Below are 56,802 nucleotides of genomic sequence, written 5' to 3'. Positions count from 1 at the left end.
GCCGAGGTTCATCGGCTCGGCGTGGACATCTCCATCGTCATCGGCGGCGGCAACATCTTTCGCGGCGTCGCGGTCGCCTCCAAGGGCGGCGATCGGGTGACGGGCGACCACATGGGCATGCTCGCCACCGTGATCAACGCGCTGGCGTTGCGCACTTCTCTGATCAAGCTCGGTGTGGACGCGATCGTCCTGTCGGCCATCGCCATGCCGGAGATCTGCGAAAGCTTCTCACAGCGCGCGGCGCTCGCGCATGCCAGCGCCGGGCGCGTGGTGATCTTTGCCGGCGGCACCGGCAATCCGTTCTTCACCACCGACTCCGCCGCCGCCTTGCGCGCCGCCGAAATGGGCGCGGACGCGCTGTTCAAGGGAACGCAGGTCGACGGCATCTACAGCGACGATCCCAAGAAAAATCCGGCGGCCGAGCGCTATGATGCGCTCACCCATGAGCAGGTTCTGAGCCAGGGGCTGGCGATCATGGATGTGGCGGCCATCGCGCTGGCCCGCGACAACGGCATTCCGATCGTTGTCTTCTCTATCCACCAACAGGGAGAGTTCGCCCGGATCCTGAAAGGTGGCGGCCTCGCAACCATCGTTTCGGACTGATTTTCGTTTCGACTGATTCCGGGCGACGCTCGAGGGAAGGAAAAAGACCATGACTGATTTCGACTTCAAGGCACTGAACCGCAGGATGGAAGGCGCCGTTTCCTCGTTTCACGGCGACCTGTCCGGTCTACGCACCGGACGCGCTTCCGCCAGCCTGCTCGAGCCCGTCGTCGTCGAGGCCTATGGCAGCCCCATGCCGCTCAACCAGGTTGCGACGATTTCGGTGCCCGAGCCGCGCATGATCGCCGTTTCCGTCTGGGACAAGTCGATGGTCGGCAAGGTCGAGCGCGCCATTCGCGACAGCAACCTGGGTCTCAACCCCATTACCGATGGAACGACGCTGCGTGTTCCGATCCCCGAGCTCAACGAGGAGCGCCGTAGGGATTTGGTAAAGGTCGCGCACCAATATGCCGAAAATGCGCGCGTCGCCGTTCGCCATGTTCGACGCGACGGGATGGACACGCTGAAGAAGATGGAGAAGGATGGTGAAATCGGTCAGGACGACAGTCGGCAAATGTCCGACCGCGTCCAGAAGATGACCGACGACACCATCGCCGAGATCGACAAGACGCTTTCCACTAAGGAAAGCGAGATCATGCAGGTCTAGAAGGCGGGTTCATTCTCGACCATCGCGGCGAATAGAACACGAGAGGGCGATTAGGTGCGGATTCCCCAACACGTCGCCATCATCATGGACGGCAATGGGCGCTGGGCCAAGGCCAGAGGGTTGTCGCGCAGCGCTGGCCATCGCCGTGGCGTCGAGGCTGTGCGCGAAACGGTGCGCGCGGCCGGAGAGCTGGGCATCTCCTACCTGACCCTGTTCGCCTTTTCGTCGGAGAACTGGCGCCGTCCGCAGGACGAAGTCGACGAGCTGATGGGACTTCTCAAGTTCTTCATCCGCCGCGACCTCGCCGATCTGCACAAGCAGGGCGTCCGAATCCGCGTCATCGGTGCGCGGGACAATCTAAAGCCGGACATTCGCGGCCTCCTGGAGGAGGCCGAGAGCCTGACGCGGGACAATCAAAAGACTACGCTGGTCGTGGCCTTCAACTATGGCGCCCGGGACGAAGTCGCACGGGCGTTGCGGCGCATCGCCGAGAAGCTGGCGTCCGGCGAGATCTCGCATGATGCGCTGACGGCGGAATGCGTCGACGCCCATCTCGACACTGCCGGGATCCCCGATCCCGATCTGATCATCCGCACCAGCGGCGAACGACGCCTGTCGAACTTCCTGCTGTGGCAGGCGGCCTATTCGGAGTTCGTGTTCCTGCCGTGCCTCTGGCCCGATTTCGATCGCCGCACCTTCGAGGATGCCTTGCGGGAATATGCCGGGCGCGACCGGCGCTATGGCGGCGTGTCATGCGAAATCGCGTCTTGATCTCCGTCGTCGGACGAGGCGCTGATCTCGTCTTTCGGCCGATGGTGAGATAGCGGATGCTGGCGACGGGAGGAGGCGGCAGCGAGCCGCAGCGCCAGGGCGACCGAGCTCCGCCGAGCTTCGCGGCGGGGTCGCCGGTGCAGGGCTCGGCGTCGCGGGGGCAGTCCTGGACCGACCTGCGCGTCCGACTGATCTCCGCCGTTCTTTTGGGTGCCGCAGTTCTGGGTCTGACGATCCTGGGCGGTCTCGCGTTTCGCATCCTCTGCCTGGTCGCCGCCGTCATCGTGTTCGACGAATGGACGCGCATAACGCGCGCCAAGGCCGACGCCGGCCCGCTTTATCAGGTCGCTCGGCTGATCCTCGTGGCGGCCATGGCAATCTTCGTGCTCGGTTTCGAGATCGCGGCGTTTTGGATCATGGCTGCCGCCGTGTTGTTCGGCATCGTGGCGGATTGGCGCGCAAGGCGCGCGGGATGGGCGCTGGGCGGCCTGTGCTATGCGGCACTGACGGCGGTCCCGCCGGCCATGCTGCGCGGCGTCGACGCGACCGGATTGGCGGCGATCGGTTTCGTCATCTGCGTCGTCTGGTCGACCGACATCTTCGCCTACTTCACCGGCCGGACATTTGGCGGCCCGAAGCTGATGCCGAAAGTGTCTCCCAAAAAGACCATGTCAGGAGCGGTCGGCGGATTGTTGGCGGGCGTTTTACTGGGCGTCGGCTATCATTGGCTGGTCGCGGGCACGACGACGGTTTCGATCGTGCTCCTGGCGGGGCTGTTGTCGATCGTGGGCCAAGCGGGTGATTTGTTCGAATCGTGGGTAAAACGCCGCTTTGGCGTCAAGGATTCCGGGCGTATCCTGCCGGGCCACGGCGGCCTGCTGGATCGAATCGATGCATTGATCGTCGCGCTGGCGGTGGCGCTGATCATCGGCCTCTTGACGGGCGGCCTGGAACACCCGGCGGCGGTGTTCGTCTGACCGTCGCGCCGGACTGGACACCGGCCTCAAAAAGGCCCGGCTGCGGTCTGATAGCGAAGAATGCGCCACACCGTGACACCGCCTTCTGAAGCGGGATCCCGGGACGAAGGAAGGTCGAGAAAGGGACGTGCCGATGGATCTGTCGTCAAGCCTCGGAGCGATTTGGGATGTGGCCTTGATCAAGGTCGTCCCGTTTCTCTTCGTGCTCACGATCATCGTGTTCTTTCATGAGCTGGGCCACTTCGTCGTCGGTCGTCTCTGCGGCATCAAGGTCCTGGCCTTCTCGATCGGCTTCGGGCCGGAGCTCGTCGGGTTCAACGACCGAAGCGGCACGCGCTGGAAGCTGAGCGCCATCCCGCTGGGCGGCTACGTGAAGTTCTTGGGCGACGAGAACGCCGCCAGCGTGCCCGACCAGGACGCCGTGTCGCAGATGGCGGAAGAGGAACGCGCACAGGCCTTCCCCGCAAAGAGTGTCGGACGGCGCGCTGCCACGGTGGCAGCTGGCCCCATCGCCAACTTCATCCTGGCGATCGCGATCTTTGCCGGCGTCGCCTATTTCAGCGGTCGCGTGGTGGGCGATCCTGTGGTCGCATCCGTCCGACCGGATTCGCCGGCCCAGCAGGCGGGCTTCCAGCCAGGCGACCGGATTTTGACGGCCGATGGCGAGGACATCGACTATTTCAGCGATCTTCAGCGATATGTGTCGAGCCGTGCCGACGTGCCGATTACGGTCGTCGTCAAGCGCGGCGACGATCAGGTGACGTTGACGGTGACACCGCGCGAGGAAACGCAAACCGACGAATTCGGCAACGAACTGACGATGCCCGTCATCGGTATCGTGGCCGACGCGCAGAGCGCCGGGTTCCGGGTCGAGAAGCAGAGCCTCGGCCAAGCCATGCACTATGGCGTCTCCCAGACCTGGTTTGTGACGTCGCAGACCGTCCGCTTCATCGGCGGCATCTTCAACGGCACCAACGGCACCGACCAGATCGGCGGGCCGATCCGGATTGCGCAGGTATCGAGCCAGGTTGCCACGTTGGGCTTCGCTCCGCTGCTCCATCTTGCGGCGCTGCTGTCGGTTTCGATCGGCCTTTTGAACCTGCTTCCCGTCCCGATGCTGGACGGCGGCCACCTGCTGTTTTTCGGAGCCGAGGCCGTCAGGGGGCGGCCGCTCAGCGAACGAGTCCAGGAAATCGGCTTCCGGATAGGTCTCGCTTTGGTCATGCTCCTCATGGTATTTGCGTTCTGGAATGATCTCTCGGGGCTCACCTGAGAGCGAGGGGATGCACGTTGAGGGTTGGTTAACCAACTTCGCTCGTGTCAGTGACTGTGGTGCAACGGTTTACCGATTCCTAAACCGGCGCGCTTCACTTTGCTTGAACGGGCTGCCAAACCCGATAAAAGGGCTGAAAGTGTCCGGGCGCCTCGATAGAAAGGCGCGGACAATGGACGATAGAATGGTGGGACCCATGACGGCTGGATCGAAGCTTCTAAACACACTGTCAGCGGTTGCGCTTTCTTCGACGGTCTTTGGAGGTGCCCTGGCGGGTAGCCTGCTCGTCGGCAGCGGAGTGGCGCAGGCGGCGCTGGTCAACCGTATAGACGTCCGGGGCAATCAGCGCGTCGAAGACAGCACGATCCGCAGCTTCATCTCGATCAAGCCCGGCCAGAACGTCGGCGACGCGGAAATCGATGCGGCAGTCACCCGGCTGTTTTCCACCGGGCTGTTTGCCGATGTCCGCATCGCGCAGAACGGCGGAACTTTAGTCGTCGATGTCGAGGAAAACGAGATCGTCAATCAGGTGTTGTTCCAGGGCAACTCCAAGCTCAAGGACGATCAGCTCGAAGCGGTGGTGCAGACCAACCCGCGCGGCGCCTTTTCCCAGGCGACGGTCCAGGCCGACGTGGACGCCATCCGCGAGGCCTATTCGAAGATCGGACGCAGCGACGCAGTGGTCAGTTATCGGACCGTGTCGGTGGAAGGGAATCGCGTCAATGTCGTCTTCGACATCCAGGAAGGCGACCGCACAAAGATCGATTCGATCAGCTTCGTCGGCAACAAGGCTTTCAGCGACCGGCGGCTCAAGGAAGTGATTTCGCTGCGCGAGTCCGGCCTGCTGAGCTTCATCTCGCGCAACGACATCTACGACGAGGACCGGTTGCGCGCCGACGAGGAAGCGCTGCGTCGGTTCTATTACAATCACGGCTACGCCGATTTCCGCATCATCTCTTCCGTCGCTGACTTGGACGAGAATCAGAACAAGTATTTCGTCACCGTCACGGTGGACGAGGGCGAGCGCTACACGTTCGGCGACGTCACCATCGACAGCGCCATTCCGGGGGTCGACTCCGCATCCCTGACCTCGGAACTGAAGACGCAGGCCGGCGAGGTCTATAGCGCCAAGGACGTCGAGGACACGCTGGTCAACCTGACCAACCGCGTGGCCGAGAAGGGATATGCCTTCGCGCAGGTGACGCCGCGTGGCGACCGCGACTTCACCAGCCACACCATTGCGGTCAACTACGTGATCGATCAGGGCCCGCGGGCCTATATCGAACGCATCGAGGTGCGCGGGAACACGAAGACCCGCGATTATGTCATCCGGCGCGAATTCGACGTCTCGGAAGGCGACGCCTTCAACCAGGTTCTGGTGCAGCGCGCCAAGCAGCGGCTGGAGGAACTCGGCTTCTTCACCAAGGTGTCGATTTCGACGGCGCCGGGTTCAGAGCCGGATCGGGTGGTCGTCATCGTTGACGTGGACGAGAAGCCGACCGGTGAATTGTCTGTCGGTGGTGGCTACACGACCGGCAGCGAAGGCTCGGGCCCGGTTGCCGAAGTGGGCGTCACCGAGCGCAACTTCCTCGGTCGCGGCCAGTTCATCAAGGTATCCGCCGGTTTTGGCCTCGATTCTCGGACCTACAATCTGTCGTTCACCGAGCCCTATTTCCTTGGGCGGCGCCTGGCAGCGGGCTTCGACATCTATCGAACCGAGAACACCTCGGGTTCCTATGACATCGAGCGGACGGGCGGTGATGTCCGTCTTGCTGCGCCCATCACGGAAAGCCTGACCGCGCAGATCGCCTACAACTACAAGGAAGAGGTATTCGGCGACGACAACGGCACCAAGTACGATCAGAACGATGATCGCCTGGTCGACGCGGACGGGGATTATTGGAAGAGCACCTGCGCCAATCCCAACGGGCCGAACAACGAGGGTGCCGGCACCTATTCGGCTCCGCCCTATACCGATTCCGCGATCATCAACGAGGCGATCTGCGACAGCCCGTATCGGACCTCGTCGGTCTCCTATGCCTTGACCTACAACACGCTCGACAGCACGCAGATGCCGCGTGAAGGCTTCTACGCTCAGGCCGGACAGGAATTTGCCGGTCTCGGCGGCGATGCCCAGTTCATGAAGACCACCGGCAAGGCGTCCTACTTCACGCTTCTGTCGGAAGCGAACGACATCATTGGCCAGGTGAGCGGCGGCGCTGGCAACGTGACGGCGTTGGGCGGCGACCTGCGCGTGTTCGACAACTTCTTCAAGGGCCAGGACATCGTCCGCGGCTTCGACTCGAAGGGTATGGGGCCGCGGCAGGCCTCATTCGACGACGACTCCGAGCCGATCGGCGGCACCAACTACGTCAATGCCTCGGTCGAAGCGACCTTCCCGTTGCCTCTGGTCTCGCGTGACTTCGGCTTCCGGGGCGCGGTGTTCGCCGATGCGGGATCGCTGTGGGGGTCTGAATTCGAGGACGAAGACGGCGTGTTCGGCACGGATTTCTCGCTCCGCTCGTCGGCGGGCGTCGGCCTGATCTGGGCGTCTCCCTTTGGACCGCTGCGCGTGAACTATGCGCATCCGATCACCAAGGAAGATTACGACGAGACCGAGGAATTCTCGTTCGGTTTCTCGACGCGCTTCTGACAAGGACCGGCAACGGAGGCGGAAACGTCTCCGTTGGTTTGCCGATGACCCATACGGACTTCTTTGCGAGAGGCGAGGGGCTGACCCTCGCCGAGATTGCTGCTTTATGCGGCGGCTCGTTGAGCGCGGGAGCGCCTGCGGATCGCAAATTGTCTGGGGTGGCTTCACTCGCCGACGCCGGTGAGAGTGACCTCGGTTTCTTCGACAATCCGCACTATGAATGGGGCTTGGCGCAGTCTCGCGCTGGCGCCGTCATCCTGGCGCAACGGCACGCGAGCAAGCTGCCGTCGCATGTTCCCGGAATCTTTGCCAAAGACCCGCAGAGGGCCTTTGCCCTGGCGGGACAGGCGCTCTATCCGTCAGCGCTGGTGCCGCAGCCGCTGACGCGGTCGGGCGGCGTGGCGCCGACGGCCGCCGTCGACCTCTCTGCCGTGCTGGAAGACGACGTCATCGTCGAGCCGGGTGCTTTCGTCGGTCCAGGCGCGAAGATCGGCCGCGGCACGGTGATCGGGTGCGGCGCCGTCGTCGGCCCTGGGTGTCAGATCGGGCGGGATTGCCGGATCGGTCCCCAGCTCGCCGTGACCCATGCGCTGATCGGCAATCGTGTCATCCTGCATCCCGGCGTCAAGGTCGGTCAGGACGGCTTCGGCTATGCGATCGGCCGCGAGGGCATCGTGAAGATCGTGCAGATCGGCCGAGTGATCATCCAGGACGATGTCGAGATCGGCGCCAACAGCACCGTCGATCGGGGCTCGGTCCGCGATACGGTCATCGGCGAAAACACCAAAATCGACAATCAGGTGCAGGTGGCTCATAACGTCCATATCGGACGAAACTGCATCATCGTCGCCCAGGTCGCCATCGCCGGCAGCGCCACCCTCGGCGATCATGTGGCCATCGGCGGCCAGAGCGGCGTCAACGGTCACGTCACGATCGGTGATGGCGCCCAGATTGCCGCAGTCAGCAGCGTGGCCAGCGACGTTCCGGCAGGCGCACGCTGGGGAGGCTGCCCCGCCAAGCCGGTGCGCGAGTGGTTTCGCGAGATAACGATGGTTCGGGAGATGGCGAGTGCTCGACGAGGTTCGGGGAGAGAGAATGACTGAAACGACGACGATGCTCGAAGCCGTCGATATTCTGAAGATCCTGGAGCTTCTGCCGCATCGCTATCCGTTCCTGATGGTCGACCGGATTATCCGGATCGATGGCGACCGATCGGCGGTGGGCATCAAGAACGTGACGGCGAACGAGCCGCATTTTCTCGGCCATTTTCCGAACGCGCCGGTGATGCCCGGCGTTCTGATCATCGAAGGCATGGCGCAGACGGCGGGTGCCATCTGCACGCTGGCCACGGGGTCCGGCACGCCCTCGCTCGTCTATTTCATGACCATCGACGGCGCGAAGTTCCGTCGCCCGGTCGTGCCGGGCGATCGGCTGGAATATCACGTCCAGCAGATCAAGAAGCGCGCCAACATCTGGAAGTTTGCGTGTGAGGCTCGCGTCGACGAGACCAAGGTCGCCGAGGCGGTCGTCAGCGCGATGCTCGTTCCACGGGAAGGCGAATAAGGCCACCATAGCATGGCAACTCGAATCCATCCTTCGGCAGTCGTCGAGGACGGGGCGGAGATCGGCGACGACGTCGAGATCGGTCCCTTTTGTTATCTCGGACCGCAGGTTCGACTAGGCGCCGGATCGCGGCTGCGTTCGCACGTCGTGGTTTTCGGCAACACGACGGTCGGCGAAGGCGCCAATATCTGGCCCTTTGCGTCGTTGGGCCACGCCCCGCAACATCTCAAATATCGTGGCGAAGACACCCGTCTGGTGATCGGCAAGAATTGCCTGGTCCGCGAAGGGGTGACCATGAATGCGGGCACCGTTCAGGGCCGATCCGAGACCACGGTGGGCGACAACTGCACCTTCTTTGCCGGCGCGCATGTGGCGCACGACTGCATCCTGGGCGCCAACGTGACCCTGATCAACAACGTCATGTTGGCCGGCCATTGTGTGGTCGGCGACTATGCCATCATCGCGGGCGGCGCCGGCGTCCACCAGTTCACGCGGATCGGCCACCACGCCTATATCGGTGGCCTGGCCGCGGTCGAGGGCGATGTGATCCCGTTCGGGATGGTGATCGGCAACCGGGCCCATCTCACCGGCCTCAACGTCATCGGCATGAAGCGCGCTGGCATCGGTCGCGATGCCATTCGCAACGTGCGCAAAGCCTACCGGATGCTGTTTTCCGAGGACCTCACCTTCCGCGAAAACATGGACGAGGTGCAGGCCGAATATCCCGACGATCCCTTGGTGCAGGACCTTCTCAACTTCATCCGGGCCGGTGGAGATCGGGCGCTCTGCTTCCCCAAGGCATCCCGGCCAGCCTGACGAGGCGGAGATGGCGCCGGACTTCGACAGGGAGCCCCTTGGCGTCATCGCTGGCGGAGGTGCTCTGCCGGTCATCGTCGCCCAGCATGCCGCAGAGGCCGGCTGGTCGCCACTCATCGTTGCCGTCGGCGATGGCCGGCAGCACGATTGGTCCGCCTTCACCCACGCCGACATCTCGTGGAATCGCGTCGGCGACGCGATGGCCTATCTTCGCAGTCATAAGGTGCGTCGCCTGGTTCTTTGCGGGACCATCTCCGTGCGCCCCGACTTTCGATCGATGGTCCCGAGCCTACGCACGCTGGCACTGTTGCCCGAGATCCTGCGCCTAATGCGGGGAGGGGACGACACCCTGCTCCGGGCGTGTGCCCGGGCCTTCGGACGCCGCGGCTTCGAGGTAGTGGGCGTCCACGAGATCGTTCCCGAACTGCTGATGCCGGACGGCCTGCTGACCGCCAGAGGCCCGTCGCCTGCGGAGGAGAAGGCGCTGGCGCGTGCCTTCGAGGCTGCCGCCGGGCTCGGTCTTCTGGACATCGGCCAGGCCGTGGTGGCGTCGGCCGAACGGGTGATCGCACTGGAAGGCATCGAGGGCACCCGCGAGATGTTGCAGCGGGTCGCCGATCTCAGGCGCCGTGGCAAGATCGGCTCGAAGGAGGCCTGCGTTCTCGTCAAAAGCATCAAGCCGCAGCAGGATCGCCGCTTCGACCTGCCGAGCATCGGTCCGTCGACGGTCGCGGAGGCCGCTGCTTCCGGGCTTGGCGGCATCGGGCTGACGGCCGGAGGAGCCTTGATCATTCAGGCGGACGAGGTGGTCGCGGAGGCCGAGAGATACCGGCTTTTTGTGGTCGGACGCAACCCGGAAACGACAGGCTGAACGCGATGACCAAGGTTGCCTTCATCGTCGGTGAGGAATCGGGCGACCGGATCGGCGCTGACCTCATTCGTGCTCTGCGGACCGCGCTCGGCGACGAACTCGAGGTGGTCGGACTGGGGGGAGCCGCGATGCAGGCGGAAGGGCTCTCCAGCCTGTTCGACATCTCCGAGCTTTCGATCGTCGGCATCGGCGCCGTCGTTGTCCGGCTGCCCCAGCTTCTATGGCGGATCGAGCAGGCCGCGCGCGATGTGCTGCGCGAGAAGCCCGACATCTTGGTCATCATCGACAGCCCGGCCTTTTCGCATCGCGTGGCGAAGAAGGTGCGTGCTCGCGCTCCGGACCTGCCGATCGTCAACTATGTGCCGCCGACGGTCTGGGCCTGGCGTCCGCAACGGGCGGCCGACATGCGCGGCTATGTCGATCAGGTCGTCTCGTTCCTGCCCTTCGAGCCCGAAGTGCTGCGCGAACTGGGAGGCCCGCCCGCCATTTATGTCGGCCACCCGCTGGTCGCGGAACCGCATCTGAAGGCGATCATGGCGCGGATCGCGGACCGGGGCGCACGCATCCCGTCGGTGCCGCCGAGGCTCGTGATCCTGCCCGGCTCGCGGCGGGGAGAAATCTCCCGACTAAGCGACGATTTCGGCCGCACGCTTGCGCTTCTGAAGGAGCGGATGCCGGACCTGGAGGCGACGTTGCCCGCGCTGCCGCGGTTGCGCACCGCGATCGAAGAGCGGGTGAACGGCTGGGCGGTCAAGCCGAAGATCGTCAGCGGCGACGAGGCCAAATGGCAGGCCTTCGCGACGGCGGACGCGGCCCTGGCGGCGTCGGGAACGGTTTCGCTGGAGCTCGCGCTCGCGGGCGTGCCGATGGCGCTCGCCTATCGGCTCGATCCGGTCGGCTATCAGTTGCGGCATTTGATCACCGGCTGGACGGCCGCGCTGCCGAACTACATTGCCGGCCATCCGCTGGTGCCCGAACATTTCCACGAGTTCGTGCGGCCGGAGCTTCTGGCGCGCCGTCTGCAGCGCCTCTTGACCGACACGCCCGAACGGCGGGCGCAGATCGAGGGTTTCGCGGACATCCGCCGCAAGATGCATGTCGATCGGCCGCCGGGCGAAGCGGCGGCTGAAATCGTACTGGGCGTCATTCGACGCGACATGCCGCCAAGGCGATGAACGGCCCCGCTGGCGTGTGCCTTTGGGCATGGGGTGCCCAAACGTATGGCCCGCCCCGATTGCAAGCGATGATTGGGTGACGGCGTGACCAGTCTGCACAAACGTATCCGGCATGTCGGCACAATGGCCGCTGCCAAGATGGAGATCCGCGCAGCCCGATCCTCATAAAGGGGCCGGCCTCGAAGGGCCATTTTGCGCCGGAGGTTTTCGGGCTGCCGATCGACTGTCAGGCCATCTTCCTTTCACCACTCGCAGGTCGCTGCGTCCGGTGAAGTATTCGCCGGACGCATGGTCATCACGCCAGCATCGGCGCGGCGCGGTAGCTTCGTCCATGGCGGAGCAACGCCCAGACGGTGCGTGCCATCTTGGCAGCCAATGCGACGACGGCGACGTTGGGATGAGCGCGGGCGAGAAGCCCGCGCAGCCAAGCCCCGATCGCCGTGGCACTCCGCGCCAGCGAGGGCATGGCGGATCGCGCGCCTTGGATCAGCATCTTGCGAAGATACCGGCTGCCACGCTTGGTGATCCCGAGAAGCTTCGGCTTTCCTCCGGTGGTGGCCTGGCGGGGCACAAGACCCAACCATGCCGCGAGGTCGCGCCCCTTGTCGAAGGTCGCGGCGGCGCCGACCGCGGCCACCAGCGCGATGGCATTCAGCGCGCCGATGCCGGGGATGTCGATCAGCCGCCGCGCCCGCTCGTCGGTCCGGGCCATCGCTGCAAATTCGGCATCAAAGGCGGCGATGCGGCGATCCAGCTCGTCCCAGCGGGTCCGCATATCTCCGAGCAAAAATGCCATGCATGTACTCAGCCCGCCCGCATCGGGCTCCAGCAATTCGCCGAGCAGGCGGCGCAAGCGAGCGTGACCCTGCGCCACGACATGCCCGCGCTCCAGCAGAAGGCTCCTGATCTGGTTGGTCAGGGAGGTGCGTTCGCCGACCAGACGGTCGCGCACCCGATGCAGCGTCTGGACATCGAGCTGCTCCTCGCTCTTCAACTCGACGAAGCGCATGGTGGGCCGGGTTGCTGCTTCAGCGATCGCCTCGGCATCGCGGTCGTCGTTCTTCTGCGCCTTCACGTAGGGCCGCACATACTCCGGCGACATCAGCCGAACCTCATGCCCCAGTGCCAACAGCGACCGGCCCATGTGATGGGCGCCGCAGCACGCCTCCATCGCCATCACGCAAGGCTCCAGCCTTGCGGCGAAGGCGATCACCCCGTCGCGGCGCATTCGCCGTCGCACGACCACCGCCGCGTCCGCGTCGAGCCCGACGATGCTGCAGCTGTTCTTGCCCAGGTCGATGCCAAGGATCACTATGCTCATGGTCCGCTCCTTCCTTCTTGAACACCGACATCCCACACAGGCGTCGGCGGGAGGGGCGGGCCATCCATAAAGGGGGACGCCGGATTTCGGCAGGCAGGCTCCAGAAAAATTTAGGCCCCATAGGCGCGCTCGGTCAGCGATCTTGCAGGCGGGCAAGGAGACCGCGATAAAGGGTCAGCAATGTGTTCTCTTCCAGCAGCTTTTCGGCGTTCCAGGTCGCGACGGAGCAATAGGTCGTGCCGTCACGGCCAACGACGCGGCTTGAGAGATTGAACACGCCGATTTCCGAACCACCCTTATAGGCAAGATGCCGCCAGGCGCCGTGTTCGATCGGACCGGCGTTGATGCCAAGGCTCGGCAGATCGGCCGTCGCGTCGAGCAGGCGGCAAAGCTCTCGCGCCGTCATTTGCCACTCGATGCCGAGCGTCGGCGCGGCGATGAGATCGCCCAGGGCAGGCAAGGGCAGGTCGGCGATCTCTTCGAGGATGGCGCGGCGGCCGCCGGCATCGGCCCCGTGCCACCGGGCGCGCAGGTCGGTATTCGACCGGGCTTTCAGAACGAACGCCTCGCGCGTGGTCAAGAACGGGCTGTTTCGCGGCGAAACCGCTTCGACGGCTTCACGCCCGACCAGATGAATCAGCGCGTCCGCAGCGGTGTTGTCGCTAAGCGACATCATCAGATGCGAAAGGGTCGAGACGGTCAGGGGCGAACCGTCCGGCCAGTCCTGCAACTGGCCTGTCGGCAGGGACTTCCACGACGCGGAAAGGTCGACCGTCCGACCCCAGTCCAGCCGCCCAGCCTCGACGGCGCGCTCGACCGCCACCAGAACCGCAAGCTTGAAGGCCGATCCCACGGCCATCGGCGTCCCGGCTCGATGCTGCGCCAGCGGCTCGCCGTCGGCCAGGACCAGCAGCGACGTATCGCCGGGCAGCGAGGTGATCGCCGAGACCAGAGACTCGAAATCGCCGGTCGGCGTGAGCACACCAAACCAGAGACCGCTGATCCGCCCGTCGTCGCTCAGCGCGATGCTGGCACGAACCTCGGCGCGTTCGAAACGAAGGAGAAAACCGTCGCCATCTGGATCGATCGCCAGAAGCGCGCCGCCCTTGCGCTCCATGTCCGCAATGATCCGCTCGATATCGGCGGGGGCGACCTTGTCCAGGAAAACCGGCGCGAAATGGTTCGGATCGAGGCTGTCGCTGTGCAAGAGGGCGTCGAGCGCCTCCCGCTGCTTCGAGAGTTGAGCGGCACCGGCCGATGTCGTCGCCAATTGCAGGATTGCCCCCAACGCCAGGATCAACAGCAAGGTTCGCACGCCTAACTCTTCCAGAAAACGACAAGGCCGCGGCGCCGCCGCACTGCCATGATGCGAGCATGGGGCAGGCCGAGATGCAAGAAAGGGCGCCGTGGCGCCCTTTCCAACACATCATTCTCAAGGTCCGATCAGCGCTTTTCCATCGCCACATATTCACGCTGCGCCGCGCCGGTGTAGAGCTGGCGCGGGCGGCCGATGCGCTGGTGCGGATCCTCGATCATTTCCTTCCACTGCGCGATCCAGCCGACCGTGCGCGCGAGCGCGAAGAGGACGGTGAACATCGTGGTCGGGAAGCCGAGCGCCTTCAGCGTGATGCCCGAATAGAAGTCGACGTTGGGATAGAGCTTCTTTTCGATGAAATATTCGTCGTGGAGCGCGATATGCTCCAGCTCCATCGCCACTTCGAGAAGCGGGTCGTCGGTGACGCCGAGCTGCTCGAGCACCTCGTGGCAGGTCTTCTGCATGATCTTGGCACGCGGATCGTAGTTCTTGTAGACCCGATGGCCGAAGCCCATCAGCCGGAACGGATCGTCCTTGTCCTTCGCGCGGGCGACGAATTCCGGAATGCGGTCTTTCGTCCCGATTTCCATCAGCATGTTGAGCGCCGCCTCGTTGGCGCCGCCATGGGCGGGACCCCAGAGGCAGGCGATGCCGGCCGCGATGCAGGCGAATGGATTGGCGCCCGAAGAGCCGGCCAGGCGCACCGTAGAAGTCGACGCGTTCTGCTCGTGGTCGGCATGAAGGATGAAGATGCGGTCCATCGCCCGCGCCAGCACCGGATTGACTTCATACGGCTCGCACGGCGTGGCGAAGCACATGTGAAGGAAGTTCTCCGCATACGATAGGCGGTTCTGCGGATAAACGAAGGGCTGACCGATGTGGTACTTGAAGGCCATCGCGGCGAGCGTCGGCATCTTCGAGATCATGCGGATCGAGGCGACCATGCGCTGATGCGGGTCGGAGATGTCGATCGAGTCGTGATAGAAGGCAGACAGCGCTCCGACCGAACCCACCATCACCGCCATCGGATGGGCATCCCGGCGGAAGCCGGCGTAGAAACGCGACATCTGTTCGTGGATCATCGTATGGCGGATGACGCGACGCTCGAAATCCTCCATCTCTCGCGCGGTGGGCAACTCGCCGTAGAGGAGGAGATAGCAGGTCTCGAGAAAGTTACCGCTTTCGGCCAATTGCTCGATGGGATAGCCGCGGTGAAGGAGGATGCCCTCGTCGCCGTCGATATAAGTGATCTTCGACTCGCACGAAGCTGTGGAAGTAAATCCAGGATCAAATGTAAAGGCACCCGTCTGTTTATACAGAGACGAGATGTCGATAACCTCGGGCCCGATAGTTCCCTGCCGGACAGCGAAGTCGAACTCTTTGTCCCCAAAACCCAACTTGGCTGATTGATTCGACATATATCTCCCCTTCTTTAAAGGCCGCGACCGGCGGGCTGCGGAACAGAGCAACTTCCTGCCGATTGTGGATTATCGCAAAGCGTTGTCGGTAACAAGTTGTAGCAATCCGTGAGGCCGCGGGGCTCCTCCCGGATCAATAGATCAAGGTATCTAGGTCAGACCGCCTGGTCTTGTAGACGTGCCAGCGCCTCCTCGCGACCGAGCACGGCCAGCACGTCGAACACCCCCGGCGAGACCGTGCGACCCGTCAACGCAGCCCGCAGCGGCTGCGCCGCCTTGCCGAGCTTGAGGCCCTGCTCTTCGGCAAAACTGCGCACGATGCCTTCCAGCCCCTCTGCAGTCCATTCGGGAGCCGAGGTGAAATCCGGCAACAGGGCGTGCAGGATGTCGCGCCCACCGTCATCCAGGATCGCCTGGGCCTTCTCCTCCATCGCCAGAGGCCGCTCGGCAAACAGGAAAGCCGCCCCGTCGACGAGCTCGACCAGGGTCTTTGCGCGTTCCTTCAGCCCCGGCATGGCGGCGGCCAGAAGCTCGCGCACGGTTGCGTCCGGCCGCCGCTTCAGGATTTCGCCATTCGGCAGCACGTCGCGCTCGGACATCAGCGTCTCGACCAGATCCGCATCGCTGGACTGGCGGATCCAATGGCCGTTGATGGCTTCCAGCTTGGCGAAGTCGAACCGCGCAGCACCCTTGTTGATGCCGGTGACGTCGAACCAGGCGACCATATCCTGCGTCGTCATGATCTCGTCGTCGCCATGGCTCCAGCCGAGGCGAACGAGGTAGTTGCGCAGCGCCACCGGCAGGTAGCCCATGGCGCGATAGGCCTCGACACCCAGCGCGCCGTGGCGCTTGGAAAGCTTGGCCCCATCGGGGCCGTGGATCAGCGGGATGTGGGCCATCGCCGGAACCGGCCAGTCCATCGCGTTGTAGATCAGCGTCTGACGTCCGGCATTGGTCAGGTGGTCGTCGCCGCGAATGACCTGCGTCACGCCCATGTCGTGGTCGTCGACCACGACGGCCAGCATGTAGGTGGGCGATCCGTCGGAACGCAGCAGAACGAAATCGTCGAGATCCTTGTTCGGAAAGCGGACCTCGCCCTGCACCAAATCATGCACCACGGTCTCGCCATCGAGCGGCGCCTTGAGTCGCACGACCGGCTTGACGCCCTCGGGCGCCTCGGACGGGTCGCGGTCGCGCCAACGACCGTCGTAGCGGGGAGGGCGCTTCTCGGCGCGCGCCTTCTCGCGCATTTCCTCGAGCTCCTGAGGCGATGCGTAGCAGAAATAGGCCTTACCGCGGCGCACCAGCTCATCGACCACCTCGCGATGCCGAGGCGCCCGCTCGTATTGGGAAATGGGTGGCTCGTCGGCATTCAGCCCGAGCCAATCGAGCCCCTCGATGATGGCCTGAACCGCGGCCTCGGTGGATCGCTCGCGGTCGGTGTCTTCGATCCGGAGCAGCATTCTGCCGCCTTTGGCCCGCGCGTAGAGCCAATTGAAGAGAGCGGTTCGCGCACCGCCGATATGCAGAAAACCCGTAGGGGAGGGAGCGAAGCGGGTCACGACGCGGTCCGGCATGACGACTCCATGGGAATGAGAAATGAGGGCAGCCGATCTTTTTCGATCGGATTTGTCGTGCCGGTGTGTAGCATAGCGCTCGGCAGAGACAAGGCAGCGAACGCGCGGGATGAGTACGGCCGACCGCGATCTTTACGCATCGAGCACGGCCCGGCGCCGCAACGTGCGCGCCGGATGGGTCGACGCGGTCGGCGGCCATGACGATGCCGAGGCGACGGCCGATCCGGGCTGGTGGGCGCGCGCGATGGCGATCGAGGAGGCGGCGCGCTCCAGCTTTGCCCTGGCACCCATCGGCCTGATCGTCGGCGTGGTTCTGGTGCATGGCTTGGCGTGGCGCTGGCCGCCGCTGTTGGCGCTTGGGCTCGCGGTGCCCTGCCTTGCGAGTCTGCGGTGGACGTCCGGCGCGCCGCTGCGAAGCGGCTTGGCCCTGGTCGTCGGTTTTGCGCTTCTCGGCGTGGCTTTGGCCCAGTGGGAATTGCAGCGCACCGAGACGACGATCCTGTCCGGCGACGTCACCACCCGGATCGAAGGCACAGTCGTCTGGAGGGACCAGGACGAACGCGGCCGGATGCGCTATCGGATAAGGCTCGCCGATACGCAGCGTCCCCACCTCTCACGGCCGCCCGAGGAGGTCCGCATCCTGGTGACGAGCCGGCACGGCTTCTTGCCGCTGGGCAGCACCTATCGCGGCCTCGTGCGCCTGATGCCGCCGTCCGGCCCGGCCTATCCGGGCGGATACGACTTTGCCTTTTCGCCCTATTTCGAGGGGCTGGGTGCGTACGGGTTCAGCCTGGGTGCGCCGGAACCGGCATCAGACACGCTGCAGTCAAACCTTTCACTGCAGCTCATGCGCCTGCATCTCGGCATCGCCGAGCGCATTCGCTCGGTGTTGCCCGGCGCCACGGGCGGCGTCGCCGCGGCGCTGGTCACCGGTGAGCGGTCCGGCATTCCCGACACCGTCACCGAGTGGCTGCGCAAGAGCGGGCTCGCCCATCTGTTGGCGATTTCCGGACTGCACATGGCTTTGGCGGCGGGCTTTGCGATGACCCTGGTTCGCGCCTTGCTGGCGGCCATTCCTGGCTTGGCGCTGCGCTTTCCCGTCAAGAAATGGGCCGCCGCCGCCGCCATCGTCGTCGCCGCTGCCTATCTCGCCATCTCGGGCGCCAACGTGGCGACGCAGCGCGCCTTCATCATGCTCGGTGTCATGCTGCTCGCGATCCTCTTCGACAGGCCAGCCCTGACGCTGCGCAACGTCGCCATCGCGGCGCTGATCGTGATCGCTCTCGGCCCCCATGCCGTGATGACGGCGAGCTTTCAGATGTCGTTCGCCGCAACCACGGCGCTGGTCGGGGCCTATGGCGGCTTCGCGCGCTGGCGCGCCGCGCGATCGTCCCGGTCGAGGGGGCCGCTGCCGCTTTGGCGAAAGCTGATACTCTTTTTCGTCGGCATCGCCGCATCGTCGCTCATTGCGAGCGTCGCCACGGCGCCTTACGCAGCCTATAACTTCCAACGCCTCGCGCCGTTCGGCCTCGTCGCCAATCTCCTGGCGCTGCCGATCTTCAGCCTTTGGGTGATGCCGCTGGCGTTGTTGTCCGTGCTGGCGATGCCCTTTGGCCTCGACGCGCCGTTCCTGCATCTGCTGGCGATCGGACTGGATGCGATCTTCGCCATCGCGCACCTGACGGCCGACCATATGCCCGACGCGGCGAGCGGGATCGTCTCGCCGCTCGCCTTGGCGGTGCTGACGGCTGCTCTGCTGGTGGCGACCCTCTGCGCCAGCCGCCTGCGTTGGATCGCGGTGCCTTTGGCCGGCATCGGTTTGGCTTTGGCGCTGGCGACCGGCTCGCCGCCCGAATTGCTGATCTTCGAGGATGGCGAGGAGGTGGCCCTGATCGCCGAGGACGGCACTGTCTCCTTCCGCAAGGAGCGACCCAACGGGTTCGTCGCGGACCAATGGCTGCGCGCCTATGGAGGCGGCACGGCGACCGCCGACACCGGTTCGCCATTCGATTGCGAGGAGGCTTTCTGCCGCGCCGTCAGCCGCTCGGGACTGACGATCGTGTGGACCGACGACTACGAACTCACCGGGCGAGCCTGCGACGAGGCCGACGTCGCCATCGTCGCACGGGCGATCCGACTGGACGCCTGCCGCTCAGGCGCGCTTCTCGTTACGCTTAGGACACTGCGGCGCACCGGATCACTGGCTATTTCCCGCTCGCCGGCCACGGGCCGGGCGGAGATGCAGACGGCGATCGGCCCGGTTCCCGCCGAGTGGAACGCCCATCGGCTGGCGCCCTGGCCGGAATATTGGCGAAAGCCGGAGATTGCTGACGGCGAGGCCGGCAAATCCGAGGATTGAGAGCTTCGCCGATCGACCATCTCCAGGATCGATCCGAGCGCTGATGCTTGCCGGAGACGATGGCAGCCACACAGCGCTACGGCGTAGACCGATATCCGGCCTCGGCGGCAGGCAACGCGGTCTGGATCCTCGGCACGGTGGCCGAGGATGACGCTGTGAGGAGCCGTTACCTCACTCCGTGTCCGCGTTCCTGCAATAGAGCAAGACTATGGATGAGCCACGACGATATTCGTGCCCTCGGTCGACGGGCGGCGTTCTAGGAATAGCGGCGAATGAGCCCGATCAGCCGACCTTGTACCTTCACCCGATCCGAGCCGAAGATCCGCGTCTCATAGGCCGGGTTGGCCGCCTCCAGGGCAATGCGGTCGCCGCGTCGCCGGAAGCGTTTCAAGGTGGCTTCCTCGTCGTCGACGAGCGCCACCACGATATCGCCGGGCGTGGCCGTATCGGAGCGACGGATGACCACGGTATCGCCGTCGAGGATGCCGGCCTCGATCATCGAATCGCCCTTCACCTCCAGCGCATAGTGCTCGCCGCTGCCACCGATCATGTCGGCGGGGATCGGAATCGAATGAGTCGGGTGCTGGATCGCCGAGATCGGCACGCCGGCGGCGATCCTCCCCATGACCGGAACGCTGAGCGCCGCTCCGTCGCTCACTTCGACCGGCGCAGGGCGGCTCGGCCGGGCCAACGCACCGATGCGGGGCAGGGAGACGCTTTCGGCCTTGGGGGTCTGTGCCCGTCCTTCGATGACGCTCGGCGTGAAGCCGGTTCTCGCCTTGGCGGGCTCAGGCATGCCCTCCGGCAGCTTGAGCACTTCGAGGGCTCGGGCTCGGTTCGGCAGCCGGCGAATGAAGCCCCGCTCCTCCAGCGCCGTAATGAGCCGGTGGATTCCCGACTTCGAGCGCAGATCGAGTGCGTCCTTCATCTCGTCGAAGGAGGGGGGCACGCCTTCCTCCTTCAATCGTTGATGAATGAAGACCAGCAGATCGTGCTGCTTGCGCGTCAGCATCGCCGCGAATCCCTCCGAAAACAAAACCTGAACAAATCTAGCTGTTCTAGTTGTGTTCCGCAAGCGGAACTCGTCAGTCGAGGTCGACGTAGAGGCAGGGATCCCCCGCTTCGGCACGAGCCGCTTGAGCCGGCCGCATCAGCAGAGCCGAGGCGCGGGCATAGATCGACAGGAGCGAGGAGTCCTGCCGGTCCATCGGCGTCACGATCGCGCCGCCCTCTGCCGACAATTCCGATATGGAGCGCAGGAAGTTCGTGCGTTCGCTCGGATTGGCGGGCAGCGCCACGCCCGTGCGGCCCACTCGGGTCAAGGGTTCGGGTTGCCGGCCAGCCAACGCGCGCACCAACGGCCGCAGAAACACCGAGGCCGCCACCAGGCTCGATGCCGGGTTGCCGGGCAGCCCGATCAGCCGCATGCCGTTCAGCCGCCCAGCCATGATCGGCTTGCCCGGCCGCATCGCCACCTTCCAGAAATCGAGCGAAACGCCCTTCGCCTCGAAGACCGCACCGATATGGTCGTGATCGCCGACCGAAGCACCGCCGATCGTCACCAGAAGATCGATTCGCTCGTCGATCGCGCGATCGACGCAGGCGGCGATCTTCGCGGGATCGTCGGGGGCGATTCCATAGTCCAGAATCTCGCCGCCGGCGCGCCGGACGATGGCCGCGACACCATAGCCGTTGGATGCGACGATCTGAGCTGGACCGACCGGCTCTCCGGGTGCCACAAGTTCCGATCCCGTCGCCAGCACGGCCACTCGCGGACGCCGCCGCACCGTCAGAATGGGATGGCCGCCGCTTGCCGCCAGGGCCAGGGCACCCGGACGCAGCCAGGTGCCGACGGACAGCAGGATGTCGTCCTGAGCGAAATCGTTGCCGGCCGGGCGGATGTGCTGACCGGTAGACGGCGCCGCGGTGGCGCGGATCAGGCGATCGCCGAGCGTCTCGGCATTCTCCTGGATCAGGATGCTGTCGGCTCCGGCGGGCACCGGCGCGCCGGTGAAGATACGCACGGCCTGACCGCTGCCGACGGACCCGTCGAAAGCGCTGCCGGCGGCGGCCTCGCCGATCACCTCGAGCGACCGCGATAAATCGGCGAGATCGGCGGCGCGGACGGCGTAACCATCCATGGCCGACGAATCGAAATCGGGCTGGGTGCGGGTGGCGCGAAGCTCGGTGGCGAGAACGCGTTCGAGCGCGTCATGAAGGGCGACGTCTTCCGTGCCCGACGCCGGCTCCACGCCTTCGACGAGCTGGGCGACCGCCTCCTCGACGGAAATCATGATGTTATGCTCCTGCAGTCCAGGTTCCGGATTTGCCGCCTGATTTCTCCAGCAGGCGGATACCGGTGATGGTCATGCCGCGCTCCACCGCCTTGACCATGTCGTAGACGGTGAGGCAGGCGACAGAGACGGCGGTCAAGGCTTCCATCTCGACGCCGGTCTTGCCGCCGACCTTGACCGTCGCGGTCACGCGAAGACCGGGCAGGGCGGGTTCGGCTTCGAGGTCCACCTTCGCCGAATTCAGCATCAGCGGATGACACAGCGGGATCAGTTCTGAGGTGCGCTTGGCCGCCATGATGCCGGCGATGCGCGCGGCCGCCAGCACGTCGCCCTTGGCGGCCTGACCCGAGACGATCAGCGACAGGGTTTCGGGCGTCATCAGAACGAGCCCTTCGGCGCGCGCCACGCGCTGCGTTTCGACTTTTTCGCCGACGTCGACCATGCGCGCATGGCCGCTGGCGTCGATATGGGTCAGACCGGTCTCAGAGGCCTGGGGCGTATCCGTCATGCTGCGGCTCCCGCCTCGACGCCGGTCAGAAGCAGCCGGGTCGCGGCAGTGACATCGGCCTGTCGCATCAGGCTCTCGCCGACGAGAAAGGCGCGAACACCCGCGTCTGCAAGCCGCTGGCAGTCGCCGTGGGTGAAGATGCCGCTTTCGCCGACCAGCAGCCGGTCGTCGGGCACGAGCTTCGCCAAGCGCTCCGACACGGCCAGATCGGTATGGAAGGTCTTGAGATCGCGGTTGTTGATGCCGACCAGCGGCGAGCGCAGCTTCATCGCCCGTTCCAATTCGGCCTCGTCATGCACCTCGACGAGAACGTCCATGCCGAGACCGGCAGCCGTGTCCTCCAACTCCGCGGCACAGGCGTCGTCCACGGCGGCCATGATGATCAGGATGGCGTCGGCGCCCCAGGCGCGGGCCTCGACCACCTGATACGGCTCGAACATGAAATCCTTGCGCAGCGCCGGCAGCGACACGGCGTCCCGCGCGGCCGTCAGGAAGCTGGGATCACCCTGGAACGAAGGCGTATCGGTCAGCACGCTAAGGCAGGCGGCGCCGCCTGCCTCGTACTGCCTGGCGAGGATCGGCGGATCAAAATCGGCGCGGATGAGGCCCTTCGACGGGCTCGCCTTCTTGACCTCGGCGATGAGCGCGAAGCCGCCGTCGGCCTGCCTGCCTTTGAGGGCCTCGGCGAAGCCGCGGGGCGCGCTCTGCGCTTTCGCCCGAGCCTCGATCTCGCTCAGCGAGGTTCGCGCCTTGGCGGCTGCGATCTCCTGGCGCTTATAGGCTTCGATCTTCTTGAGGATGTCGGTCACTCGGTCGCCTCCGCCGCATCGTTGCTGACCGCGACCAGCTTGTCGAGGACGGCGAGCGCCGCACCCTGGTCGACGGCCTGTCGCGCCTGCTCGATGCCGTCGCGCAGGTCCTCGGCCCGGCCCGCCATCACCAGTGCCCCGGCGGTGTTGAGCAGCACGATGTCGCGATAGGGGCTCGGCTTACCCTCCAGGACCGCTCGCAGCGCGGCGGCATTCGCCTCGGCGTCGCCGCCCTTGATGCCGGCCAGGGGATGGCGTTCGAGGCCGACGGATTCCGGCTCGAGCGTGAACGTGGTGATCTGGCCGTCGGTCAGCGTCGCAACCTGGGTCGAGCCGCAGACCGTCATCTCGTCCAGCCCGTCGCCATGGACCACCCAGGCCGCTTCCGTCCCGAGGGCGCGCAACGTCTCGGCGATCGGCACCACCCATTCGGGAGCGAAGACACCGACCAGCAGGCGCCGGACGCCCGCCGGATTGGACAGCGGACCGAGCAGGTTGAAGACCGTCCGGGTGCCCAGTTCGACGCGGCTTGGACCGACGAAGCGCATGGCCGAATGGTGGGCCGGCGCGAACATGAAGCCGACATTGGCCTCAGTGATGCAGCGAGAGATCGCCGCCGGCTTCAGATCGACGTTGACGCCAAGCGCGATCAGCACGTCGGCGGCGCCGGAGCGGGAGGACAGCGCCCGATTGCCGTGCTTGGCGACCGGCACACCGCAGCCGGCCACGACGAATGCCGAGCAGGTCGAGACGTTGAGCGTTCCGGCATGATCGCCGCCGGTGCCGACGATGTCGATCGCCTCTTTCGGCGCCTCGACCGGCACCATGTTGGCGCGCATCACCGAGACGGCGCCGGCGATCTCGTCGACGGTCTCGCCACGCACGCGAAGCGCCATCAGGAAGCCGCCGATTTGGGACGGCGTGGCCTCGCCCGACATCAGGATCGAGAAGGCCTCTTCCGCCTCGGCGCGGCTGAGCGCCGCCCCGGCCGCGACCTTGCCGAGAAGAGGCTTGAGTTGTGTGCTCATCGCAGCATCCCCTGTGCCTGTTCGACGGCACGCGGATAGACGCGAACCGGATACTCGCCCTGCAGCAGCGCGATGTAGCTCTGGAACAGATCGTTCTCCATCGTGGTCGCCAACTGCTGACGCTGCTGCTCGGACACGTTGGACTGCGGATCGGCCGGCGGCGCGACCTGTTTCACCTTGATCAGGATGCGCGAATCGTTCGGCGCGGGAGCTTGGGCCGCCGTGCCGACGCCGCCCGAAAAGGCCGCCGTGGCGCCGGCCTGTCCCAGCTGGCTGACCGCCGTTTGCCGCGTCACCGCATCGGCCGAGGCCGGCTGCAGATCCGCGTCCGCGGCGATCGCGGCCAGATCCTCGCCATTCTGCAGCCGCTCGAGATAGGCTTTGGCCTTTTCGTCGAGCAGGCGCTGTGTCTCGTCCGCCTTCCAGTCCGTGACGACCTGATCCTTCACCTCGTCCAGGGTGCGGTCCCGAGCGGGATCGATGCTCTTGACGTCGTAGAAGACATAGCCGCTCTCGGCCTGCATGTTGATCGGCGGATTGTCCAAGCCCGGTTCGCTGTCGAACACCGCCGCCAGCAGATCGTCCTTGCCGGGCAGGTCGAGCGCCTCGCCGTCGGGCGTGCGGCCGGTGCGATCGATGGCGGCGACCGACTGGGTCGGAATGCCGGCTTTTTGCGTCGCCTCCTCGAAGGTCGCACCGCTCGCCCGGGCGTCCTCGTAGGTGTCGTAGGCTGCGAAGACGGCATCGGTGGCGCTTTCCAGGGCCAGTTCCTGGCGGATCTGCGGTTCGACCTCGGCGAGGGGGCGCACCGCCTGGGGCTCGATCTCCGTCACCCGCACCAGGGCCGGACCGAACATGCCGTCGACGACATCGCTCACTGCGCCCTGGTCGAGAGAGAACGCCGCTTCGGCAATGGCCTGGTCCGGCACGTCGCCGCGCGCCAGGAGCCCCAGATCGGCGTCCTCGATCGACCGGCCGGTTTCCTTGACGACATCTTCGAACGATGTGCCGCCGTCGATCTCGGCTCGGGCCGCGTCGGCGGCGTCCTTGTCCGGAAACACTACCTGCTCGATCCGCCGCTTTTCCGGCGTGGTGAAGCGCTGGGCATTGCGCTCGTAATCTTCCTTGACCTGATCCTCCGAGACCGCCTGCGGATCGGCGATCGTCGACGGCGTCAGCTCGGCATAGGCGAGCCCGCGATATTCCGGCGCCTTATAGGCCGCTTTCTTCTCGTTGAAATAGGCCTGTAGCGCCGCGTCGTCCGGGTTGGCCACTGGCTGCACCAGCGATGGCGGCAGCACGAGGTAGTCGACGGTCCGCCGTTCGCCGATATAGAGGCCGACCGCCGTCTCGACGGTCTGCGGCAGCATCGCTCCGTCGGCCACGGCCTCGACGATCTGGCCGCGCACCGCTGCGTTTTCTCGATTGCGGACGTAGGATTCCTCACTCAGCCCGACCGAGCTCAGGACCTGGCGAAACGCCTGACGCGAGAAGCCGCCCGTCTGATCGTGAAACGACGGATCCTCGGCGATCAGGCTGCCCAGCCGGCTTTCCGAAAGGCCGAGGCCGAGGCGGCGCGCCTGTTCGTCCAGAACCGCATCGGCGATGAGCTGGCTCAAGACCTGCTGATCGACGCCGAAGCCTTCAGCCTCTTCGCGGGTGAGGCGGCGCCCCATCTGCTGCGACAAGGCCGTCTGCGCCCGCTGATAGGCAAAGGCGTAGTCCTGGATCGGCACCTCCGTCTCGCCGGCGGTGACCACCGTGGTGGACGCCGTGCCGCGAAACACGTCGGCGATGCCCCAGATGCCGAAGCTGATCACCAGAATGCCGAGCAGAAGTTTGGCGACCCAGCTCGATGCGCCCTTGCGCAATGCGTTCAGCATTTAAAACCCTCCTGGCACACATGCCCGGCCTGCCCACTTGCCACGGCGGGACGCTTCGATCGTCCGTTCCGGCGCCGGAACGGAGAGCGGTCTCGCGCTCGCGCCGCCCGACAGGCGTCTAATAGAAAACCGAGGCCATTCAGCGCAAGGCGCGTCGATTGATTTCATGGGCGCTCCGGCGTAGGTCTGGCCCCGCATTCCGGCGGGAAAGAGGACGAGATGATGGCCGACAAGCAATTGATTGCGGGCAACTGGAAGATGAACGGGCTGCGCGGGCAGTTGGCCGAGCTGCGCCAGGTCGTCGAGGCTGCCCAGGGCGGTCTGGCCGGACGCTGCGACATTCTCGTCTGCCCGCCGGCCACAATCATTGGCGCCGCGCGCGAGGTTGCCGGCTCGGCCGTCGAGATCGGCGGCCAGGATTGCCACGCCGCCGATTCCGGCGCGCATACCGGCGACATCGGGGCGCCGATGCTCAAGGATGCCGGAGCCAGCCACGTCATCATCGGCCATTCCGAACGCCGCACCGATCACGGCGAAAGCGACGAACTGGTTCGCGACAAGACCGAGGCGGCCTGGCGCGCGGGCCTCGTCGCCGTCGTCTGCATCGGCGAAAGCGAGGCGCAGCGCGACGCCGGCGAGACGCTGGACGTGCTCGGCAGCCAGCTCGACGGATCGCTGCCTGATGCATCGACCGCCGCCAATCTGGTCATTGCCTACGAGCCCGTCTGGGCGATCGGCACCGGCAAGACGCCGACCGTCGAGGATGTCGCCGAGGCCCATGCCTTCATCCGCGAGCGCCTGACGAAGCGGTTCGGCGACGCGCAGGGCCGCGCGGTCCGCGTGCTCTACGGCGGTTCGGTCAAGCCCTCGAACGCCACGGAACTGCTGGCGGTCGCCAATGTGGACGGCGCCCTGGTCGGCGGAGCGAGCTTGAAGGCGGACGACTTCATCGCGATATGCGAGGCATCGAAAGGCGACTGATGCGCTGAAAGCTCTGTCCGGCAAGACAGTTTAGGCTTTCGGCTCGAAGGCGGTTGGAATGGCGGGCTGCGTCCTATACAAGGCGCGCGTCCTCATGATCGACGTTTGCGAAGAAATATGGAAACCATCCTCATCATCGTTCACCTGATGATCGTCCTGGCGCTCGTCGTCGTGGTCCTGCTGCAGCGCTCCGAAGGTGGCGCTCTGGGGATCGGCGGCGGGGGCGGCGGCCTGATGTCGGCGCGCGGTGCGGCCAATGCGCTCACGCGAACCACGGCGATCCTGGCGGTCGCCTTCTTCCTGACGTCGATCGCTCTCGGGATGCTCGCCGGCTACGGCGAGCGTCCGACCGATATTCTGGAGCGTCTGCCGGCCAACCAGCAGAGCGACGACAGCGGCAGCCTTCTGGATCAGTTGGGCGGTCTGCCGGCGGAGGACGACGATGCGGTTCCTGCCGGGGCGACTCAGCAGGCGCCGACGGAACCGCAGGCGCCGGCCGCTTCGCAGGAGCAGGCGCCCGCCGCCGCCGAGCCTTCGTCCGACGTTCCGGCCGGCGGCGCCGACCAGGAAGCCGCACCGGCTCCGGAAACCGATTCCGCTCCGGCGACCCAGGCTCCGGCGCAGAACGACACCTCCTCGGAGCCGACCACGGCTCCCGAGGACAATGGTACGACGACGCCGGCCCAATAACGGCTTCCGAAATTTTCTGGGGATGCGGGGCGCCGAGTGCGCCCCGACTTTTGTTTGGCCGGATTTTGGGGTGGCCAAAAAAGGCCGGAGCAGGTATCGGGAAGGTCCATGGCGCGATACATCTTTATCACTGGCGGCGTGGTTTCCTCTCTGGGAAAAGGCATCGCTTCGGCAGCTCTCGGAGCTCTTCTCGAAGCACGCGGATACCGCGTTCGCCTCAGAAAGCTCGATCCCTATCTCAACGTCGATCCGGGCACGATGAGCCCCTTGCAGCATGGCGAGGTGTTCGTCACCGACGACGGCGCGGAGACCGATCTCGATCTCGGCCACTACGAACGCTTCACCGGCCGACCCGCGAGCCGGATGGACAACATCACCACCGGCCGAATCTATCAGGACATCATCAGCCGAGAGCGGCGCGGCGACTATCTGGGTGCAACCATCCAGGTGATTCCGCACGTCACCGACGCGATCAAGAACTTCGTCCTCGACGGCAACGAAGAGTATGATTTCGTGCTGTGCGAAATCGGCGGCACGGTGGGCGACATCGAGGCGCTGCCGTTCTTCGAGGCGATCCGCCAGCTCGGCAACGACCTGCCGCGCGGCGGCGCGGTCTACGTTCACCTGACGTTGATGCCGTATATCCCGACGGCCGGCGAACTGAAGACCAAGCCGACCCAGCATTCGGTGCGCGAACTGCGCGCCATCGGCATCCAGCCCGACATCCTGATGGTGCGAGCCGACCGGCCGGTACCGGCCGAAGAGCGCCGCAAGCTCTCGCTGTTCTGCAACGTCCGCCCGTCGGCCGTGATCCAGGCGCTGGACGTGGCCACCATCTACGACGTGCCGATCGCCTATCACAAGGAAGGCCTCGACACCGAGGTGCTCGCCGCCTTCGGCATCGACCCGGCGCCCAAGCCGAATTTGAAGCGCTGGACCCAGGTGGTCGACAGCGTGCGCAACCCGGAAGGCGAGGTGACGATCGCCGTCGTCGGCAAGTACACCGGCCTCAAGGACGCCTATAAATCGCTGATCGAGGCGCTGCAGCATGGCGGCATCGCCAACCGGGTGAAGGTACGGCTCGACTGGATCGAGTCGGAGATCTTCGAGAAGGAGGATCCGACGCCCTATCTGGAGCGCGTCAACGGCATCCTGGTGCCGGGTGGCTTCGGCGAGCGCGGCTCGGAGGGCAAGATCCTGGCCGCCCGCTTCGCGCGCCAGCATCAGGTGCCGTATTTCGGCATCTGCTTCGGTATGCAGATGGCGGTGATCGAGGCGGCGCGTTCGATGGCGGGCATCGAAAAGGCGGGCTCGACCGAGTTCGGTCCGGCCGAGGAGCCGGTGGTCGGACTGATGACCGAGTGGATGAAAGGCAACGAGCTGGAGCAGCGGGCGTCCGAGGGCGATCTTGGCGGCACCATGCGGCTCGGCGCCTATGACGCCGCGCTCAAGCCGGGGTCGAAGATCGCCGAGATCTATGGCGATACGCATATTTCCGAACGCCACCGTCACCGTTACGAGGTCAATCGCTCCTACCGCGAACAGCTCGAGGAAGCAGGTATGGTCTTTGCCGGCATGTCGCCGGACGGCCTGCTGCCGGAGACAGTCGAACTCGCCGACCATCCGTGGTTCATCGGCGTGCAGTACCACCCCGAGCTGAAGTCGCGGCCGTTCGCACCCCATCCGCTGTTCGCCTCGTTCATCGCGGCGGCGGTCGAGCGGTCGCGGCTCGTATAAACCGGGAGGATCGCCCATGTCGTCGCCCGCCAGCACCGTCTCGGTCGGCTCCGCCACCTTCGCGTCCGACAAGCCGTTCACGCTGATTGCCGGCCCTTGCCAGATGGAAAGCCGCGACCACGCGCTGATGATCGCCGAGAAGATGAAGCGGATCACAGAGGATCTCGGCATCGGCTACGTCTTCAAGGCGAGCTTCGACAAGGCGAACCGCACCAGCCTGTCCGGCAGGCGCGGCATCGGTCTCGAGGGCGCGCTGCCGGTGTTCGACGAGATCAAGCGGACCTTCGATCTGCCGGTGCTGACGGACGTCCACACCGAGGAGCAGTGCGCCGTGGTGGGAGAGGCCTGCGATATCCTGCAGATCCCGGCGTTCCTCTGCCGCCAGACCGATCTGTTGATCGCCGCCGCCAAGACGGACCGGGTGATCAACATCAAGAAAGGCCAGTTCCTCGCCCCCTGGGACATGAAGAACGTGCTCGCCAAGGTCACCGACAGCGGCAATCCCAACGTGCTCTTGACCGAGCGCGGCGCCTCGTTCGGCTACAACACGCTCGTCTCCGACATGCGCGCCCTGCCGATCATGGCCGAGATGGGCGCGCCGGTGGTGTTCGATGCCACGCATTCGGTGCAGCAGCCCGGCGGGCAGGGCGGTTCGTCAGGAGGGGAGCGGCGATTTGTCGAGACGCTGGCGCGCGCCGCGGTGGCCGTCGGGGTGGCCGGCCTTTTCATCGAGACCCATGAGGATCCCGATCATGCGCCGTCCGACGGCCCGAACATGGTGCCGCTCGACCGGATGGCCGAACTCCTCGGCCGTCTCGTGGCGCTGGACCGGGTGGCAAAAGGTCTGAACTAAGATCCAGACCTGGACGCGGCTCCCGGATCGACAATCCTCGATCGAGGCCGCCGCGGGCGGCCGAGCCGCCGCGCGGTCGATTCCCTATAGATCAGGCCAGACCGGCCCGGCGCAGCTCGGTCTCGGCCGCCGAGCTGGATTGATCGGTATCGGCGAAGGCTCGCTCGAACTCCGCCACCTTGTCGTCGTCGACCAGATGCGCCGAGCGCCATAACATCCTGCGGCGACCGTTCGCGCCGGTGAGGCGGCCCACGACGATCCCGTCGATTTTCACGAGCTCCTCAAATCCACGGCGCTCGAACTCAACTCTTTTCGGCATTGAATGCTCCTCCGCTTCAGCGTTCGCCGACATCTTTCGGCCGTAATATAAGAAAGCCCTTCTGGACCGGCCAGGGGTTGCGAAATCGACCCCTCCTGTCGCGAAGCGCGAAATCGGCGATTTGCCGCACCTACGCCATACATTTCCTCCGAAAAATCGATTAGAAGGCGGCGAACGTTCGTTTGGCAAAGGAGCATGAAGGGCATGACTGCCATCATCGATATCATTGGACGCGAGATCCTCGACAGCCGCGGCAACCCGACGGTCGAGGTCGACGTGGTTCTGGAAGACGGCTCCGAAGGCCGCGCCGCCGTCCCCTCGGGCGCTTCCACCGGCGTGCATGAAGCGGTCGAGCTGCGCGACGGCGACAAGAAGCGCTATGGCGGCAAGGGCGTCACCAAGGCCGTCGACGCGGTCAACGGCGAGATCGCCGAGGCCGTCGTGGGCTTCGAGGCCGAGAATCAGCTGAAGATCGACAAGACGCTGATCGATCTGGACGGCACCAAGAACAAGGGCCGCATCGGCGCCAACGCCATCCTCGGCGTCTCGCTCGCCGTCGCCAAGGCTGCGGCCCAGGCTGCCGGCCTGCCGCTCTATCGCTATGTCGGCGGCACCAGCGCACACGTGCTGCCCGTGCCGATGATGAACATCATCAATGGCGGCGCGCATGCCGACAATCCGATCGATTTCCAGGAATTCATGATCATGCCCGTTGGCGCGCCGACCTTCGCGGAAGGGCTGCGCATGGGCGCCGAGATCTTCGCCTCTTTGAAGAAGATGCTGAAGGACGCCGGCCACAACACCAATGTCGGCGACGAAGGCGGCTTCGCTCCGGGACTCGCTTCGGCCAAGGAAGGCCTCGACTTCATCATGAAGTCGGCCGAGAACGTCGGCTACAAGCCGGGCGAGGACGTCTACATCGCGCTCGACTGCGCGTCGTCCGAGTTCTTCAAGGACGGCGTCTATGATCTCGCCGGCGAGGGCCGCAAGCTGAACTCGGCAGAGATGGCCGATTACCTGGCGGAGCTGATGGGTGCCTATCCGATCATCTCGATCGAGGACGGCATGGCCGAGGACGACTGGGACGGCTGGGCGACGCTGACCGCCAAGATCGGCGACCGCTGCCAGCTGGTCGGCGACGACCTGTTCGTCACCAATTCGGAACGTCTGCGCCAGGGCATCGAGAAGCACGTCGCAAACTCGCTGCTGGTCAAGGTCAATCAGATCGGCTCGCTGACCGAGACGCTCGACGCCGTCGACGTCGCGCATCGCGCCGGCTACACGACCGTGATGTCGCACCGCTCGGGCGAGACCGAGGATTCGACCATCGCCGACCTCGCCGTCGCCGCCAACTGCGGACAGATCAAGACCGGCTCGCTGTCGCGCTCCGACCGCTTGGCCAAGTACAACCAGCTCCTGCGCATCGAGGAAGAGCTGGGCGACGCCGCGGTCTATGCTGGCCGCAGCATCCTGAAGAAGCGCTGATATCCTCACCTGCGGGCCGGTCCTTTGTCCGGCCCTTTCCGAGGTCCATTGCACGGGCTCGGCTGTTCGTCAGCCGGGCCCGTTCTCGTTCGAGCGCCATGACGGCAAAAGCCTCAGGGACCGATGAAAAACGGCTGCGAGCGGGTCGCGTCGTCCGGTGGCCATCGGCAAACGTGAAGGCGGTTTCCTGCGGCTAGGCTCTTGAGCGCCGTCATGTCGAGTTGGCAGATCGCTCCGGCTAACGCGGAACGGGGGCCGCCATCGCCTCACGGCTGGGGCTCGCCGCGAATCTCTGCAGATTAAGGCGACGGGCGGGCAGAGCTGATGTTTTATTCGCAGTTTCAAAGCGTTGTCGGCCACGCTGGGGCAATAAGAAATTAACCCTGACGTCGCATGATCCAGTTTCAGGACAGGATCCATCGCGTCCGGCATGATTGGCCAACCGATCTGCGGAGTTGCGTTTGTCGACCCGGGCCATTGTATCTCTTTTTCGGCCATCGAGACCGGTATGTGGACCAGACAGAAACGAAACACCAAGGTCGGGCGCCTGATCGTGCCAGCGATCACGGCCAGTTTTCTCGCCTATTTCGCCATGCACGCCCAGAGCGGGCAGTACGGATTGGAAGCCAAGCACGAACTGTCGCAGCGTCTGGAAGAGGCACAGGCGCGGCAGGAGAAGCTTCACAAGGACCGCGTCCAGCTCGAACGTCGGGTTCAACTGCTGCATGACGGCACGCTGGAGCGCGACATGATCGACGAGCGGGCGCGTCGGGCGCTCAACTATGCCGCACCCGACGAGATCGTGATCATGCGCTGAGACGCGACCGCAATAATAACTGAACGTGAGTTAAGTTTTCTTTCAAAAGCCTGCTTAACTCACGTTCAGTTATATTAGCGACGATCTCTTGTTTCTGCGTTTTCCGGGCCTATAGTCTGCGCCAGCAGCTGCCAGAGGCAGCAAGCGGCAACGCACCGGAGGACCGCATGGCGGCGACCAGACAAAAGAAGGCCGATTCCAAATCGACTGGCGAAAGCGGCATGTCGAAGGCCGAGATCGTCCAAACGCTGGAACATTTCGAGACGCCGCCTCCCTCCAAGTTTTCCAAGGACGACGACCTCAAGGCCTATCGCAACATGCTGTTGATCCGCCGCTTCGAAGAGAAGGCGGGCCAGCTCTACGGCATGGGTTTCATCGGCGGCTTCTGCCACCTCTATATCGGTCAGGAAGCCGTCGTCACCGGCATGCAGATGGCCCTCAAGGAGGGCGATCAGATCATCACCGGCTACCGCGACCACGGCCACATGCTGGCCACCGGCATGGAAGCGCGCGGCGTCATGGCCGAGCTGACCGGACGCCGCTCGGGCTACTCCCGCGGCAAGGGCGGCTCGATGCACATGTTCTCCAAGGAAAAGAACTTCTTCGGCGGGCACGGCATCGTCGGCGCACAGGTACCGATCGGCACCGGGCTGGCCTTCTCCAACCGCTACAAGGGCTCCGACGCGGTCTCGATGACCTATTTCGGTGACGGCGCGGCCAATCAGGGCCAGGTCTACGAGAGCTTCAACATGGCCTCTTTGTGGAAGCTGCCGGTAATCTTCGTCATCGAGAACAACCGCTATGCCATGGGCACCTCGGTCAATCGCGCTTCGGCCGAGACGAATTTCGCCCATCGCGGCATTTCCTTCAAAATTCCCGGCATTCAGGTCGACGGCATGGACGTTCGCGCGGTCAAGGCGGCGGGCGACGTGGCCCTCGATCATTGCCGCAAGGGCAACGGGCCGGTCATTCTGGAAATGATGACTTACCGTTATCGCGGCCACTCGATGTCTGATCCGGCCAAGTACCGGACTCGCGACGAAGTCCAGCAGATGCGGTCCGAGCGCGATCCGATCGAGCAGGTTCGCCGGCGGTTGATGGAAGAGCACGGTCTCGGCGAGGATGAACTGAAGGGAATCGACAAGGAGGTCCGCGACGTCGTTCAGGACGCCGCCGACTTCGCCCAGAACGATCCGGAGCCGGATCCGGCCGAGCTGTGGACCGACATCTACGCAGACGAGATCCCTCAGGCGGCCGAATAAAGAGAACGCACCATGGCTACGCAGATTTTGATGCCGGCCCTCTCGCCGACGATGGAAGAGGGTACGCTGTCCAAATGGATCAAGCAGGAAGGCGACGCCGTCGCTCCGGGCGACGTGATCGCAGAGATCGAGACCGACAAGGCGACCATGGAGGTCGAGGCGGTCGATGAGGGAACGCTCGGCAAGATCCTGGTGCAGGCCGGCACCGAGGGCGTCAAGGTGAACGCCCCGATCGCCGTGCTTCTCGAGGAAGGCGAGGATGCAAGTGCCATCGATGCCGCGGCATCGAAGCCGGCGCAAACCGAGCCGGCAGCGGATTCGGAGCCGCATGAGCAGCGCTCCGCCGACGGTGCGGGCGGCCAGGGTGGCCAAGCCTCCGGCGGCGACGCCGTCGCCGACGCAAACGCTCGCCGTGTGCCGGCCGAGGGCAAGGTGCATCCCGAGCCGGACGACGCCGAAGGCGATCTCGCCCAGGAGATTCCGGACGGTACCGAAATGGTCTCGCAGACCGTGCGCGAGGCGCTGCGCGATGCCATGGCCGAAGAGATGCGGCGCGACGAGTCGGTCTTCCTGATGGGCGAGGAAGTCGCCGAGTACCAGGGTGCCTACAAGATCAGCCAGGGGCTGCTCGAAGAATTCAGCGCCCGGCGCGTAGTCGACACGCCGATCACCGAGCACGGCTTTGCCGGCCTCGGCGTCGGCGCGGCGTTCGGCGGCTTGCGGCCGATCGTCGAATTCATGACCTTCAACTTCGCCATGCAGGCGATCGACCAGATCATCAACTCGGCTGCCAAGACCCTTTACATGGCCGGCGGCCAGATGGGCTGCCCGATCGTCTTCCGCGGACCGAACGGCGCCGCGGCCCGCGTCGCGGCCCAGCACAGCCAGGACTATGCGGCCTGGTACAGCCACGTACCGGGCCTCAAGGTCGTCCAGCCCTATACGGCGGCTGACGCCAAGGGGCTGCTCAAGTCGGCGATCCGCGATCCCAATCCGGTGATCTTCCTTGAGAATGAGATCCTCTACGGCCATTCCTTCGACATCCCGAAGATCGACGATTGGACGGTACCGATCGGCAAGGCGCGTATCCACCGCAAGGGCAAGGACGTGACCATCGTTTCCTTCGGCATCGGTATGACCTACGCCGTCAAGGCGGCGGAGGAACTGGAGAAGGAGGGGATCGACGCCGAGGTGATCGACCTTCGCACCATCCGCCCGATGGACCTCGATACGGTGGTGCGGTCGGTCAAGAAGACCAATCGCTGCGTCACCGTCGAGGAAGGCTACCCGCAGAGCTCGGTCGGCGCCCATATCGCCTCGGAGCTGATGGCGCGGGCCTTCGATTGGCTGGACGCTCCGGTTCTCAAGGTAGCGGGCAAGGACGTTCCGATGCCCTATGCCGCCAACCTCGAGAAGCTGGCGTTGCCTTCGGTCAAGGAGGTCATCGACGCAGTCAAGGCGGTAACCTACCGGGATTGACCCCATGCCGAGCTTCCAGCGCCGAGGAGCAGCATCGTGAGCGACGTCCTTGAGCTGACGCAATGGGTCGACGCTCCGCCGTCGGAGGTGTGGGCTTGCCTCACCAAGCCGGAGTGCTTCAAGGCGTGGTGGCGCGACACGATCGAGTTCGACGCGCGCGACGGAGGCGATCTGCTGGAGCCGTGGGTGAGCCCCGCAGGCGACGGCCGCGTCACCCGGGCGCAGGTCACGGCATTCCATCCCCCCAGGGGATTGGTGATGGTATGGGCCGACGACGACTGGACGTTCGATACCGTCGTTTCGGTTTGGATCGAGCCGTCCGAGGGCGGCTCGGAGGTTCGAATCGAACACCAGGGTTGGCTTAAGGCGGACGATGCCGCGCGCCAGCAACTTATAGAAGACCATAGAGGCGGCTGGGCCAACCACCTCGCCAACCTCGCCGCCCACGCCGAGGCCCATGATGCCCGGCGCAGGGGCCACTGAGGAGATTTTTGATGCCGATCAACGTCACCATGCCCGCTCTGTCGCCAACGATGGAGGAGGGCAACCTCTCCAAATGGTTGGTGAAGGAGGGCGACAGCGTCGCGCCGGGCGACGTCATTGCCGAGATCGAGACCGACAAGGCGACCATGGAGGTCGAGGCGGTCGACGAGGGCACCGTCGCCAAGATCGTCATCCCCGAGGGTTCGGAAGGCGTGAAGGTCAACGAGCTGATCGCCATTCTCGCGGCGGACGGCGAAGATCCGGCGGAAGCGGCGAAAGGCGGCGGCGACACGGGCACCAAGGCGCCGCCCTCCGGAAACGGTGCCGTGGCACCCGATCCCAAGGCCGATGCCGCCACGGTCGGCTCGACCGAGGAAGCCAAGGACCCGGCGGCGCGCGGCGACCAGCGGACGACCCCTCAGCCGGCCCCGAACGCAACGGCGAACGGTGGAGGCGGCCGCGTCTTCGCTTCGCCCCTGGCGCGCCGTCTCGCCAAGGAGCAGGGCATCGACCTCTCGGCCGTTTCGGGCTCCGGTCCGCGCGGCCGGATCGTCAAGGCCGACATCGAGTCCGCGGCCAAGGCCGGAACCGGCGCCCAGAAGGCGCCCGCATCTGGCGCCGCGGAAGCTCCCAAGGCGGCCGAGGCGGCAGCGCCGATGGCCAAGGCATCCAGCGACGAGCAGATCCTCAAGCTGTTCCCCGAGGGCTCCTACGAGAAGATCCCGCATGACAACATGCGCAAGACGATCGCTCGGCGCCTGGTGGAATCGAAGCAGACGGTTCCGCACTTCTATCTGACGCTGGACTGCGAGCTGGACGCTCTTCTGGCATTGCGCAAGCAGCTCAACGAGGCCGCGCCGACGGTGAAGACCGAGGCGGGCGAGAAGCCGGCTTACAAGCTCTCGGTCAACGACATGGTGATCAAGGCGATGGCGCTCGCGCTGAAGGCCGTGCCCGACGCCAACGTCTCGTGGACCGATGCGGCCATGATCAAGCACAAGAACGCCGATGTCGGCGTCGCCGTTTCGATCGAGGGCGGGCTGATCACGCCAGTGATCCGCAAGGCCGACGAAAAGACCTTGTCGACCATCTCCAACGAGATGAAGGATCTGGCCAAGCGGGCGCGCTCGCGCAAGCTGAAGCCGGAAGAGTATCAGGGCGGCACGACGGCCGTCTCCAATCTCGGAATGTTCGGCATCAAGGACTTCTCGGCGGTCATCAATCCGCCGCACGCAACCATCCTGGCGGTCGGCGCCGGCGAGCAGCGTGCGGTGGTCAAGAGCGGCGCGCTGGCCGTCGCCACCGTCATGACGGCGACGCTGTCCACCGATCACCGCGCCGTCGACGGGGCGCTCGGAGCAGAGCTTCTCTCGGCCTTCAAGCGCTTCATCGAGAACCCGATGTCGATGCTGGTCTAGGACAGCAGACATCCGGGCTCCCGCATCCGACCCTGAGTTCCGCGTGGTCTTGTTCGAAAGCTGAATGGTTTTTGCAGCAACACTTCAGGAGCAACCATGCTGCGACGGATTTCGCTCAGTCTCGCTCTATCGCTCGCCCCGGCCACGGTGCCGGGGCTCGATGTGGCCTTCGCCGCGGGGCCCGTTTCCCAGGAACAGCTGAAGCGCGAGGTATCGGAAGCCTACCACTGGGACAGCATCTTCGAGAAAACCGTCGACGGCTTCATCGAGGAGGGCCGCAATGCCGGATTCTGGACCAATGGCGGCAGCACGCTGACCGAACCGCAGTTGATCGCCCGGGTTCGAGACCTTCTCTTTGAGAACAAGCGGGAGATCGTGATGCGGGCGGAGACCAACGCCGTGTCCCGGATCGACGCCGTCCGCCTTGCCACGCATCTGGGGCGCCTCGACCGATACGAATATCGCGACAAGGACTTCGAGGTGAGGCAGCAGGTCATCAAGTCTTATTACGATGCGATCTTCGACGCGATGAAGGTCTACACGGAGCAGGCCAAGAGGGAGATCGGCAGTTGGTGAAGGTTGTGCTGGTGCCCGACCGGCGGTGCGGCTTCGCAAAGCCGTCGGCACGATGGTCGAAGAGAGCAGACGTGACCCGTCGATCCTTGGCAACCGGTTTGCTGACTGCAATTTTGACGCTGAACGCTCCGATGCCGGTTCTCGTCAGTCCAGCGGCAGCGCAGACGGACCAGGACCAGATCGCCGAGGCCGTGGCGGAAATCTACGGCTGGCAACAGGACTTTGAACAGACCGTGGATGGGTTCATTGCTGAAACTCAGAAATATGGGTTTTGGTCGGGGAGCGAGAACAAGGACACCGAGTCTCAGCGCATCGGGCGCGCCCGTGAACTGATGCTCGAGAACCGGCTGGCGATTTTGGATTCGGCGAAAAACAACGTGCTCGAAACCTTCCGGCCGGATGAGCTGGAGGCCCATCTTCAGAGGATCCGCAGCGACGTGCGGACCTCAAAAGACGATGCGATCGTCGAACAAATCCAGAAGATCTATTACGACGCGGTCTTCAACGGGCTGCAAACCTTTGGCGCGCAGGCATCAAAGGAAATCGACGGGTAGCGGACTGCGACGATCCGATGAGTGCTCGAATGAAAACCGTTCTTTGTTACGGCGACTCGTTGACCTGGGGCTTCAATGCCGAGGGTCCGAGCCGCCATGATTTCGCAGATCGCTGGCCGAGCCGCCTGGCGTCCGGCCTCGGAGCAGACGCGCGGGTGATCGCCGAAGGCCTCAATGGCCGTACGACGATCTACGACGACAACAGCGTGACGGAGGACCGCAACGGCGCCCGCACGCTGCCGGTGTTCCTGTCGTCGCACCAGCCGCTCGACCTCGTGGCGATCATGCTCGGCACCAACGATCTGAAGCGCAACACCGGTGGCGGCTACGCCTTTCCGGCCAAGCAGGGCATGGAACGGCTGGTGCGGATCGTCCAGACGTTTCCGTTCTGGGAGGACTTCGCGCGGCCCAACATCCTGATCGTCACGCCGCCGGTCTTCCGGGCGGCGAGGGACGCGAATTTCGAAGAGATGTTCGGTCACGCGAGAGCGGAATCGCGCCGTCTGGCTTCGATGTACCGCGAGCTCGGCGACGCGCTGGGCTGCCATGTCTTCGATGCCGCGGAGGCGTGCGAAACCACGCCGATCGACGGCATTCATCTCGACGCGGAGAACACGCGCCGGCTCGGGGACGCTCTCGTTCCCGTGGTGCGGCGCATCCTCGACGCCACGGCGGACTAAGCGCCCGAGCGCCGATAAAAGGTAAGGACTGTTATGGCTGATTCATACGATATCCTGGTCATCGGCGGCGGACCCGGCGGCTATGTCGCGGCGATCCGTGCCGCGCAGCTCGGGTTCAAGACGGCGGTGGTCGAACGCGAGCACATGGGCGGCATCTGCCTCAACTGGGGCTGCATTCCGACCAAGGCGCTGCTGCGCTCGGCCGAAGTCTTCCACTACGCTGAAAACGCCAAAAACTACGGGCTGTCGGTGGAGAAGGCGACGGTCGATCTGCCGGCCGTCGTCAAGCGGTCGCGCGGCGTTTCCGCGCAGCTGGCCGGCGGCGTCGGCTTTCTCATGAAGAAGAACAAGGTCGACGTCATCTGGGGCGAAGCGAAGATCGCCAAGGCCGGGAAGGGCGGTCCGGTCGAGGTTGTCGTCGGCAAGTCGTCGAAACCCGTCGTCGAACCGCAGAACCCGGTGCCCAAGGGCGTCAAGGGCGAGGGTACGTACCAGGCCAAGCACGTGATCGTGGCGACCGGTGCCCGGCCGCGCGTGCTGCCCGGCATCGAGCCGGACGGCGACCGGATCTGGACCTACTTCGAAGCGATGAAGCCGGCGGCCATGCCGAAGTCGCTGATCGTGATGGGGTCGGGCGCGATCGGAATCGAGTTCGCTTCCTTCTATCGCACCATGGGTGCCGAGGTGACGGTGGTCGAGCTCCTGCCGCAGATCCTGCCCGTCGAGGACGCGGAGATCGCCAGCATCGCGCACAAGCGCTTCGAGAAGCAGGGCATCAAGATCATCACCGACGCCAAGGTCTCCAAGGTCGAGAAGGGCAAGGACGGCCTCACCGTCACGGTGGAGCCGAAGGGCGGCAAGGCGCAGACGCTGAACGCCGAGCGGTTGATCTCGGCCGTGGGCGTGCAGGGCAATTCGGAAAATCTCGGCCTCGAGGCGCTGGGCGTCGAGATCGAGCGCGGGATCATCAAGACGGACGGCTTCGGCAAGACGAATGTCGATGGCATCTATGCCATCGGCGATGTCGCCGGCCCGCCGATGCTCGCTCACAAGGCCGAGCATGAGGGCGTGATCTGCGTCGAGAAGATCAAGGGCCTCGATCCGCATCCGATGAAGAAGACGCAGATCCCCGGCTGCACCTACTGCCAGCCGCAGATCGCCTCGGTCGGCTTGACCGAGGCCAAGGCCAAGGAGAACGGCCGCGAGATCAAGGTCGGCCGCTTCCCGTTCGTCGCCAACGGCAAGGCGATCGCGCTGGGCGAGCCCGACGGCTTGGTGAAGACGATCTTCGACGCCAAGACCGGCGAGCTTCTGGGCGCCCACATGGTCGGTGCGGAAGTGACCGAGCTGATCCAGGGCTTCGTCGTCGCCATGGGACTGGAGACCACGGAAGAAGAGCTGATGCACACGGTCTTCCCGCATCCCACCCTGTCGGAGATGATGCACGAGAGCGTGCTTGACGCCTACGGACAGGTTCTCAACTACTGATCCGGACCGCCGAACTCCGATTCGCAACCGGGCCGATTGCGCGCAAACGGTCTGGTTGCAGGATCGCGAGCCGCGACCTAATCTGGCTGTCCTGTGTCGAGGGGGTAGTCAGATGAGTCAGGACGTACACGCAGACCCGCTTGTTTCCACCGGTCGAGTCGATCCGGCCCAGCCGGTCGTTTCGACGCCTGTCCAAGGTGGACCGAGCGCCGACGCTCGAGCCTTGCTGGCCTATGAAGCCAACAAGAAGTCCACCGGAGCAGCCTATCTGCTCTGGTTCTTCCTGGGCGGGCTAGGCGGGCATCGCTTCTATATGGGACGCGTCGGCTCCGGGATCGGAATGGCGGCCCTTTGCCTGCTCGGTTTCGTGACGCTGGGAATCACCTTCATCCCGTTGGCAATCTGGGTCATCATCGACGCGTTTCTGCTTGCCGGCATGGTTCGCAACCACAATCGAAAAGTCGCGCTCGCTGCGGGGGCAGGTGGCATGATTATGGACATTTAACTGACGTAGTGGCCGTATCGACGCCCAAGTCCGATAGGGCCTACCGTTGGTAGAATGCGGGCTGCCGATTAATTTAGTTGCTCTCCGCGACTTGTCGGACCGTTTTTGCGCCCAAATTTGGGCAAGACAAACGGTAACCCTGACTGGGAGAGTTGAAATGGATGTGAATGGCGTCGGCTGGATCGCTGCAATCATTATCGGAGGCTTGGCCGGGTGGCTGGCAGAACAGTTCATGAAGAGCGACATGGGCCTCTTGATGAACATCATCCTCGGCATCGTCGGTGCCGTGGTCCTCAACGCGATTCTGGCCGCCATCGGCATGGCCTATTCCGGCTGGATCGCCTATCTCATTATCGGTTTCATCGGCGCTTGCCTGCTCATTGCGGTCTTCCGCATGTTCCGGGGCCGCAGCGCTCGGTGATTGCATCGACAGGCCGGTGGACGTAAACGGACGGCATGGTCACCATTCTGGATACTCGTGCACCCGGCCAGGCAACGCCTCGGCCGCGGCATCCCGAAAAGGCCCACCGGCCTGACAACGAGACACTTCCCAAACCGCCATGGATCAGGGTCAAGGCCCCCGGTTCGCGCGGCTATGCGGAAACGCGCGACATCGTTAAATCCAACAAGCTGGTGACGGTGTGCGAGGAGGCGGGCTGCCCCAACATGGGCAGCTGTTGGGAACAGAAACACGCCTCCTTCATGATCATGGGCGGCATCTGCACGCGCGCTTGCGCGTTCTGCAATGTCGCCACCGGCATGCCCCATGCCCTCGACTCGGACGAGCCGGCAAGCGTCGGCCGGGCCGTGGCGGCCATGGGCCTGGCCCATGTCGTGATCACCTCGGTCGACCGCGACGACTTGTCGGACGGGGGTGCGCAGCATTTTGCCGAGACCATCCGCGCCATTCGTGCGGCGGCGCCGGGGACCACGATCGAGGTGCTGACGCCCGACTTCCGCAACAAGCCGGGTGCGTTGGAGATCGTGGTGGAGGCCCGACCGGACGTCTTCAACCACAATCTGGAAACGGTGCCGTCCAACTATCTGACGGTGCGGCCCGGCGCGCGCTATTTCCACTCCATCCGGCTGCTGCAGCGGGTCAAGGAGCTCGATCCCGACATGTTCACCAAGTCGGGGATCATGGTCGGGCTCGGCGAGGAGCGCAACGAGGTGCTCCAGCTGATGGACGACCTCAGGACCGCCGACGTCGACTTTCTGACCATCGGACAATATCTGCAGCCGACCAAGAAGCACCACCCGGTCAAGCGCTACGTTCCGCCGGAGGAGTTCAAGTCGTTCGAGACGATCGCCTTGACCAAAGGCTTCCTGGTGGTGGCGTCCAGCCCGTTCACCCGCTCCTCGCACCATGCTGGGGAGGATTTCGAGCGGCTGAAGGCGGCTCGCCTGGCTCGCCAAGCCGCAGCATAGCGTCCGATCATGGCTAACAAGTTCCAGACCACCCACCGCGTCCCCCACAGTGCGGATCAGATGTTCGATCTGGTCGCCGATATGCGCAGCTATCCCGAGTTCGTCCCGCTTTGCCAAAGCATCCGGCTGCATTCTGAAAAGGAGCGGGACGGCAAGAGGCTCGCCGTCTCGGAGATGACGGTCGCCTACAAGATGGTTCGTGAGACCCTCACGACGCAAGTTCTGATGAAACCGGCCGAGCATCGCATCGAGGTGAGTTATCTGGACGGGCCGTTCCGGTATCTCGAAAACGTCTGGTCGTTCACGCCGGTCGGGGATGACGCCTGCGACGTGCACTTCTTCATCGAATACGAGTTCAAGAGCCGCACACTGGGCATGCTCATGGGCTCGATGTTCGACTACGCCTTCCGGCGCTTCGCGGCTGCCTTCGAACAGCGCGCCGACGAGCTTTACGGCTGCGGCAATTCGTCGTCCGCTTCGCCCGCGCCGGTGGCGTGAGCGAGCCGCCAGAGGCTTTCGTCGAGCATCAGAAGAGCGGTGGTGACGCTGGCGCGGCGGATTTCGTCGCGGTTGCTCTCACCGAACATCATACGACGGTGAACGATGCCTTCGCGATCGGCGCAGGCGAAATGAACCAGGCCCACCGGCTTCTCTTCCGACCCGCCGCCCGGACCGGCGATCCCGGTCACGGCGATCGCGCAGTCAGCCGACGAGCGGGCCAGCGCACCGGCCGCCATCTGCCGGGCCACTTCCTCCGAGACCGCGCCGTGCCGGGCAAGCGTCGCGGCATCGACGTCCAGCATCTCTTCTTTGGCGGTATTCGAATAGGTGACGAAGCCCCGATCAAGCACGGCCGATGACCCGGGAATGTCGGTGATCGCCGCAGCGATCATCCCGCCGGTGCAGGATTCGGCTGTCGCCAGCCTGAGACCGGCTTCGGCGAACCCCTCCACCAGCGCCTGGGCCGCCGGTCGCAGCTTGTCTTGTGCGGGCATCATCGCGCTTCTCCATAGATGACGCTGGCCGTGGCGATGGCGGCGATGCCCTCGCGTCGGCCGACGAAGCCGATCTGTTCATTGGTCGTCGCCTTGACCGACACCCGCCCGAGGTCGAGCCCGGTCATCGCCGCGATCGCCTGCCGCATGGCATCGCGATGCCGGGCGATCTTAGGTGCTTCGCAGATCAGCGTAATGTCGGCGTTGGCAATTCGTCCGCCATGCTGTGCGACGATCCCTACGGCATGTTCGACGAAGATGTGCGAGGCCGCGCCGCGCCATTGCGGATCGCTGGGCGGGAAATGGTCGCCGATGTCGCCGGCGCCGCAGGTCGCCAGCAGCGCGTCGGTCAAGGCATGCAGCCCGACATCCGCGTCGGAGTGGCCGGCCAGAGCACGATCGTGCGGAATGGAGATGCCGCACAGCGTTACGTGGTCGCCCTCGGTCAGCTGGTGGACGTCGTAGCCGTTGCCGGTCCGCACATCGATCATCGGCACTGTCTTCCGCAGTCTCTCGTCGGCCGCAGCAATATCATGGGCGGAGGTCAGTTTGACGTTGCCCGGCGCCCCCTCCACCAGATGCACCGCGATGCCTGCCCATTCGGCGATCGCCGCGTCGTCGGTGAAGTCCGACAGGCCGCCGGCCGCTGCCGCCTCGTGCGCATCGGCGATCTCCTTATACGGAAACCCTTGCGGCGTCTGCGCGGCAAAGAGGCCGGCACGGTCCACCGTCCCGGCCACGACGTCGTCGACAGCCCGCTTGATCGTGTCCGAGACGGCAAGCGCTGGGAGCGCACCCATGCCTGGCTCGACCGCGTCGATCACACGTTCGATCAAGGCGGCGTCGACGAAGGGACGCGCTCCGTCATGGACGAGGACTACGTCGCAGCCGCTGTGCCGTAGGGCCGCCAGCCCGGCGCGCACCGAGGCTTGGCGGGACGAGCCGCCCGGTACTGCGGTCACGCCACTTGCCAGATCGCCGAGAGCTTCCGTGAACAGCGCTTCGTCATCGGGGTGGATGACCACCACGACAGCGTCGATCGCGGAATGCGAGGTGAACGCGGCGACGGTATGTCGCAGAACGGGCTTGTCTCCGATCCGTCGGTATTGTTTTGGTCCCGATACGGCACCGCCGGCCCGTTCTCCACGCCCTGCCGCCACGATGACGGCCGCTGTCTTCTTACCCATATGAGCCTCGGCTAGATTCCGGGGGACTATGCATCATAGCCGGTCACCCGGGGCAAGGGATTGCTTGAAATTTGGGCAAGCGTGGATAGATTGTCCAGCTGATGAACATGAATTCACCAGCAACCGAAATTGCCCAGAGTTTGAGCTTTCAATCGCAGCCTCCCTTGGCGAATCGCATCGATCAGCCCCTACGGGTCGAATCGGCGATGTACGCCAACCGCGTCTTTCTGGCGCCGCTCTCGGGCATCACCGATGTGCCGTTCCGCCGTCTCGCGCGCCGCTTCGGCGCAGGTGCCGTCGTTTCGGAGATGGTGGCAAGCGGCGAATTCGTACGCGGCGACCGGGAAAGCGCTCTTCGCGCCATGCGCGACGGCGACGGCCTGCATGTGGTGCAGCTTGCCGGCCGTGATCCCCTATGGATGCGCGCCGCCGCCGAACGCCTGGTCGATCTCGGTGCCGACGTCATCGACATCAACATGGGCTGCCCAGCCAAGAAGGTGGTGGGTGGAGCTTCGGGCTCGGCATTGATGCGCGAACCGGACCTGGCGCTGCAGCTGATCGAGGCGACGGTGGCCGGAGCCGGCGCCGTGCCGGTGACGCTGAAGATGCGCCTCGGGTGGGATCGTCGCTCGATCAACGCTCCGGCCCTGGCGGCCAGGGCCGAGGCGGCCGGCGTACGGCTGGTGACGGTCCATGGCCGGACCCGCGATCAGTTCTATCAGGGGCAGGCCGATTGGCCGGCCATTGCCGCCGTTCGCGCGGCGATCTCCATTCCGCTCGTCGCCAATGGCGACCTCGTCGAACGGGGCCAGACGGCAGCCATGCTGGAGGCCAGCCGTGCCGACGCGGTGATGATCGGACGCGGGGCCTGCGGCCGGCCGTGGTTCCCCGGACTGCTAGCGGGCGTCGTCGACGAATCGCAATTGGCGACGGTGCGACTTGCGGATCTGGTGTGCGAGCACTACGAAGCCATGCTCGTGCACTATGGCGCCGCCACCGGTGTGCGTCATGCCCGCAAACATTTGGCCGCCTATTGCGAACGCTTCGCCGTGGCGACGAACGGCGATCTGAGCAGAGATAGAACGACAATGTTGACCAGCACCGAACTACCAGAGGTGCTGCGGACGGTTCGTGCGACCTTCTCCGACTGCACGGTTGCGGATATGGAAGCGGCGCCGTTTCTGCGCGTCCCTAGAAAGGCGGCCTGACCTTGATCGATTCCACCAAAGCTCCGACGTCTCCGGTTTCCCAGATGGCCATCATCAACGCGCTGCCGCACCCGGTGATCGTCGTCGACGGCGAGGGGCAGTTCGCCTTCCTCAACTCCGACGCCGAACAGTTCTTCTCGGCCGGCGCATCTTATTTGATCGGCCGCAAGATCTCCGATTTCGTCCCGGGGGACAGCCCGCTGTTCGCGCTCATCGGCCAGGTCAGGCGCGACCAGTCGCGCATCGCCGAATACCGCGTCGACCTGTCATCGCCGCGTCTCGGCACCGAGCGCGTCGTCGATCTCTATGTTTCGAACTTGCCCGACGACCCGTCCTGCGTGGTCGTGATGATCCAGTTGCGATCGATCGCTGACAAGATGGACCGGCAATTGACCCATCGCTCGGCGATCCGCAGCGTCACGGGTCTGGCCGGCATGCTGGCGCACGAAGTTCGCAATCCCTTGTCCGGGATCAAGGGAGCGGCGCAGCTTTTGGAGCATTCGGCGAGCGAGGACGATCGCGCGTTGACCCGCCTGATCCAGGAAGAGAGCGAGCGAATCGTCAAGCTGGTGGACCGGATGGAGGTGTTCTCGGATCAGCGTCCGATCGAGCGCTCGGCCGTCAACATCCACTCCGTGCTGGAACATGTGAAGATGCTGGCCAAGAGCGGATTTGCCCGCGATATCAAGATTACCGAAGCCTACGATCCGTCGCTGCCGCCGGTTTTCGCCAACCGTGATCAGCTGGTTCAGGTGTTTCTCAATCTGCTGAAGAACGCGAGCGACGCCATCAGCGGCCAGGAGGACGGCGAGATTCGCCTGTCGACCGCCTTCCGCCCCGGCGTGCGGCTTTCGGTGCCCGGCACCAAGACGCGCGTGAGCCTGCCCATGGAATTCCTGGTCGAGGACAACGGACCGGGCGTGCCCGAGGACATCCGCGAAAACATCTTCGATCCCTTCGTCACCTCCAAGCCGACGGGTTCGGGACTGGGGCTGGCCTTGGTCGCCAAGATCGTCGGCGACCACGGCGGTGTCATCGAGTGCGAGTCCCAGCCAGGTCACACGGCGTTCCGCGTGCTGATGCCGGCGTGGCGGGAAGGCAACGGCGGACACGGCCTTACCGGGCCGAACAAGAGCAATCGCAGGAGGGCAGTGTAATGGCCGCCGCACAAATCCTTGTCGCCGATGACGATGCGGCGATCCGCACCGTCATCTCACAGGCCCTGATGCGGGCCGGCCACGAGGTTCGTGCCACATCGAACATCGCGACGCTGTGGCGCTGGATCGCCGCGGGCGAGGGCGATCTGGTGATCACCGACGTTCTGATGCCGGATGGCAACGTCTTCGACATGCTGCCGCGCATCAAGAACACCCGGCCGGATATGCCGGTCATCGTCATGAGCGCCCAGAACACCTTCATGACTGCTATCCGGGCCTCGGAGAGCGGCGCCTACGACTACATTCCCAAGCCCTTCGACCTCGGAGAACTGGTCGCGATCGTCGGCCGTGCGTTGGCCGAACCGAAGGCGCCGCAGCGGCTGGGTGGCGGCGACGACGGGCAGGACAACATGCCTCTGGTCGGCCGTTCGCCGGCCATGCAGGACATCTACCGCGCGCTCGCCAGGATGATGCAGACCGATCTGACGGTGACCATCACCGGCGAGTCGGGCACAGGCAAGGAGCTCGTCGCCCGGGCCCTCCATGACTACGGTCGACGGCGCAAGGGTCCGTTCGTCGCGATCAACATGGCCGCGATCCCGCGCGACCTCATCGAGTCGGAGCTCTTCGGCCACGAGAAGGGCGCTTTCACCGGTGCGCAGAACCGCGCCAGCGGCCGATTCGAGCAGGCCGATGGCGGCACGCTCTTTCTCGACGAGATCGGCGACATGCCGATGGAGGCGCAGACGCGCCTGCTGCGTGTTCTCCAGCAGGGCGAATACACCGCCGTGGGCGGCCGCACGCCGATCGCCACCGACGTCAGGATCGTGGCTGCGACCAACAAGGATCTGCGCCAGCTCATCGCGCGCGGCCTGTTCCGCGAGGATCTCTTCTACCGGCTGAACGTCGTGCCGCTCCGACTCCCGCCCTTGCGCGAGCGTATCGAGGACATCCCGGACCTGGCGCGCCATTTCTTCGCGATCGTGGAAAAGGATGGGCTGCCGCGGAAGACCTTGAGCCCGGCGGCGCTCGACGTGATGCGTCGCTATAGCTGGCCCGGCAACGTGCGCGAGCTGGAAAATCTGGTGCGGCGCCTCTCGGCTCTCTATCCGCAGGAAGAGATCACCGCCGAAATCGTCGAACAGGAGCTCTCCAACGACTACACCCGGTCGCTCGACATCGAACAGGAGAATGGGCGCGGCATCGATCTCGGCGCGGCGGTCGAACGCTACCTGTCGGAATATTTCGCCTCGTTCGGGGAAAGCCTGCCGCCGCCAGGCCTGCACAGCCGCATCCTGCGCGAGGTGGAGTATCCGCTGATCGCCGCCGCGCTGGCCGCCACCCGCGGCAACCAGGTGAAGGCCGCCGATCTTCTCGGCGTCAACCGCAACACGCTGCGCAAGAAAATTCGCGACCTGGACGTCTCGGTGGTTCGCTCGAGCCGCTGACGTATCCCGCCGTTGGCGGCAGCCATCTCCTCAGCGCATCCATGATACGATCGGCCGATCCGATGAGGGCAATCGCCCTCACGATGGTCTTTTTTTCGGAATAATCAGCTCTTTATCGCCTTCGTTGCTTTTTTGACACATTGCGTTGCAATCTGGCCACGAGACCAGATCGCAACACGGAATCGCGTTGACCCAGTTGCTTCCCACCCGGAACGAACTCCCGTTTCTCATGGAGCGCCGCCGCTTCATGCTTCTGCCCGGCCTTTTGGCCGTTGGCGGCGCGTTGATCACTGGCGCGATCTCATTTGTCGTGCTGATGGGTCTGACACCGATCAAGCCGACCGATGCGGTGGTCTCGGTGGTGATGGTGGTCAACGGCGCGTTCGTGGCGCTGCTTTGCCTGCTGATCGGCCGAGAGGTCGTGCGCATGGTGCATGCGCGGCGCCAGGGGAAGGCGGCCTCGCAGCTCCATGTGCGCATCGTCGTGCTGTTTGCGATCGTGGCGGCTCTGCCTGCGATCCTGGTGGCCATCGTTGCCGGCATCACTCTGGACCTGGGCCTGGACCGCTGGTTCGAGGCCCGCACCAAGGCGATCGTCGATTCCGGCCTCAGCGTCGCGCACGCCTATCTCAACGAAAACGCGCGCAACCTGCAGGGCTCGACCCTGTCGATGGCCTCCACGCTCGATACCCAGCGGAGGCTCCTGGATCTCGACCGGACCGGCTTCCAGCAATTGATGACCGACCAGGCGCGGGGCCGGTCGCTGCTTGGCGCGCAACTGCTCGATCTCGACGGCAAGCCTTATCTGAAAGCCGACGTGCCGGTGGAGCGTCCGCTTCCCGCCCCACCTGACGATGCTCTGGAGCAGGCGCGCGAGAACAATTTCGTGCTGATCCCGCCGGGTGTCACCAATCTGGTGGGCGCCATCGTCAAGCTGCGGCAGATCGACGACACGTTTCTCTACACCATCCGGGCGGTCGATCCGGAGGTCATCGCCGCCATGCGCGCGATGGAACAGCGCGTCGCCGAATACAGCGCAATGGAGAGCAACCGCTTCAATCTGCAGGTGGCTTTCGGGCTGCTCTATCTGGGCATCACGCTGATCGTGCTCCTGTCGGCAATCTGGACAGGCATCGGCGTCGCCGATCGGTTGGTGCGGCCGATCCGCCTTCTGATCTCGGCGGCCGACGAGGTCAGCGAGGGCAATCTCGCCGTCTCGGTGCCGGTGCGCGCGTCGGATGGCGACGTCGGCTCGCTCTCCAACACCTTCAACAACATGATCCTGCAACTGCGCAGTCAGCGCGACGAACTGGTCCACGCCAAGGACGTCATCGATGAGCGACGCCGCTTTACCGAGGCGGTTCTGTCGGGTGTGACGGTGGGGGTCATGGGCATCAGCTCCGACGGGATCGTCAGCATGGTCAACCCGTCCGCCGAGCGCATTCTCGGCATCGGATCGCAGGATGTCGTGGGCCATTATCTCGGCGAACGCTTCCCGACCATTGCCGGCATTCATGCCGCCGCCGCGAGTTCCACCAAGGTCGAATATCAGGAGCAGATCAAGCTCAGGACCGGCGAGCGCGAGCGTGTTCTCGTCGTCCGGGTGACCTCGGAAGACTCCGGACCGGGCGGCGGTTCCAGCGTGATCACCTGCGACGACATCACCGATCTCGTCGAGGCACAGCGCTCGTCGGCATGGGCCGACGTCGCCCGCCGCATCGCCCACGAGATCAAGAATCCGCTGACGCCGATCCAGCTTTCGGCCGAACGCATCCGCCGGCGCTATGGCAAGGGCATCGATCCGGACGACCGCGAAGTGTTCGATCGCTGCGTCGACACGATCACCCGGCAGGTGGCCGACATCGGCCGCATGGTGGACGAATTCTCGACCTTCGCGCGGATGCCGAAGCCGACCATGGAGAAGAAGGATCTGCGCGAGGCACTGGGCGAGGCGGTCTTCATGCGCGAGATGGGCGACCACGGCATCCAGTTCGCCGTCGAATACGGCGATCAGCCGCTGACCGGCTTCTTCGATATCAGGCTGCTGTCGCAGGCCTTCGGCAATGTCGTCAAAAATGCGGTCGAATCGGTGGAGTCGGTCAATCCCGACGAAGGCCGGGTGACGGTCCGGGCGGCTCGGATCGACGGCCAGTATCGGATCGATGTCGTCGACAACGGCCGCGGTTTTCCGCCGGAGGATCGCGATCGGCTGCTGGAGCCCTATATGACCACCCGCGAGAAAGGAACGGGTCTCGGTTTGGCCATCGTGCGCAAGATCATCGAGGATCATGGCGGGACGATCAAGCTGGACGATCCACCGGACGGGTCGCGGGGTGCCATGGTGAGAATCACGCTTCCGGCCGCGGATGAGACATTTGACGGAGCGGTCGAGCAGAGCATGAACGAGGAAGAAAGGGAGGGCGAATAACGATGGCCTCCGACATCCTGATCGTCGACGACGAAGCCGATATTCGCGAAATGGTTGCGGGCATTCTCGAAGACGAGGGCCACGAAGCGCGGACCGCGGCCCACTCCGACGCTGCCCTGCAGGCGATCGCAGATCGCGTGCCCCGGCTGGTTTTCCTGGATATCTGGCTGCAGGGAAGTCGCCTCGACGGGCTCGACCTGCTCGACACCATCAAGGCGCAGCACCCCGACGTGCCTGTCGTCATGATCTCCGGCCACGGCAATATCGAAACCGCGGTTTCGGCGATCCGGCGCGGCGCCTACGATTACATCGAAAAGCCGTTCAAGGCGGATCGGCTGATCCTGATCGCGGAACGGGCGCTGGAGACTTCCAAGCTAAAACGCGAGGTCTCGGAACTGCGCCGGCGGTCGTCGGACTTTCCGGAGTTGATCGGCAAGAGCCACCCGATGAACCAGCTGCGCACCACGATCGAACGGGTAGCGCCCACCAACAGCCGCGTCATGATTCTCGGTGCCTCGGGCTCCGGCAAGGAGATGGTTGCCCGCGCCATCCATGCCCACTCGGCGCGCGCCAACGGTCCGTTCATCGCGCTCAACGCGGCCGCCATCACGCCGGAGCGCATGGAGATCGAGCTGTTCGGCAACGAGGCGCCTCCGGGCGTCGAACGGAAGGTCGGCGCGCTCGAGGAAGCGCATGGCGGCGTGCTCTATCTCGACGAAGTGGCGGACATGCCGCGCGAGACGCAGAGCAAGATCCTGCGCGTTCTGACGGAACAGACCTTCGAGCGGGTGGGGGGCACCAAGCGGGTCAAGGTCGACGTACGCATCATCTCGTCGACGGCGCAGAACCTCGAATCGATGATCGCCGACGGTGTCTTTCGCGAAGACCTGTTTCATCGGCTGGCCGTGGTGCCGATCTCGATCCCGCCTTTGTCGGAGCGGCGCGCCGACATTCCGCTGCTGATCGAGGCGTTCATGAAGCAGCTCGGCGAGCAGACCGGCATCAAGCCGCGCGAGATCAGCCCGGAAGCGATGGCGATCCTGCAAGCCAGCGAATGGCCCGGCAACATTCGCCAGCTCCGCAACAATGTCGAGCGGCTGATGATCCTAGCGCGCGGCGACGCCAACTCGGTGATCACCGCCGACATGCTGCCCAACGAGGTGGGCGAGATGCTGCCGCGCACGCCGAGCCAGACCAATGGCGAGATTCTCGCCCTGCCGCTGCGCGACGCGCGCGAGGTCTTCGAAAAGGAATACCTGATGGCGCAGATCAACCGGTTCGGCGGCAACATCTCGCGCACCGCGGAGTTCGTCGGCATGGAACGCTCGGCGCTGCACCGCAAGCTGAAATCGCTCGGCCTATGACCTCGGGATTGCGGCAGGCGGACGGACTCGCACCGGCTGGCTGGTGCACGCGGCATGTTGTGCTAGATAGGCCGAGCCGGTCACGGAGCCGGTGACGGGAAGCGAGGCGAGGGGCCTTTGACGCGACCTCTTTTGGCAGGGACGGCGCTCGGCATCGTTGGCGATGCCCGCCGTCACAGGATTTAGCTCATGCGCGTCATCATTTGTGGTGCCGGTCAGGTCGGCTACGGCATTGCCGAGCGCCTGGCTTCGGAAAAGAACGACGTCGCGGTGATCGACACATCGCCGGCGCTCGTCCAGGCGATCAGCGACAATCTCGACGTTCGCGGTTTCGTCGGTCACGGCGCTCATCCCGACGTGCTTGCGGAAGCCGGCGCCGAGCAGGCCGACATGATCATCGCCGTCACGCTTTACGACGAAGTCAACATGGTCGCCTGCCAAGTGGCCCACTCGCTGTTCAACGTACCGACGAAAATCGCCCGGGTTCGCGCGCAATCCTATCTGCACTCGCATTGGCAGGATCTGTTTTCGACCGATCACATGCCGATCGACGTCATCATTTCGCCCGAGGTCGAGGTTGGCGAGATGGTGCTGCGCCGCATCGCCCTGCCAGGCGCCATGGATGCCGTGCGCTTTGCCGACGACACCGTCGCGATGGTGGCGATCGAATGCCGCGAAGATTGCCCGGTGATTGAAACTCCGCTGTCGCAGCTGACCGAGCTGTTTCCCAATCTCGGCGCGACGGTGGTCGGCATCGTGCGAGCCGATCAGCTGTTCGTGCCGTCATCGTCAGACCAGATGCTCGCTGGCGACATCGCGTATGTCGTGGCCGAGCGCAAGCAGGTGAAACGCACGCTGGCGCTGTTCGGTCACGAGGAGCCGGACATCCGGCGCATCGTGATCGCAGGCGGCGGCAATATCGGGCTCTACGTCGCCCAGCAGATGGAGCGGCGCAACATCTCGGCCAAGGTCCGCATCATCGAGGCGAATCGCAATCGGGCGGTCGAAATCGCCGATCGCTTGAATCGCACGATCGTGCTGCATGGCAGCGCGCTCGATCAGGCCGTGCTGAACGAAGCCGACATCCAGCAGGCGGATCTCCTGGTCGCGCTGACCAACGACGACCAGGTCAACATCCTGTCCAGCGTCATGGGCAAGCGCCTCGGCTGCCGCGCCAACCTGACACTGATCAACAATCCCGCCTACCAGTCGTTCACCCGGACGCTCGGCCTCGACGCGATCCTCAATCCGCGCACCGTGACGATTTCACGCGTCCTGCAGCATGTGCGGCGCGGCCGTATCCGGGCGGTGCACTCGGTTCACAACGGCGCGGCCGAAGTCATCGAGGCCGAAGCGCTGGAAACCTCGCCGCTGGTGGGTACGCCCCTGCGCGATCTCGATCTGCCGGACGACCTGCGCATCGGTGCGATCTATCGCGCCGGCGCCTATGTGCGGCCCGATGGGCAGACCAGAATTCGCGCCAAGGATCGGGTGGTGATCTTTGCCGCGGCGAGTGCGGTGCGCCACGTCGAGCAGATGTTCCGCGTCAGCCTCGAATTCTTCTAGAAATTTCGGAGCGGCCTGCCGCTCCGTTCGTCTAGCCTGGAAAGCGAAGAACCGCGGTTTTCATCTCGCAGATCGCTTCGTTTCATCCTAGATATGTGCCGTCGGCAGTCTCAAATGCACAGTCGTCGCCGACGAGACGTCTGGACAGACGAAGGAGCCCGCCCGGATGATCGCCGCCCGACACCGAGCAAAGTTGCCGACGTCCCACGCTTTGGCCTGCGAACTCTTGCTGCTACAGTTGCCACGGTCGTGGACTCGGAGCTGGCATTGGCAAGGTTCGCCCGGCTCATCGACTGTACATGACATGCGGGGCCGTTCCGTGCTTTGAAGTGGAATTGCCCTGCCAAAAGGACAAAAACGGGAACAGCGTGCAATGGCCGATCGCTTGCAGAATCTCCAGGATCTTTTCCTCAACACGGTCAGAAAGCAGAAGATTTCGCTCACCATCTTCCTTGTGAACGGAGTCAAACTGACCGGTGTCGTTACCTCATTCGATAATTTTTGTGTCCTCCTTCGGCGAGACGGCAATTCACAGCTCGTCTACAAGCATGCGATTTCGACCATCATGCCGTCGCAGCCCGTCAACATGTACGAAGGCGGAGAAGAAGACAGGAAATCCTGATTGACCGAATACGTCTCGTCGAATCCGAAAGGACCCATCGAGCACCGAAGCGTCCCCACCAGGGCCGGAGTGTTTGTTCCCGTTCTGCGGCGTGCAACGCCGCCGTCCGAATGCGGAGCGGCTTCCGATGCGCCGCAAAGAAGTGACGAACAGCGCCTCGCCGAGGCGCTGGGTTTGGCTGCGGCGATCGATCTTGAGATCGTCGTCAGCGGCATAATTCCGGTCGCCAAGCCGCAGCCGGCGACGCTCATCGGTTCGGGCAAGGTCGAGGAGCTCAAGGGCGCCGTCGCAGCCGAGGATGTCGGGCTGGTGATCGTCGATCATCCGCTGACGCCGGTCCAGCAGCGCAATCTCGAAAAGGAGCTCGGCGCCAAGGTGCTCGACCGCACCGGGCTGATTCTCGAGATCTTCGGCCGGCGTGCGCGCACCAAAGAAGGCCGTCTGCAGGTCGAGCTTGCGCATCTCAACTACCAGCGTGGCCGGCTCGTTCGAAGCTGGACCCACCTGGAGCGCCAGCGCGGCGGTGCCGGCTTTCTCGGCGGTCCTGGCGAGACACAGATCGAAGCGGACCGCCGCCAGCTGCAGGAGCGCATCAAGCGGATCGAGAAGGAGCTGGAGCAGGTACGCCGCACGCGCGCCCTGCATCGCTCCAAGCGCAAGAAGGTGCCGCATCCGGTCGTTGCCCTGGTGGGCTACACCAATGCCGGCAAGTCGACGCTGTTCAACGCGCTGACCGGCGCCGACGTCTTCGCCAAGGACCTCTTGTTCGCCACGCTCGACCCGACGCTCAGGCGCATCGAATTGACGCACGGCACCGAGATCATCCTATCGGACACTGTGGGCTTCATCTCGGACCTGCCGACTCATCTGGTCGCGGCCTTCCGTGCCACGCTGGAAGAGGTGATCGAAAGCGATCTGATCCTGCATGTGCGCGACATGTCCGACCCGGACGCGTTGTCGCAGGCCGACGACGTGCGCAAAATCCTTTCCGATCTGGGGATCGATGCAGCGGATTCCGCTCGGGTGATCGAGATCTGGAACAAGATCGACTGCCTGGACGAGGCTGGCCGCGCGCATCTGGAGACCGTCGCCCATGCCCGCGCCGGTGGGCAGGCCGTGCACCTGGTCTCGGCGATCACGGGCGAGGGGATCCCGGCGGTACTCGCCGATGTCGAGACGCGGCTGGCCGGTCGGCTTAGCCATGTCGTGCTGGAACTGGCGCCCGACAGCCTGCCGCTGATGTCGTGGATGTATGATCACGCCACGGTCGGGGAACGCAAGGACCGGGAGGACGGCGGCGTCACCTTGTCGGCCGAGATGACGGTTCAGGCACGGGCCGAGCTTCGGCGGGTTGCCGAGCGCTATCCCGGCGCCGTGGTGAGCTGAAATCGTCGTCCGTGAAGAAGGCTGATCAAGCCGCCTGGGCAGACTCGGTCGGGGTGATGGGCGCCAGGAGAGCGGCTTTGATGAAGGCGATAAAAAGCCAGAGCCAGGCGAGGATGCGTCTGAAGTTGTAGCCGACGGCGGCGAGGACGGCGTTGGCGGCATCGCCGATGGTGCCGGCGAGGTGGTTGCGGCCCATGCCGTGGTCGGCCTTGAGATGACCGATGACCGGTTCGACGGCGGCTCTTCTTTTCATCGAAAAAAACCTCCACCTCTGGTGGAGGAGCAGATGGGTTCGACACCGTATAAAAGAAACCTCCGTGCTTGAGCCACGAAGTGGGCAAGAACGGAGGTCATAGTGGACGATAACCATCTATCCCACTCGACGTGGGACTGCAAATATCACCTCGTATTTGCAAGTAAATACCGAATGAAAAGGCTTTATGGAGAGTTGCGCCGTGATCAGGGATCAAGAAAAAGCCGATAAAGCGTCTGACTACAACGATTTGTTCAAGCTGAACGCCTGATGTAGCAAAGCCACTTCTAGTGGCTCAAGCGCAGCGTTCCAAACCTCCGCCTCTGGCGGAGGTCATGACTTCGCATCTCGCGGCGGACGGCGTCGGTCATGCCGCGCTTCTGGCCTGCGGTGTAGACCTTGAAGCGGTGGCTCGGCGGCGCGTTGTGGCCCTTGTAGCCGGCATCGGCGATGATGCGGGTGAGCGTGGCACCGACTTGGTTCTGGATGGCGGGAATGACGGTGGCGAGCGTGTGCCCGTCATAGGGCTTGCCCGGCAGCGCCTGGACGTGGGTGACGAACTGGCCGCCCTTGGAGCGCTTCAGCGTGGTGGCGACGGAGACCTTGACGCCG

At 64.6% G+C, this 56,802-nt stretch carries 51 protein-coding genes and 3 pseudogenes (1 of these 54 only partly in view); 39 read left to right on the top strand and 15 right to left on the bottom strand.

All coding sequences use genetic code 11. The features are described from left to right. The 11 genes from pyrH to lpxB all read left to right on the top strand — a co-directional run. A protein-coding gene (gene pyrH / locus SMD10_RS16455; RefSeq protein ID WP_331686814.1) for a UMP kinase crosses the window boundary here: on the top strand, nt 1-603 show its 3' portion. Its footprint begins 117 nt before the window's first position; 603 of the gene's 720 nt are visible here — the last part of the coding sequence; its start codon lies beyond the left edge, outside the window; the stop codon is at nt 601-603. 49 nt (nt 604-652) lie between these two features. After that, a complete protein-coding gene (frr, locus tag SMD10_RS16450; protein ID WP_331686813.1) occupies nt 653-1,210 on the top strand; it encodes a ribosome recycling factor in 558 nt (185 codons plus the stop codon). Between the two features lie 84 nt (nt 1,211-1,294). Next, a complete protein-coding gene (locus SMD10_RS16445) occupies nt 1,295-1,981 on the top strand; it encodes an isoprenyl transferase (RefSeq protein ID WP_432757261.1) in 687 nt (228 codons plus the stop codon). Between the two features lie 56 nt (nt 1,982-2,037). Next, entirely contained in the window at nt 2,038-2,958 is a 921-nt protein-coding gene (locus SMD10_RS16440) for a phosphatidate cytidylyltransferase (RefSeq protein ID WP_331686811.1), read from the top strand. A gap of 133 nt (nt 2,959-3,091) precedes the next feature. Next, complete coding sequence (gene rseP / locus SMD10_RS16435) at nt 3,092-4,231, top strand: RIP metalloprotease RseP (protein WP_331686810.1); 1,140 nt, start codon at nt 3,092-3,094, stop codon at nt 4,229-4,231. A gap of 196 nt (nt 4,232-4,427) precedes the next feature. Continuing rightward, nucleotides 4,428-6,884 carry an outer membrane protein assembly factor BamA gene (bamA, locus tag SMD10_RS16430; RefSeq protein WP_331686809.1) on the top strand — a complete coding sequence of 819 codons (2,457 nt, stop codon included), beginning with the start codon at nt 4,428-4,430 and terminating at the stop codon, nt 6,882-6,884. 44 nt (nt 6,885-6,928) lie between these two features. Then, nucleotides 6,929-7,987 (top strand): UDP-3-O-(3-hydroxymyristoyl)glucosamine N-acyltransferase, encoded by a 1,059-nt coding sequence (lpxD, locus tag SMD10_RS16425; protein ID WP_331686808.1) that lies wholly within the window; start codon nt 6,929-6,931, stop codon nt 7,985-7,987. Further along, nucleotides 7,980-8,447 carry a 3-hydroxyacyl-ACP dehydratase FabZ gene (gene fabZ, locus SMD10_RS16420; RefSeq protein WP_331686807.1) on the top strand — a complete coding sequence of 156 codons (468 nt, stop codon included), beginning with the start codon at nt 7,980-7,982 and terminating at the stop codon, nt 8,445-8,447. Before lpxD ends, fabZ begins: the two co-directional genes overlap by 8 nt. Before the next feature lie 12 nt (nt 8,448-8,459). Continuing rightward, nucleotides 8,460-9,263, top strand: a complete 804-nt coding sequence (lpxA, locus tag SMD10_RS16415) for an acyl-ACP--UDP-N-acetylglucosamine O-acyltransferase (RefSeq protein WP_331686806.1) — start codon at nt 8,460-8,462, stop codon at nt 9,261-9,263. 10 nt (nt 9,264-9,273) lie between these two features. Continuing rightward, nucleotides 9,274-10,134, top strand: a complete 861-nt coding sequence (locus SMD10_RS16410) for an LpxI family protein (RefSeq protein ID WP_331686805.1) — start codon at nt 9,274-9,276, stop codon at nt 10,132-10,134. A gap of 5 nt (nt 10,135-10,139) precedes the next feature. Beyond that, entirely contained in the window at nt 10,140-11,309 is a 1,170-nt protein-coding gene (gene lpxB / locus SMD10_RS16405; RefSeq protein WP_331686804.1) for a lipid-A-disaccharide synthase, read from the top strand. A 295-nt stretch (nt 11,310-11,604) separates the two neighbouring features. Here lpxB and SMD10_RS16400 read toward each other — a convergent pair whose 3' ends face one another. The 4 genes from SMD10_RS16400 to gltX form a co-directional block, all read right to left on the bottom strand. Then, a complete protein-coding gene (locus SMD10_RS16400; RefSeq protein ID WP_331686803.1) occupies nt 11,605-12,630 on the bottom strand; it encodes an IS110 family RNA-guided transposase in 1,026 nt (341 codons plus the stop codon). A gap of 133 nt (nt 12,631-12,763) precedes the next feature. Next, nucleotides 12,764-13,945 (bottom strand): serine hydrolase, encoded by a 1,182-nt coding sequence (locus SMD10_RS16395; RefSeq protein WP_331686802.1) that lies wholly within the window; start codon nt 13,943-13,945, stop codon nt 12,764-12,766. Nucleotides 13,946-14,073: 128 nt separating this feature from the next. Then, nucleotides 14,074-15,363: a citrate synthase gene (gene gltA, locus SMD10_RS16390; protein ID WP_331686801.1), complete on the bottom strand. Its 1,290-nt coding sequence runs from the start codon at nt 15,361-15,363 to the stop codon at nt 14,074-14,076. 155 nt (nt 15,364-15,518) lie between these two features. Further along, on the bottom strand, nt 15,519-16,940 hold the full coding sequence (gene gltX, locus SMD10_RS16385; RefSeq protein ID WP_331686800.1) for a glutamate--tRNA ligase: 1,422 nt from the start codon (nt 16,938-16,940) through the stop codon (nt 15,519-15,521). A 109-nt stretch (nt 16,941-17,049) separates the two neighbouring features. Between gltX and SMD10_RS16380 the strand changes: the two genes are divergently transcribed. After that, on the top strand, nt 17,050-19,299 hold the full coding sequence (locus SMD10_RS16380; RefSeq protein ID WP_331686799.1) for a ComEC/Rec2 family competence protein: 2,250 nt from the start codon (nt 17,050-17,052) through the stop codon (nt 19,297-19,299). Between the two features lie 256 nt (nt 19,300-19,555). On the opposite strand, the gene lexA is transcribed toward SMD10_RS16380, so the two are convergent. The 6 genes from lexA to SMD10_RS16350 all read right to left on the bottom strand — a co-directional run bounded on the left by lexA (nt 19,556) and on the right by SMD10_RS16350 (nt 25,821). Beyond that, nucleotides 19,556-20,311, bottom strand: coding sequence for a transcriptional repressor LexA (lexA, locus tag SMD10_RS16375; RefSeq protein ID WP_331686798.1), 756 nt, complete (start codon nt 20,309-20,311; stop codon nt 19,556-19,558). A 73-nt stretch (nt 20,312-20,384) separates the two neighbouring features. Further along, the gene (locus SMD10_RS16370; RefSeq protein ID WP_331686797.1) at nt 20,385-21,593 is read right to left on the bottom strand and encodes a molybdopterin molybdotransferase MoeA; all 1,209 of its coding nucleotides are present in this window, start codon (nt 21,591-21,593) and stop codon (nt 20,385-20,387) included. Between the two features lie 4 nt (nt 21,594-21,597). After that, the gene (moaC, locus tag SMD10_RS16365; protein ID WP_331686796.1) at nt 21,598-22,101 is read right to left on the bottom strand and encodes a cyclic pyranopterin monophosphate synthase MoaC; all 504 of its coding nucleotides are present in this window, start codon (nt 22,099-22,101) and stop codon (nt 21,598-21,600) included. Beyond that, nucleotides 22,098-22,910, bottom strand: coding sequence for an indole-3-glycerol phosphate synthase TrpC (gene trpC / locus SMD10_RS16360; protein WP_331686795.1), 813 nt, complete (start codon nt 22,908-22,910; stop codon nt 22,098-22,100). The genes moaC and trpC overlap by 4 nt, the downstream gene beginning before the upstream one ends. Beyond that, nucleotides 22,907-23,938 (bottom strand): anthranilate phosphoribosyltransferase, encoded by a 1,032-nt coding sequence (trpD, locus tag SMD10_RS16355; protein WP_331686794.1) that lies wholly within the window; start codon nt 23,936-23,938, stop codon nt 22,907-22,909. Before trpD ends, trpC begins: the two co-directional genes overlap by 4 nt. Then, entirely contained in the window at nt 23,935-25,821 is a 1,887-nt protein-coding gene (locus SMD10_RS16350; protein WP_331686793.1) for a peptidylprolyl isomerase, read from the bottom strand. The genes trpD and SMD10_RS16350 overlap by 4 nt, the downstream gene beginning before the upstream one ends. Before the next feature lie 222 nt (nt 25,822-26,043). Between SMD10_RS16350 and tpiA the strand changes: the two genes are divergently transcribed. From tpiA to kdsA, 4 genes are all read left to right on the top strand, one after another. After that, on the top strand, nt 26,044-26,802 hold the full coding sequence (gene tpiA, locus SMD10_RS16345) for a triose-phosphate isomerase (protein ID WP_331686839.1): 759 nt from the start codon (nt 26,044-26,046) through the stop codon (nt 26,800-26,802). 117 nt (nt 26,803-26,919) lie between these two features. Beyond that, a complete protein-coding gene (gene secG, locus SMD10_RS16340) occupies nt 26,920-27,492 on the top strand; it encodes a preprotein translocase subunit SecG (protein WP_331686792.1) in 573 nt (190 codons plus the stop codon). 108 nt (nt 27,493-27,600) lie between these two features. Beyond that, a complete protein-coding gene (gene pyrG / locus SMD10_RS16335; protein ID WP_331686791.1) occupies nt 27,601-29,229 on the top strand; it encodes a CTP synthase in 1,629 nt (542 codons plus the stop codon). Between the two features lie 16 nt (nt 29,230-29,245). Then, on the top strand, nt 29,246-30,082 hold the full coding sequence (gene kdsA, locus SMD10_RS16330; RefSeq protein ID WP_331686790.1) for a 3-deoxy-8-phosphooctulonate synthase: 837 nt from the start codon (nt 29,246-29,248) through the stop codon (nt 30,080-30,082). A gap of 91 nt (nt 30,083-30,173) precedes the next feature. Here the strand turns inward: kdsA and SMD10_RS16325 are convergent, their stop codons facing one another. Then, nucleotides 30,174-30,434: a hypothetical protein gene (locus tag SMD10_RS16325; protein WP_331686789.1), complete on the bottom strand. Its 261-nt coding sequence runs from the start codon at nt 30,432-30,434 to the stop codon at nt 30,174-30,176. A 171-nt stretch (nt 30,435-30,605) separates the two neighbouring features. Here SMD10_RS16325 and eno point away from each other — a divergent pair, with 171 nt between their 5' ends. The 14 genes from eno (at nt 30,606) to SMD10_RS16255 (ending at nt 43,074) form a co-directional block, all read left to right on the top strand. Continuing rightward, a complete protein-coding gene (eno, locus tag SMD10_RS16320) occupies nt 30,606-31,886 on the top strand; it encodes a phosphopyruvate hydratase (RefSeq protein WP_331686788.1) in 1,281 nt (426 codons plus the stop codon). Nucleotides 31,887-32,394: 508 nt separating this feature from the next. Then, a complete protein-coding gene (locus SMD10_RS16315) occupies nt 32,395-32,703 on the top strand; it encodes an FtsB family cell division protein (protein ID WP_331686787.1) in 309 nt (102 codons plus the stop codon). A gap of 167 nt (nt 32,704-32,870) precedes the next feature. After that, nucleotides 32,871-33,965 (top strand): pyruvate dehydrogenase (acetyl-transferring) E1 component subunit alpha, encoded by a 1,095-nt coding sequence (gene pdhA, locus SMD10_RS16310; RefSeq protein ID WP_432757259.1) that lies wholly within the window; start codon nt 32,871-32,873, stop codon nt 33,963-33,965. Nucleotides 33,966-33,977: 12 nt separating this feature from the next. Then, nucleotides 33,978-35,444: a pyruvate dehydrogenase complex E1 component subunit beta gene (locus tag SMD10_RS16305; protein WP_331686786.1), complete on the top strand. Its 1,467-nt coding sequence runs from the start codon at nt 33,978-33,980 to the stop codon at nt 35,442-35,444. 36 nt (nt 35,445-35,480) lie between these two features. After that, complete coding sequence (locus tag SMD10_RS16300; RefSeq protein WP_331686785.1) at nt 35,481-35,927, top strand: SRPBCC family protein; 447 nt, start codon at nt 35,481-35,483, stop codon at nt 35,925-35,927. A gap of 11 nt (nt 35,928-35,938) precedes the next feature. Then, the gene (locus tag SMD10_RS16295) at nt 35,939-37,345 is read left to right on the top strand and encodes a pyruvate dehydrogenase complex dihydrolipoamide acetyltransferase (protein ID WP_331686784.1); all 1,407 of its coding nucleotides are present in this window, start codon (nt 35,939-35,941) and stop codon (nt 37,343-37,345) included. A 96-nt stretch (nt 37,346-37,441) separates the two neighbouring features. Next, nucleotides 37,442-37,921 carry a hypothetical protein gene (locus tag SMD10_RS16290; protein ID WP_331686783.1) on the top strand — a complete coding sequence of 160 codons (480 nt, stop codon included), beginning with the start codon at nt 37,442-37,444 and terminating at the stop codon, nt 37,919-37,921. Next, nucleotides 37,915-38,475: a hypothetical protein gene (locus SMD10_RS16285; protein WP_331686782.1), complete on the top strand. Its 561-nt coding sequence runs from the start codon at nt 37,915-37,917 to the stop codon at nt 38,473-38,475. The genes SMD10_RS16290 and SMD10_RS16285 overlap by 7 nt, the downstream gene beginning before the upstream one ends. Before the next feature lie 29 nt (nt 38,476-38,504). After that, complete coding sequence (locus tag SMD10_RS16280; protein WP_331686781.1) at nt 38,505-39,155, top strand: SGNH/GDSL hydrolase family protein; 651 nt, start codon at nt 38,505-38,507, stop codon at nt 39,153-39,155. Nucleotides 39,156-39,188: 33 nt separating this feature from the next. Beyond that, a complete protein-coding gene (gene lpdA / locus SMD10_RS16275) occupies nt 39,189-40,643 on the top strand; it encodes a dihydrolipoyl dehydrogenase (protein ID WP_331686780.1) in 1,455 nt (484 codons plus the stop codon). Between the two features lie 112 nt (nt 40,644-40,755). Beyond that, nucleotides 40,756-41,148 (top strand): TM2 domain-containing protein, encoded by a 393-nt coding sequence (locus SMD10_RS16270; RefSeq protein ID WP_331686779.1) that lies wholly within the window; start codon nt 40,756-40,758, stop codon nt 41,146-41,148. A 157-nt stretch (nt 41,149-41,305) separates the two neighbouring features. Beyond that, nucleotides 41,306-41,569 carry a GlsB/YeaQ/YmgE family stress response membrane protein gene (locus SMD10_RS16265; RefSeq protein WP_331686778.1) on the top strand — a complete coding sequence of 88 codons (264 nt, stop codon included), beginning with the start codon at nt 41,306-41,308 and terminating at the stop codon, nt 41,567-41,569. A gap of 35 nt (nt 41,570-41,604) precedes the next feature. Then, complete coding sequence (gene lipA / locus SMD10_RS16260; RefSeq protein ID WP_331686777.1) at nt 41,605-42,576, top strand: lipoyl synthase; 972 nt, start codon at nt 41,605-41,607, stop codon at nt 42,574-42,576. Between the two features lie 9 nt (nt 42,577-42,585). Beyond that, nucleotides 42,586-43,074: a type II toxin-antitoxin system RatA family toxin gene (locus SMD10_RS16255; protein ID WP_331686776.1), complete on the top strand. Its 489-nt coding sequence runs from the start codon at nt 42,586-42,588 to the stop codon at nt 43,072-43,074. Here the strand turns inward: SMD10_RS16255 and SMD10_RS16250 are convergent. Beyond that, entirely contained in the window at nt 43,026-43,574 is a 549-nt protein-coding gene (locus tag SMD10_RS16250) for a CinA family protein (protein WP_331686775.1), read from the bottom strand. The two genes, SMD10_RS16255 and SMD10_RS16250, sit on opposite strands and share 49 nt — an antisense overlap. Beyond that, nucleotides 43,571-44,758, bottom strand: a complete 1,188-nt coding sequence (locus SMD10_RS16245) for a bifunctional 2-C-methyl-D-erythritol 4-phosphate cytidylyltransferase/2-C-methyl-D-erythritol 2,4-cyclodiphosphate synthase (protein ID WP_331686774.1) — start codon at nt 44,756-44,758, stop codon at nt 43,571-43,573. Before SMD10_RS16245 ends, SMD10_RS16250 begins: the two co-directional genes overlap by 4 nt. 164 nt (nt 44,759-44,922) lie before the next feature. On the opposite strand from SMD10_RS16245, the gene SMD10_RS16240 reads away from it, so the two are divergent. The 8 genes from SMD10_RS16240 (at nt 44,923) to hflX (ending at nt 55,937) form a co-directional block, all read left to right on the top strand. Further along, the gene (locus SMD10_RS16240) at nt 44,923-45,966 is read left to right on the top strand and encodes a tRNA dihydrouridine synthase (RefSeq protein WP_331686773.1); all 1,044 of its coding nucleotides are present in this window, start codon (nt 44,923-44,925) and stop codon (nt 45,964-45,966) included. Between the two features lie 44 nt (nt 45,967-46,010). Further along, nucleotides 46,011-47,123 (top strand): two-component system sensor histidine kinase NtrB, encoded by a 1,113-nt coding sequence (locus tag SMD10_RS16235; RefSeq protein WP_331686772.1) that lies wholly within the window; start codon nt 46,011-46,013, stop codon nt 47,121-47,123. After that, entirely contained in the window at nt 47,123-48,571 is a 1,449-nt protein-coding gene (ntrC, locus tag SMD10_RS16230) for a nitrogen regulation protein NR(I) (protein ID WP_331686771.1), read from the top strand. The genes SMD10_RS16235 and ntrC overlap by 1 nt, the downstream gene beginning before the upstream one ends. A gap of 229 nt (nt 48,572-48,800) precedes the next feature. Continuing rightward, nucleotides 48,801-50,999 carry a sensor histidine kinase NtrY-like gene (locus SMD10_RS16225; RefSeq protein WP_432757260.1) on the top strand — a complete coding sequence of 733 codons (2,199 nt, stop codon included), beginning with the start codon at nt 48,801-48,803 and terminating at the stop codon, nt 50,997-50,999. Nucleotides 51,000-51,001: 2 nt separating this feature from the next. Beyond that, entirely contained in the window at nt 51,002-52,363 is a 1,362-nt protein-coding gene (gene ntrX, locus SMD10_RS16220; RefSeq protein WP_331686769.1) for a nitrogen assimilation response regulator NtrX, read from the top strand. Between the two features lie 189 nt (nt 52,364-52,552). Continuing rightward, nucleotides 52,553-53,929 (top strand): Trk system potassium transporter TrkA, encoded by a 1,377-nt coding sequence (gene trkA / locus SMD10_RS16215; RefSeq protein ID WP_331686768.1) that lies wholly within the window; start codon nt 52,553-52,555, stop codon nt 53,927-53,929. Between the two features lie 373 nt (nt 53,930-54,302). Then, nucleotides 54,303-54,551 (top strand): RNA chaperone Hfq, encoded by a 249-nt coding sequence (gene hfq / locus SMD10_RS16210; RefSeq protein WP_331686767.1) that lies wholly within the window; start codon nt 54,303-54,305, stop codon nt 54,549-54,551. 69 nt (nt 54,552-54,620) lie between these two features. Next, nucleotides 54,621-55,937 (top strand): GTPase HflX, encoded by a 1,317-nt coding sequence (gene hflX, locus SMD10_RS16205; protein WP_432757258.1) that lies wholly within the window; start codon nt 54,621-54,623, stop codon nt 55,935-55,937. A gap of 25 nt (nt 55,938-55,962) precedes the next feature. Here hflX and SMD10_RS16200 read toward each other — a convergent pair. Beyond that, nucleotides 55,963-56,190: pseudogene (locus SMD10_RS16200) on the bottom strand (transposase); the annotation flags it as partial. 102 nt (nt 56,191-56,292) lie between these two features. Between SMD10_RS16200 and SMD10_RS16195 the strand changes: the two are divergent. After that, nucleotides 56,293-56,403 (top strand): annotated as a pseudogene (locus SMD10_RS16195) (IS200/IS605 family transposase); the annotation flags it as partial. Nucleotides 56,404-56,531: 128 nt separating this feature from the next. Here SMD10_RS16195 and SMD10_RS16190 read toward each other — a convergent pair. After that, nucleotides 56,532-56,802: pseudogene (locus tag SMD10_RS16190) on the bottom strand (IS5/IS1182 family transposase); the annotation flags it as partial.

The organism is Consotaella aegiceratis (genome assembly GCF_036541425.1).
In the GTDB taxonomy this organism is placed as follows: Bacteria; Pseudomonadota; Alphaproteobacteria; order Rhizobiales; family Rhizobiaceae; genus Consotaella; species Consotaella aegiceratis.
Note: the sequence above shows the minus strand (reverse complement) of the source record. Positions and strands in the feature narration are given on the sequence as shown.

What these genes read in the sequence shown, in the direction of transcription:
- frr (WP_331686813.1), top strand. Translation starts at nt 653, where the DNA reads ATGACTGATTTCGACTTCAAGGCACTGAACCGCAGGATGGAAGGCGCC.
- SMD10_RS16445 (WP_432757261.1), top strand. Translation starts at nt 1,295, where the DNA reads ATGGACGGCAATGGGCGCTGGGCCAAGGCCAGAGGGTTGTCGCGCAGC.
- SMD10_RS16440 (WP_331686811.1), top strand. Translation starts at nt 2,038, where the DNA reads ATGCTGGCGACGGGAGGAGGCGGCAGCGAGCCGCAGCGCCAGGGCGAC.
- rseP (WP_331686810.1), top strand. Translation starts at nt 3,092, where the DNA reads ATGGATCTGTCGTCAAGCCTCGGAGCGATTTGGGATGTGGCCTTGATC.
- bamA (WP_331686809.1), top strand. Translation starts at nt 4,428, where the DNA reads ATGACGGCTGGATCGAAGCTTCTAAACACACTGTCAGCGGTTGCGCTT.
- lpxD (WP_331686808.1), top strand. Translation starts at nt 6,929, where the DNA reads ATGACCCATACGGACTTCTTTGCGAGAGGCGAGGGGCTGACCCTCGCC.
- fabZ (WP_331686807.1), top strand. Translation starts at nt 7,980, where the DNA reads ATGACTGAAACGACGACGATGCTCGAAGCCGTCGATATTCTGAAGATC.
- lpxA (WP_331686806.1), top strand. Translation starts at nt 8,460, where the DNA reads ATGGCAACTCGAATCCATCCTTCGGCAGTCGTCGAGGACGGGGCGGAG.
- SMD10_RS16410 (WP_331686805.1), top strand. Translation starts at nt 9,274, where the DNA reads ATGGCGCCGGACTTCGACAGGGAGCCCCTTGGCGTCATCGCTGGCGGA.
- lpxB (WP_331686804.1), top strand. Translation starts at nt 10,140, where the DNA reads ATGACCAAGGTTGCCTTCATCGTCGGTGAGGAATCGGGCGACCGGATC.
- SMD10_RS16400 (WP_331686803.1), bottom strand. Translation starts at nt 12,630, where the DNA reads ATGAGCATAGTGATCCTTGGCATCGACCTGGGCAAGAACAGCTGCAGC.
- gltA (WP_331686801.1), bottom strand. Translation starts at nt 15,363, where the DNA reads ATGTCGAATCAATCAGCCAAGTTGGGTTTTGGGGACAAAGAGTTCGAC.
- gltX (WP_331686800.1), bottom strand. Translation starts at nt 16,940, where the DNA reads ATGCCGGACCGCGTCGTGACCCGCTTCGCTCCCTCCCCTACGGGTTTT.
- SMD10_RS16380 (WP_331686799.1), top strand. Translation starts at nt 17,050, where the DNA reads ATGAGTACGGCCGACCGCGATCTTTACGCATCGAGCACGGCCCGGCGC.
- lexA (WP_331686798.1), bottom strand. Translation starts at nt 20,311, where the DNA reads ATGCTGACGCGCAAGCAGCACGATCTGCTGGTCTTCATTCATCAACGA.
- SMD10_RS16370 (WP_331686797.1), bottom strand. Translation starts at nt 21,593, where the DNA reads ATGATTTCCGTCGAGGAGGCGGTCGCCCAGCTCGTCGAAGGCGTGGAG.
- moaC (WP_331686796.1), bottom strand. Translation starts at nt 22,101, where the DNA reads ATGACGGATACGCCCCAGGCCTCTGAGACCGGTCTGACCCATATCGAC.
- trpD (WP_331686794.1), bottom strand. Translation starts at nt 23,938, where the DNA reads ATGAGCACACAACTCAAGCCTCTTCTCGGCAAGGTCGCGGCCGGGGCG.
- SMD10_RS16350 (WP_331686793.1), bottom strand. Translation starts at nt 25,821, where the DNA reads ATGCTGAACGCATTGCGCAAGGGCGCATCGAGCTGGGTCGCCAAACTT.
- tpiA (WP_331686839.1), top strand. Translation starts at nt 26,044, where the DNA reads ATGGCCGACAAGCAATTGATTGCGGGCAACTGGAAGATGAACGGGCTG.
- secG (WP_331686792.1), top strand. Translation starts at nt 26,920, where the DNA reads ATGGAAACCATCCTCATCATCGTTCACCTGATGATCGTCCTGGCGCTC.
- pyrG (WP_331686791.1), top strand. Translation starts at nt 27,601, where the DNA reads ATGGCGCGATACATCTTTATCACTGGCGGCGTGGTTTCCTCTCTGGGA.
- kdsA (WP_331686790.1), top strand. Translation starts at nt 29,246, where the DNA reads ATGTCGTCGCCCGCCAGCACCGTCTCGGTCGGCTCCGCCACCTTCGCG.
- SMD10_RS16325 (WP_331686789.1), bottom strand. Translation starts at nt 30,434, where the DNA reads ATGTCGGCGAACGCTGAAGCGGAGGAGCATTCAATGCCGAAAAGAGTT.
- eno (WP_331686788.1), top strand. Translation starts at nt 30,606, where the DNA reads ATGACTGCCATCATCGATATCATTGGACGCGAGATCCTCGACAGCCGC.
- SMD10_RS16315 (WP_331686787.1), top strand. Translation starts at nt 32,395, where the DNA reads ATGTGGACCAGACAGAAACGAAACACCAAGGTCGGGCGCCTGATCGTG.
- pdhA (WP_432757259.1), top strand. Translation starts at nt 32,871, where the DNA reads ATGGCGGCGACCAGACAAAAGAAGGCCGATTCCAAATCGACTGGCGAA.
- SMD10_RS16305 (WP_331686786.1), top strand. Translation starts at nt 33,978, where the DNA reads ATGGCTACGCAGATTTTGATGCCGGCCCTCTCGCCGACGATGGAAGAG.
- SMD10_RS16295 (WP_331686784.1), top strand. Translation starts at nt 35,939, where the DNA reads ATGCCGATCAACGTCACCATGCCCGCTCTGTCGCCAACGATGGAGGAG.
- SMD10_RS16290 (WP_331686783.1), top strand. Translation starts at nt 37,442, where the DNA reads ATGCTGCGACGGATTTCGCTCAGTCTCGCTCTATCGCTCGCCCCGGCC.
- SMD10_RS16280 (WP_331686781.1), top strand. Translation starts at nt 38,505, where the DNA reads ATGAAAACCGTTCTTTGTTACGGCGACTCGTTGACCTGGGGCTTCAAT.
- lpdA (WP_331686780.1), top strand. Translation starts at nt 39,189, where the DNA reads ATGGCTGATTCATACGATATCCTGGTCATCGGCGGCGGACCCGGCGGC.
- SMD10_RS16270 (WP_331686779.1), top strand. Translation starts at nt 40,756, where the DNA reads ATGAGTCAGGACGTACACGCAGACCCGCTTGTTTCCACCGGTCGAGTC.
- SMD10_RS16265 (WP_331686778.1), top strand. Translation starts at nt 41,306, where the DNA reads ATGGATGTGAATGGCGTCGGCTGGATCGCTGCAATCATTATCGGAGGC.
- lipA (WP_331686777.1), top strand. Translation starts at nt 41,605, where the DNA reads ATGGTCACCATTCTGGATACTCGTGCACCCGGCCAGGCAACGCCTCGG.
- SMD10_RS16255 (WP_331686776.1), top strand. Translation starts at nt 42,586, where the DNA reads ATGGCTAACAAGTTCCAGACCACCCACCGCGTCCCCCACAGTGCGGAT.
- SMD10_RS16250 (WP_331686775.1), bottom strand. Translation starts at nt 43,574, where the DNA reads ATGATGCCCGCACAAGACAAGCTGCGACCGGCGGCCCAGGCGCTGGTG.
- SMD10_RS16245 (WP_331686774.1), bottom strand. Translation starts at nt 44,758, where the DNA reads ATGGGTAAGAAGACAGCGGCCGTCATCGTGGCGGCAGGGCGTGGAGAA.
- SMD10_RS16235 (WP_331686772.1), top strand. Translation starts at nt 46,011, where the DNA reads ATGGCCATCATCAACGCGCTGCCGCACCCGGTGATCGTCGTCGACGGC.
- ntrC (WP_331686771.1), top strand. Translation starts at nt 47,123, where the DNA reads ATGGCCGCCGCACAAATCCTTGTCGCCGATGACGATGCGGCGATCCGC.
- SMD10_RS16225 (WP_432757260.1), top strand. Translation starts at nt 48,801, where the DNA reads ATGGAGCGCCGCCGCTTCATGCTTCTGCCCGGCCTTTTGGCCGTTGGC.
- ntrX (WP_331686769.1), top strand. Translation starts at nt 51,002, where the DNA reads ATGGCCTCCGACATCCTGATCGTCGACGACGAAGCCGATATTCGCGAA.
- trkA (WP_331686768.1), top strand. Translation starts at nt 52,553, where the DNA reads ATGCGCGTCATCATTTGTGGTGCCGGTCAGGTCGGCTACGGCATTGCC.
- hfq (WP_331686767.1), top strand. Translation starts at nt 54,303, where the DNA reads ATGGCCGATCGCTTGCAGAATCTCCAGGATCTTTTCCTCAACACGGTC.